This is a genomic window from Lentzea sp. NPDC004789, assembly GCF_053601075.1.
The window spans coordinates 286,129-343,799 of record NZ_JBSGBE010000008.1; the positions used below are offsets into that span (position 1 = coordinate 286,129).

The following is a 57,671-nucleotide window of genomic DNA, read 5'->3' on the forward strand; positions in this document are numbered from 1 at the left end:
GACCAGACCGCGGCCTGCTCCGGGTTGACCGCGGTGGGCGCCGAGGCCGCGATGGCCGCGTAGCGCACCGCGTCCTGCTGGTCGCTGGTGGACTGGATCTGCGTCCTGGACAGCATCGCGTGGTCCATCCGCATGCCGCCGGAGGAGCAGTTCTCGATCACCAGGTGCGGATGGCGGTCCAGGACGTCGTCGAGCCAGTCGAGGAGTGCGCGGTTGTGGCCGAGCAGGCCGTCGGCCGGCGTCTCGTCGGACGTGGCACTGGTGCCGGAACCCGCGTCGATGTTGTAGTCGAGCTTGAGGTAACCCACGCCCCACTCGCCGACCACGCGGTCGACCACCTCGTCCAGATGCGCACGGGCGGCGGGATGGCGCAGGTCGAGATGATGCCGGTCGCTCTCGACGACGCGCACGCCGTCGCGGCGGAAGAACGCCTCGTCCGGCAGGGACTTCGCGAGAGGACTCCGCACCCCGATCACCTCGGGTTCGAGCCACAGTCCGGGCACCATGCCGCACGCCCGGATGTGCGTCAGCACCTCCTGGATGCCGTCCGGACCGGGGAAGCGGGAACGCGACGGCAGCCACTCGCCCACGCTGGGCCACCAGCTCTCGTCCACCTCGGCGTACCAGCCCGCGTCGATGACGAAGTACTCCGCGCCCGCCTGCGCCGCGGCGTCGATCAACGGCAGCAGCTTGGCCGTGGTGGGATCGCCCATCAGGCAGTTCATGTAGTCGTTGAAGATGACCGGCAGGTGCTCGTGGTCGGAATGCGGCCGGCGGGCGATCCGGCGGTACCGGGTCAGCGCGGCGAAGGCGTCGTCCGGTCCGCCGTCGGCGCTGAACGCCAGCGCGGCGGGCACCGTGCGGAACTCGGCGCCGGGTTCGAGACGACGGCGCCAGCCGTGCGCGCGCTCGTTGGGGCCGAACAACGCCACGTAGGCGGCACCCCGGTTGTCGCCGCACTCCCAGCGCCAGCCGCCGCCGTTGTGCTCGATCTGCCACACCCACGAGCGACCCGACTCGCGGTCGGTCAGCCCGCCCATCGGCAGATGCCCGCAACTCGACCAGACACCCTGTCCGGCGAGGACGAACGCGCCCTTGCTGCGGTTGTGCTCGACGTTGTCGCGTCCGCTCAGGTCGGGCGACGTCAGCCGCACCGGTTCGCGGCGCCAGCGGCACTCCGCGAGCCAGTCGTTCTCCGCCCACAGCACGTCGGCGGTGTCCGGCGGTCCGGGCGTGAGGCGGTCCGCCACCAGCGACGAGACCGACTCCAGGTGCAGCGCGGCGTTCCCCTCGTTGCGCAGCAACACCTCACCGCGCAGCACCGGCACACCGTCGGGCGAGCGGTAGGTCAGCTCGGCGGTCAGGCCGGTCTCCTCGTCGTGCAGCTCGACGACGAGCACATGCCAGTCCTTCTCCCGCACCGCTTCGTGCGCCCGGTAGCGCAGCCGTTCGCCGATGGACGTGTCGACCAGGCGGTTGCCGGACCAGTGCCGGCCGTGGCCGGACACGGTCACCTCGACCGGCGGCCGGGGTTCGGCCAGGTGCACCTCGCTCGGCGCGCCGAGCCGGGCCAGCCGCACCCTGCCGTCGGCGGCGACGTCGAGCTCGCAGCGCAGGGCGTCGTGGCCCCAGTGGATCGTGGTCACCGCAGCGTTTCTCCCCTCAGCACAACGCATCCACCCGGCGGCACTTCCGTCACCGGTCCAGCGGTGATCAGGTCGTGGCCGGCCAGCGGCACGGTTTGCCGACCGTGGTTGAGCACGACGTGCCAGCGCCGCCCGTCCGAGCTCTCCCGCGTGACGGCTTCGACGCCGGACGGCAGCCCCGGCAGCACGGGACCGACCCCGGCCGAGTCGAGCAACCGCGCGACCAGTGCGGCGTAACCGGCCTCGTCGAGCCGCGTGGACAGGTACCAGCCGTGGCCCTCGCCGTAGCCGTGCCGGGTCAGCGCCGGAGCGCCGGCGAGCGCGCCGTGCGTGTACGCGGCGACCGTCTCGGCACCGTGCAGCCGAACGGATTCGCTCCACACCGTGCCGTGCGAACCGTCCGAGAGCGTGATCCGCTCGTCCTGCCGCAGCGGCCGGTACTCCTCGACCCGGATGCCGAGCGCCTGACGCAGTGGCGCGGCCGGATAACCACCGAGCCGCGCATGGAGCCGTTCGTCGACGACCCCGCTGAAGTGCTGGACCAGCAACGTGCCACCGTCCGCCACGTAGCGGCGCAGGTTCTCCGCGCCCGCGTCGGACAGCAGGTACAGCGCCGGGGCCACCACGAACCGGTAGCGACCCAGATCCGTCTCCGGATGCGCGAAGTCGGTGACGACCCCGGCGTCCCACAACGCGCGGTGGGCGTCCCGCAGGGCGGAGTGGTAGTCGAGCTCGGACGAGGGCAGGCCGTCCGAGTTCAGCGCCCACCACGCGTCGGAGTCGTGCAGCACGGCCACCTGGGCCGTGACGGTCGATCCGGCGAGCTCGGCGAGGCGTGCCACGGCCGCACCGGTCGCCGTCACCTCGGCGAAGACGCGGCTGTCCGGCCCGGCGTGCGGGACCATCGCCGAGTGCCACTGCTCGGCACCCGCCTTCGACTGCCGCCACTGGAAGAACAGCGCCCCTTCGGAACCGCGCGCGATGTGGGCCAGCGAATGCCGCAGGATCTCGCCCGGTTCCTTGGCGAGCGTCCGGCCCCGGTCGTAGACGGTGCTGGTGCCCTGTTCCATCAGCAGCCACGGCGCCCCGCCCGCGAACGAGCGGGCGCGGTCGGCGGTGAAGGCGGCCTCCGCGGCCGCGTCCACGCCCGGTGCGGTCGGGTAGAAGTCGATGGCGACCAGATCGACCTCGCGGCCCAGCGCCCACAGGTCGATGTTCTGGTAGCCGGGCAGCATCATGTTGGTCGTCACGGGACGGTCGCTGTGCTCCCGGATCGCGTCCCGCTGCTCGGCATAGGCCGCGATCACCTCGTCCGAGCAGAACCGGCTGAAGTCCGTGGTGAGGCCGGGATTGCGGTGCCACTGGGTGGCGCGCGGCGGCAGGATCTGCTCCCAGCTGCCGTACCGCTGGCTCCAGAACGCCGTCCCCCACGAGGAGTTGAGCGCGTCCAGCGAGCCGTACCGCGCCCGCAGCCACACCCGGAACGCGGCGGCGGTGTGATCGCACCAGCACAACGTCACGTACTCGTTGTGCACGTGCCACAACGCCAGCGCCGGATGATCGCCGTAGCGTTCCGCGAGCGCCGACGCGATCCGCCGGGCCGCGGCGCGGTAGGCGGGAGCGCTGATGCAGTAGGTGTCGCGGCTGCCGTGCATCAGCCTCGTGCCGTCCGGCGTGACCGGCAGGGCGTCCGGGTGGGCCAGCGTGAACCACGGCGGCGGCGACGCGGTCGGCGTGGCCAGGTCGACGTGCACACCGTTGGCGTGCAGGCGATCCAGGTGCGCGTCGAGCCACCCGAAGTCGTAGCGGCCCTCCTCCGGTTCGAGCAGCGCCCAGGAGAACACCCCGACGGTGGCCAGGTTGACCCCGGCCTGACGCATCAGCTCGTCGTCTTCTTTCCACGTCTGCTCGTCCCACTGCTCGGGGTTGTAGTCACCACCGAACGCGAGTCCGCCGAGCTGATCGGTCAGCGTCATGCTTCCTCCAGCACGGGCAGCCGGGCGCCGTCGCGCAGGAAGAGCGGGATGCGCTCGATCGGGGCCGCGACCGTCACGGTCCAGCCGCCTTCGTGCTCCTCACCGGTCCACGCGTCGGTCCAGCGGGCGCCGGCGGGCAGGTGGACGTCGCGTTCGCGCACGCCGGCCTCGGTGATCGGTGCGACCAGCAGGTCGGGGCCGAGCAGGAACGCGTCCTCGACCTGCCACGCCGCCGGGTCGCCGGGGAACTCCAGGAACACCGGGCGCATCGGCGGCACACCGGTCTCGGCCGTCGTGCGCATCTGCTCCATCACGTACGGGCGCAGGCGTTCCCGCAGCCGGATGTGCCCGGCGAGGATCTCGTAGGCCTCCTCGCCGTAGGACCAGACCTCGTTGTCCAGGCCGGTCATCGCGGGCTCCAGCACCTGCTCGTCGCCGCGGAACCCGTGCAGGCGGAACAGCGGGCAGAAGGTGCCGTACTGGAACCACCGCACGAGGACCTCGCGGTAGGCGGGGTCGTCCGGGTCACCGCCGTGGAAACCGCCGATGTCCGTGGTCCACCAGGGGATGCCGGACAGCATCACGTTCAGGCCGGCCTTGATCTGGGTGCGCAGCGAGGCGAAGTCCGTGGGGATGTCACCGGACCACAGCGCGGCGCCGTACCGCTGCGCGCCCGCCCAGGACGAGCGGTTGAGCGAGATGATCTCGTTGTCCCCGGCCGCCTTGAGTCCGTCGTGGACGGTGCGGGCGTTCTCGCGGGGGTAGAGGTTGCCGACCTCCAGGCCGGGACCGGCGTGGTAGCGCAGGTTGTACTGGTGGCCGGGCTTGAGCTCCGGTTCACCGGCGTCCAGCCAGAAGACCTTGATGCCGAGCTCGTGGTACCCGCGGCGAAGCCGCTCCCACACGAACTCGCGCGCCTCCGGGTTGGTGGCGTCGTAGAAGGCGACCTGGGCGGAGTACGCGCCGAGCCCCTTGTCCGGCCAGTCCGCGTGCGCCATCGGCCCGAACTCGGTGCCGATGAAGAAGCCCTGGTCCAGCATCGAGTGGTAGTTCTCGCTGGCCGGGCTGACCGACGGCCAGACCGAGACCATCAGCTTGACGCCCATCTCGTCCAGCTCGCGCACCATGCCCGCGGGGTCCGGCCACTCGGCGGGATCGAACTTCCACTCGCCGAGGTGCGTCCAGTGGAAGAAGTCGCACACGATCACGGACAACGGCAGCCCGCGCCGCCGGTACTCGCGGGCGACCTCCATCAGCTCGTCCTGGGTGCGGTAGCGCAGCTTGCACTGCCAGAAACCGGCGGCCCACTCGGGCAGTTCCGGTGCGTGCCCGGTCGCGTCCGCGTAACGGCTCAGCACCTCCGCGGGCTGCCCGGCGGAGATCCAGTAGTCGATCTGGCGGGCGCTGTCAGCGACCCAGCGGGTGCCGGTCTCGGCCAGCTCGACCCGGCCGACCGCGGGCGAGTTCCACAGCAGGCCGTAGCCGCGATCGGAGATCAGCAGCGGGATGGTGACCTCGGCGTTGCGCTGGACGAGGTCGATGACCGCGCCCTTCTGGTTCAGCATGCCGTGGGTGTGCTGGCCCAGGCCGTAGAACCGTTCGCCTTGGTAGGACTGGAAACGCTGCTCCAGCCGGTGGTAGCCGTTGCCCGTGGCGGTGGCCAGGCGCGGACCGGGCCACCAGAAGTGCGCGGGCTGCTCGGCGAGCAGCTCGGTGCCGTCCTCGGTGCGCAGGAACGTCAGCCTGCCCGCGGACGCGCCGAGCTCCGGCGTGAGCTTTCCTTCGGTGCCCGCGTCGATCCGGACGGTGATCCCGCCGTTGACCAGCGTCGCCTCGTGCTCGCCGATCTTGATCTCCACGTCGGCACCGCCGGGCGGCTGGTCGAGCAGCGCACCCGGCAGGTCGTCGAGCAACGGCCCGCCGGGCGTGGCCCTGACCCGGACGGAGTCCGCTCCCCAGGCCTCGACGCGCAGGGTCTCGCCCTTGGCACGCCATTCGAGTGCGGCGCCGAGGTCTCGGAAGTGCGTGGGCATGCGGGAACTCCTCGAGTCGTCGCTTGAGTTTCGGAAGTCGGGTGGTGGTGGGTCAGGGCCGGCGCGGCGCGGGGCCCGTGCTGTCCCGGATGGTCAGCACGGGCGTGAGCAGAACCTGTTCGTCGGCGGGCCGGTCACCGGCGGTGGCCGTGCTGAGCCTGCGCATGATCTGCTCGACGGCGACCCGGCCGAGCTCCTGCGCCGACCCGGTCACCGCGGTGAGCCTGGGCGCGAACTGCTCGGCCAGCTGGTCCTGGCACAGCGCGATCACCGAGGCGTCCTCGGGCACGGTCCGGCCGCTGGTGCGCAGCAACGTGAGCAGGGGGCCGATCGCGCCCTCGTTCTGCACCACGAAACCGGTGGTGCCCGGCCGGTCCGCGAGGATCCGGGCGAGCGTGCCCGCGGTGCTCTCGTAGGTGCCTTCGCACGACCGGTGCAGGAACCGCAGACCGCGCTCCTCCGCGCGGTCGCGGAAACCGGCGAGCGTGCGCTCGGCATAGCCGGCGTGCCGGGTGTAGACACCGGTACCGTAACCGATGAAAGCGACCTCGTGGTGCCCGAGATCGGCGAGGTGGTCCGCGCACAGCGCGCCGGCGGCGGCGAAGTCGTGGTCCACACAGGACAGTCCCGTCGCGTCCTCCGGCAGCCCGATGAGCGCGGCCTCGGTCCGCTGGGCCTGTAAGACCGGGATGCGTTCGTCGTCCAGTTCGACGTCCATCAGGATCACGCCGTCGGCCAGGCCGCTGGCAGCGATCCGCTTCACCCCGTCCGGCCCCTCGTCGTTCGTGATGAGCAGCACGTCGTAGCCGTGCGCACGGGCCGCCATGGTCACCGAGATCGCGATCTCCATCATGACCGGGACGTAGACGTCCGTGCGCAACGGCACCATCAGCGCGACGATGTGCGACCGCCGAGCGGCCAGGGCCCGTGCGCCCGCGTTGGGGTGGTAGCCGAGCTCCAGCACGGAGTTCCGCACCCGGTTCCGGGTCTCCTCGGAGATCGCGCGCTTGCCGCTCAGCACGTAGCTCACCGTGCTGGACGACACGCCCGCGTGCCTGGCCACATCGGCAATCGTCACCATGAGATCAACCCTTGATCGCGCCGGTCAGGACGCCCGTGCGGAAGTGCTTCTGCACGAACGGGTAAACAACGAGCAACGGCACGAGCGTCAGCACGACCACCGCCATCTGCAGCGCCAGCGGTGCCGTCTGGGAGAACTGGTCGCCGAACCCGGAGTTGACCGAGCCCGGCATGCCGTTGCCCCGGTTGACGTACGTCAGCAGGACGTACTGCAACGGCCACTTCTCGCTGTCCGTCGGCATGTACAACATGACGTTGAAGAACGAGTTCCAGTAGCCGACGCCGTAGAACAACGCCATCACCGCGGTCACCGCGCGGGACGTCGGCAGGACGATGGACCACAGGATCCGCCAGTCCCCCGCGCCGTCGATCCGCGCCGCCTCGATCAGGTCCACCGACGTGCTGGAGTAGAACGCCCGCAGGATCAGGATGTTGAACACCGACACCGCGCTCGGCAGGATCAGCGCCCACCACTGCCCGTAGCCACCGAGGCCGGTCACGACGAGGAACGTCGGGATCACGCCGCCGTTGACGAACATCGTGATGATCAGCAGCATCAGGAGGAAGCGGTGCCCGAGCGACTGCGCCCGGGAGAGCCCGTAGGCGCACATCACCGAGACCGCCATCGACACCAGCGTGCCGACCGCGGTGATGCCGAAGCTCACGATCAGCGCGCGGCTCACCGTCGAGTCCGAGAGCATCACCCGGTAGGCCTCGAACGTGATCTCGTCGGGCCAGATGACCAGGCCGCCCGCGCGGTTGACCGCGGCCTGGGTGGACAGGCTGGTCACCACGATGATCCACAACGGCACCAGCATGACGAGCAGCACCCCGCCCAGGGTGATGCCCTTCGCGGCCTCGCCCACGACCGTGGGCGGTTCCTCCCACGAGGGCCGCTGGTTCTTCCTCTGGCGAACCCCTTGCGCCGCAAGGGGTTTCGCGGCCATGTCACCACTGGCGCGTTCGATTGCGAGTGTCATTTTCGGTACAACCCGTCTTCGCCGAAGGCGTGCGCCAGCTTGTTCGCACCCCAGATGAGCACCAACGAGATGACGCTCTTGAACAGGCCGGCCGCCGCGCCGTAGCTGTAGTCACCGGTGGCGATGCCGTAGTAGAACGAGAAGGTGTCCAGCACTTCCGCCGTGTCGTGGCCGACGGCGTTGCGCTGGATGAGGAACTGCTCGAAGCCGACCGACAGGGCGTTGCCCAGGCGCAGCACCAGCATCAGCACGATGACGGACCGCAGACCGGGCAGCGTGATGTGCCACAACCGCCGCCACCGGCCGGCCCCGTCCGCCGCGGCCGCCTCGTAGAGGTCGGTGTTGATGGCGGCGAGCGCCGCCAGGAACACGATGATCCCCCACCCGGCTTCCTTCCAGATCACCTGGGAGGTGACCAGCAGCGCGAAGGTGTGCGGGTCGGTCATGACGTCCCACGTGCCGATGTCGTTGTTGCGCAGGAACTGGTTGAGTGCGCCCGCGCCGCCGAGCATCTGCTGGAAGATCGTGATCGCCAGCACCCACGAGAAGAAGTGCGGCAGGTACACGACCGACTGGATGAAGTTGCGGATCCGCTCGGACAGCACCGAGTTGAGCAGCAGCGCCAGTGCGATCGGGACCGGGAAGAACAGGATCAGCTGGACGAAGCTCAGGTAGAGCGTGTTCTTCAGCGCTCCCCAGAACAGCGAGTCGTTCAGCAGCCGCTCGAACTGGTAGAGACCCGCCCAGGGGCTCTGCCAGACCCCGGCCAGCGGGTCGTACTCCTGGAACGCGGTGGCGAGCCCGAACAACGGCACGTAGTTGAAGACCACCAGGAGGAGGACGGCGGGCAGCGTCATCAGGATCAGCGACCGGTCGCGCCGCAGCCTGGTCCGCCAGCTCAGCCTCGCCGGTCGCGCCGGGCGGTCTGCGCGGAGGGTGGTCACTGGCCCGTGCCGTACTTCTGCAGGACGTTGTCGTTCGTCCACTGGATCAGCCGGTCACCACCGCCGCTGGACTTCCAGTTCGCGACCGCGTCCTTCAGCTCCTGCACCGACTTCTTGCCGTGGATGACGTCCCTGAGGGTGTCCTCCACGCCCTGCCCGGCGTCCGCCGTGGCCTGCGCCTGCGGCATGCTGATGTTCATGCCCCAGAAGACCGGCTTGGCGAGGGCCTTCACGTTGGCGGCCTGCCACGAGGTGAGGTCCTTGGTGACGATGTCACCGGTGGGGTTGTTGACGGCGGAGGGCGGCGCGGCCAGGAACGGGTAGGTCTTGGCCTGGACCTCCTTCTGGCCGGCCTCGGTCGGCTTCGGCACCCCGCCGTCCATGGTGAAGTGCAGGCCCTCCACGCCGAAGTTGACCATCGTGTACTCGGCCGATCCGAAGGGCGCGGCGAGGTAGTTCGCGACCGCGAGGCACTCCTCGATCTGCTCCGGCTTCAGGTTGACGTTGAGGTAGCTGATGATGTCGGTGGACTGACCCATGTCGACCCGGGGCGCGCTCTTGCCGTCGGCGGCGAAGAAGTTGAACGCACCGCGCCGGTAGTTCGGGTTGGCGGCCTGGCCCGACTGCAGGTCGGCGAGGTTCCAGGTGCCCTGGCCACCGCCGCCGATCAACGTCTTGCCGCCGAAGAACCGGGTGTTGCCGCCGGCGTTGTCACCCGCCAGCGCGTCGGGGTGCACGTAGCCCGCGACCGCGAGCTTGCGGTGCCAGTCCGCCGCGTCCAGGAACTCCTGCGTCTCGTACAGGTGGACGAGCTTCCCGTTGTCCACCTTCCACTTCAGCGGTGCGCCGAAGGCGGTGTAGATGTAGCGGTACACGTCGTCGAACGCCCAGACGCCGCTCTTGGCGTCGGTCAGCTCCTTGCCGAGCTTCATCAGGTCGTCGGCCGACTTCACCTGGTCGGCGGTGATGCCCTTGGCCTCCAGGACATCACGCCGGTAGAAGACGACGCCGGCGACCTTGAAACCGGTCGAGAACGACGGGATCCCGTACAGCTTGTCGCCCCACGCCCCGGCCCGCCACGCGGCGGTGGGGATGGCCGCGAGGTTGGGGTACTTCTTGACGTTGTCGCCGGACAGGTACGGCGTGAGGTCGGCGAGCTGGTTGCCGACCAGGCCACCGGTGTTGAAGTTGGAGTTCCACCAGCCCGGCAGCTGGATCCAGTCCGGCAGCTTCTTCGCGGCGGTCATCGTCGGGATGATCGTGTTGTAGTTGTTGCCGTCCGCGGGCTTCATCTCCAGCTGAATGCCCAGGGCCTTGTTCATGGCCTGGTAGAACGAGTTGTCCGCGGGCGGGATGGTTCCCCACAGCGGCGTGACCGCCGAGTACTTGCCGCCCCTGCCGGGCACGCTGGGCACGGTGGCGATCTTGCTGGACGGGTAGCCGAGGAAGCCGGGATCGGTCATCACGTCGGGCCCGCCGGCCACGGACGCGATGTCCGGCTTGATCGACGTGTTCGGCACGTAGGCCGGCAGCACGGCCTTGAGCCCGGCGTCGGAGTTGACGCCCGCACGCTGTGCGCCGCTCCCGCCGCAGGCGGACAGCAGCGGTCCCATCGCGACGAGCCCTGCGGCCGAGACGGCGGCGTTCAGGAAGCTTCTGCGGTTCAACTCGTAGGCCATGGCGGAACCGATCCTTCATCGTCGAAGTGTCGAAGCGCTTAAACAGTTGTCCGGGAGAGTAGTGACGCAGGTCGCAACAAACAAGGCCGTTGACAGCAGAAACCCAGGCGTGTCACGGTCGAAACGTTTCGCTGCTAGCTCCGATCCGAGGGGTTTCCACGTGGTTACCGAGTCCGTGTCCGCAGCCGAGAGGCTGCCTTTCCGCGACTCCGCGCTGTCGATGCGCAAGCGCATCGACGACCTGCTCGGGCGCCTCACGCTCGATGAGCGGATCGCGATGCTGCACCAGTACTCGCCCGCGGTGCCGCGGCTCGGCATCAGTGCGTTCCGCACGGGCAGCGAGGCACTGCACGGCGTGGCCTGGCTGGGTCTCGCCACGGTGTTTCCGCAGGCAGTGGGGCTGGGAGCGACCTGGGACGAGGAGCTGGTGCACCGGGTCGCCGAGGCCACCTCGGTGGAGCTGCGGGCGTTCCACTACCACCGCCCGACCGTCATCGGCACCGGCCGGGGCCCCAACAGCCTGCAGGCGTGGGCGCCGGTGCTGAACCTGCTGCGCGACCCGCGCTGGGGCCGCAACGAGGAGGGCTACTCCGAGGATCCGGTGCACACCGCGCGGCTCGGCGTGGCGTTCTGCCGCGGCCTGACCGGTGAGCACCACCAGTTCCTGCGCACTGCCCCGGTGCTCAAGCACTTCCTGGCCTACAACAACGAGGACGACCGCTGCGTCACCTCGTCGGCGCTGCGCCCGCGAGTGCTGCAGGAGTACGACCTGGCAGCGTTCCGGCCCGTGGTCGCCTCCGGCGCCGCGACCGGCGCCATGGCCGCGTACAACCTGGTCAACGGCCGTCCGTGCCACGTCACGCCGCTCATCGAGACGGAGCTGCGCCGCTGGGCCGAGCCGACCGGGCACGAGCTGTTCGTGGTGAGCGACGCCGAGGCGCCGTCCAACCTGGTCGACCCGGAGCACTACTTCGACGACCACGCCGAGTCCCACGCCGCCGCGCTCAAGGCCGGCATCGACAGCTACACCGACCACGGCGAGGACAGCGCCACCCCGTTCGCGAGGTTCCGCGAGGCGCTCGACCGAGGACTCATCGACGAGTCCGATGTGGACCGCGCGGTGCGCAGGCAGCTCGCGATCCGGTTCCGGCTCGGCGAGTTCGACCCCGGCCTCGACCCGTACGCAGGCATCGGCCCCGAGGTCATCGACTGCCCCGAACACCGCACCCTCGCGCTGGAGGCCGCGACCGAGTCGGTGGTGCTGCTGCGCAACACCGGCCTGTTGCCGCTCCAGGCGACCCGCACGCCGAAGATCGCGGTCATCGGCCCGCTCGCCGACACGTTGTACGAGGACTGGTACAGCGGCACGTTGCCGTACCAGGTCACGGTCGCCGACGGACTGCGGGCGGTGCTCGGTGACCGCGACGGCGAGGTGGTCGTCGCGGACGGCGCCGACCGGGTGGCGTTGCGCTCGCGCACCACCGGCGAGCTGCTCGGCAAGACCGCGTTCGACGTCGTGGACCGGGGCGAGGGCGTGCTGACCTTCCGGTCCGCCGAGACCGGGCACTACCTCAGCCTGAAGTGCGAAGACGGCTCACTCGCCGCCGACCGGGAGCAGATCAAGAGCTGGGACGTCGCCGAGACGTTCCGCCTGGTGCCCGTGGACGACGCCGTGCTGTTCCAGAACGTCCTCACCGGCCGGTACGCCGTCGTCGACCCCGTCGACGGCCGGGTGAGCGTCACCGCCGAGAACCCGGACGACGCCGAGCGCTGGGCACGCGAGCTGCTGCGCGACGGCACGGCGGAGGCGCTGGCCGCCGCCGCGGCCGCGGACGTCGCGGTGGTCGTCCTGGGCAACCACCCGCTCATCCACGGCCGCGAGACCGTGGACCGCAAGGGCATCGCCCTACCCGCCGCCCAGGACGCCCTGCTGCGCGCGGTCGCCGGCGTGCGCCGCGACACGGTGCTGGTCGTGATGAGCAGCTACCCCTACGCCCTGGACTGGGCGAACGAGCACCTGCCCGCCGTGGTGTGGACCTCCCACGGCGGGCAGGAAACCGGCCGCGCGGTAGCCGCCGTGCTGTTCGGCGAGGCGGAGCCGTCCGGACGGCTGCCGCAGACCTGGTACCGCGGCGACGACGAGCTGCCGCCCCCGCTCGACTACGACGTCATCAAGGCTGGGTGGACCTACCAGTACCACCGCACCTCGGCGCTGTACCCGTTCGGTCACGGCCTCTCCTACACCGACTTCGCCCACCGCGACCTGATCCTGTCCTCGGCCACGGTCACGCCGAACAGCTCGGTGGACGTCTCGGTGACGCTCGCCAACACCGGTTCCCGGACGGGCAGCGAGGTCGTCCAGCTCTACGTCCGTGCGCTGAACGCCCGCTACGAGGCACCCCGCCTGCGGCTGGCCGACTTCCGCAAGGTCCGCCTCGCCGCCGGTGAGAGCCAGGTGCTGACCTTCCGGTTGTCCACCGACCAGCTGAACCACTGGGACGTCGCGACCGGCGCCTTCACCGTCGATCCCGGCGACTACGAGGTGCTGGTCGCCCGTTCCGCCGAGAACGTCGTGCTCACCGCACCGCTCACGGTCGTCGGCCCGGCACCGGAACCCCGCGCCCTCGTCGGCCACCGCGTCCTCGCCGTCGACTTCGACGACTACGAGGCCGCGACCATCGTGGACACCACCCGCACCACCGGCGACGCCGTCACCGCCGCCCATGCCGAACCGGCCACGCTGTGGTTCCGCTCGGCCGACCTGTCCGGCGCGGTCCGCGTCGAGGCCGAGCTCGCCCTGGAGCAGACCGATCCGGCCGCCCGCCTGGAGTTCTGGACGGACGAGGGCCTGCTCGCGGAGATCCCGGTACCGGTCACCGGTGACCGGTACACGTGGACGACCGCCTCGGCCGCACTCGCGGCACCGGTGACGGGCGTGCGCGACCTGCGGGTGGTCCTGCACGGCGACTTCCGGCTCGCGGCGTTCCGCTTCGCCGCGGCCGGCTGAGACCGGTGGCCCGTCCGTGGCGGCTGGCGGGCCACCGTCCCTGTACGGCTCGTACCGGCTCGCGGCGTCCCAACACCGCAGCCGACCGAGACCGGTGGCCCGTCCGTGGCGGGTGACGGGCCACCACCTCGACCTCAAGGCGCACACGCCCGCCAACCCAGCCGGAGCGCCACCAGCCCGCTGGCAGGCGGCACCCGCAGACACCCGCCAACCCAGCCGGAGCGCGCCACCCTCCCGAAGGAGTCTCGATGCCGTTGACGGACGCCAGCCTCGACGAGCTCGTCACCTACCGCCCCGACCTGCAGGCACCACCGGACTTCGACGCCTTCTGGGACCGCACCCTCGCCGAGGCACGCGCCGCCGGTGGCGCCGTGAAAGTCGATCGGGTCACCGAAAGCCACCTGCTGCGCACGGTCGAGGTCGACGACGTCCGGTTCCCCGGCTGGAACGGCGAACCGGTGGCGGCCTGGCTGCTGCGGCCGCGTGACGCTGACGAACCCCTGCCCGTCATCGTCACGTTCATCGGCTACAGCGGCGGTCGCGGCCTGCCGACCGACCACCTGTTCTGGTCCGCCGCCGGATATGCCCAGCTCGTGGTCGACAGCCGCGGTCAGGGCCACGACACCCCGGACCCGGACCCCGGCGGCGGCACCCAGTGGGCCAAGGGGTTCATGACCCGCGGCATCGACTCCCCGGACCGCTACTACTACCGGCGTCTCATGACCGACTGCGTCCGCGCGGTCGACGCGGTCGCCGAGCTGCCCGGTCTCGACCCCGAACGGGTCGTCGTCGCGGGCGGCAGCCAGGGCGGTGGCCTCACGATCGCGGTCGCCGGGCTGACCCGCGTCGCGGCGGCGATGCCGGACGTGCCGTTCCTGTGCCACTTCCGGCGGTCCGCGGAGATGTGCGGCGAAGGTCCGTACCAGGAGATCGCGGAGTACCTGCGCTGGCACTCCCGGCACGGCGTCGAGCCCGCCTTCGCCACGCTGTCCTACTTCGACGGTGTCCACTTCGCCCAGAGGGCGAGCGCGCCGGCGTTGTTCAGCGTCGGGCTGATGGACCCGATCTGCCCACCGTCCACTGTGTACGCCGCGTTCAACCACTACGCGGGCGAGGACCGGACCATGACCGTGTGGCCGTTCGCGGACCACGGCGGCGGGCACGGCTCCAACTCGGTCGCGCAGCTGGAATGGTTGCGGGAGCGCGGTCTGACGCCGTGATCAGCTCACTCGGCGGGCGGGCGCGGTGGCTTTGGCGAGGACGAGCTCCAGCGGCCCCCGCCGGAAGAACCGCGACCACACCAGCGCGAACACGATCGCCCCGGCGATGAAGCCGAGCAGCACCGGCAGCGGCTCGCCCGGCGTGGCGCTGAGTCCCAGCAGGCCGATGGCCACGACGTGCAACGTGTAGAGGCGTCTGCTGCTGCTCACTGCGCTCCGCCAGCGTCATGGCACCAGCGTCGCGATCTTCGGGCGCCGGGCACACCCGTCAGGTGTCCGGGCCGTCCCCGCTACCCGGCCGGGGCGCCCTCCCCTGAGCGCCCGGCCGGTGCTCGGGGCTACGCGCGGGAGCGCCGGATGAACTCCTGCACCGAGGAACGCGGGTCACCGGAGCGGACCAGCGCCTCGCCGACGAGCACGACGTCCGCGCCCCACCCGCGGTACTCGGCGACGTCCTCGGGACCGGCCACCCCGGACTCCGCGATCCGCACCGCGCCGTCCGGGATGTGCGGGGACAGCTTCTGGAAGACCGCGCGGTCGACCTCCAGCGTGGTCAGGTCGCGGGCGTTCACGCCGATGACCTCGGCGCCCAGCTCCGCCGCCCGGCCGAGCTCCTCCTCGGTGTGCACCTCGACCAGCGGGGTGAGCCCGAGCTCGCGGGCCAGGCCGTGCAGCTCTTCGAGCAGGCCGCCCGGCAGCGAGACGACCATCAGCAGCGCCAGGTCGGCGCCCCACGCCCGAGCCTCCCACAGCTGGTACGGCGTGACGATGAAGTCCTTGCGCAGCACCGGAACGGCCACTTCCGCCCGCACCGCCGCCAGGTCGTCCAGCGAGCCGCCGAACCGGCGCTGCTCGGTCAGGACGCTGATGGCCGCCGCGCCGCCCGCCGCGTAGTCCGCGGCCAGTGCCGCCGGGTCCGCGATCGCGGCGAGGTCGCCCTTGCTGGGGCTCCTGCGCTTCACCTCGGCGATGATCGACACGTCCGGCGAGCGGAACGCGGGCAGCGGGTCCAGGGCGGGCGGCGCGTCCGCCACGCGGGCCTTCAGCTCGGCCAGTCCGACCGCGCGCTCCCGTTCCGCCAGGTCCTCGCGGACACCTGCCAGGATCCCGTCCAGCACCGTCACGTTCTCACCCTTCGTCCGCAGTACGTGTACTCACACAGTCTCACGGACCGCGTGGAACAGGTGGTGCCGCACCGACGAACGCGCGCCCACCGACAGCTCCACCTTCAACGCGAAACCCGCGGCGTGCAAGGCGTTCCGCCACGCGGGAACCTCCGGGAAGATCACTCCGCCGCGCGACACGGCACCGCCCCACCCGGACGAGTGCAGGAAGTGGGTCGACGTGAGCCCCACCGGGTCGTCCTCGACGAGCGTGGTGATCAGCAGCTCACCGCCGGGCACCAGGATGTTCCGCAGCCGCGTCAGCGCCCGCCCGATGTTGGCGGCGTGGTGCAGCGTGTGCCCGGCGACGACGACATCGGCCGTGGCGTCCGCGAAGCCCTGCTCGACGAGGTCCCGGTTGACGTCGAGGGCTTCCGCACCGAGGGGTTGGCCGGCGAGGTCGGTGAACCGGTAGCGCTCGGTCAGCCCGGGCGACTCCCGCAGCACCGCCGCGGTCAGCCGCCCGGTGCCGCAGCCCAGTTCCACCACCCGGAGCTGATGCCGCCGGGTCCGGGCGGCCAGCGCCACGAGGTCGGCGCAGCTCTCGTCGAGCTGCTGGGTGAGCACGGAGAGGCCCTCACCGGCCAGTGCGCCGCGCACGGTGCTCTCCGGCGCGAGCAGCTCCGCCGCGGTGACCTCGTCCCTGAGCAGCTCGGGCAGGTAGATCAGCGCCCGGCGATGCAGCCGGGCGACCTCATCGGGAATCCGCGACCGCACGTGCAGCTCGTCCAGGTCCGCGGCGCCACCGTCGGGCAGCTCGCCGCGCACGCGGCAGGTGTCACCGTCGAACTCGGCGAAGCCGTGCCGGGCCAGCGCACCGAGCCAGCGCGGGACCAGCCACTCGTGCCGGGGGACGACGCCGAGGGCCCGCGTGATGTCACCGGCCGATGTCACCGCGCCGGGCTCCAGCCGCAGGGCCGCGGCCGCGGCGGCGAGGCTGATGAGGTCCAGCCGATCCGTCGCGGACGGCCTGCTGGCAACTCGCGGATGCGCCATTCGCGTGATGGTTCCACGGCGTTACCGCCCGGCCGGACGGTTCCGGCAGGCGCGGAACTTCTTCCGCGAAAATCGGAGCCCGGCCTGCCCCGGACCGTCCTCTTCGGACCGTTCGGAACTACTTCCGCGAAGTTCGGCCCGCCGATCGGCCGGAGCGCCCCACGTGCGCCGCTATCGTCCACTTCAGACGGACGACCAAGGAGAACAGATGCGCACGACTGCGACTTTCGCGGGCACCGTCCTGCTGGCGGCGGGACTCGCCGCCTGCTCCTCCGGCGACGCCGCGGCCCCGGCATCGACCGGGGCCACCCCGGTGACGGGAGTCGCTCTCGCCGAGCCCGCCGCCACCGGCGAGCAGCCGAAGGGCATCACCTACGACACCAAGCGGGTTCCGGCCGGCGCTCAGGTCGCGACGGACGCGAAGACCGACGGCGGCCGGACCACGGTGACGCTGACGGTCACCGGCCTGCTGCCGAACACGATGTACGGCTCGCACGTGCACACCAAGCCCTGCGGCGCCAAGCCGGCCGACTCCGGCCCGCACTACCAGGACAAGAAGGACCCGGCCACCCCGAGCGTCGACCCGAACTACGCCAACGCGGACAACGAGATCTGGCTCGACTTCACCACCGACGACAAGGGCTGGGCGACGTCCTCGGCGACGGTCGGCTGGGAGTTCCGCAAGGGCGAGGCCAACTCCGTCGTCGTGCACGCCTCGCACACCAGCACGGAGCACGGCAAGGCGGGCACGGCCGGCGACCGGCTGGCCTGCCTCACGCACGCCTTCTGAATCGTCTGCTCGGCCCCTCCCGCACCCGGCACGGAGCAGACAAGGGCGCCGCCCACCGGAACACCCGGTGGGCGGCGCCTGCTTCTTGCCGCCAGGATCAGCCGAAGGAGACCGAGTAGCTGTTCGTGGTGAAGTTGAGACCGCCGCTCGACGAGGTGATCTCGTAACCGAACTGCACGGCGCCGACGGTCACGTCACCGAACCAGCCGCGGTTGCGGATCCAGTTCATGACGTCCTTGACGTTGACCGACCCGGATCCCGTGTTGGACGTGCGGACGAACGAGAACACCTCGTTGCTGCCGTTGGAGCCCCGGTAGACGTTCCAGCTGTGACCGCCCACCGACACCGACGTCTGGTAGGAGCCGATCGGGCCGACCGCACCGACCTTGTTCATCCACAGCATGATCTCGTACCGGTTGTTGTCGGCCCAGATGTCATAGGCGGTGGTGTACGCACCGGCGTTCGGGTACGAGACGTTGAAGTTGCTCGACAGGCTGCCGAGCGAGCTGAGCCGGCGGTTCACCATCTTCTCGGAGTGCGGGTAGGCCTTCACCCCGCCGGTGTTGGGGTGGTTCGCCCAGACGCCCCAGTTGCTGTACGAGTTGGCCCAGATCGACTGCGGCCCGGCCCCGTTGCCCCAGACGTTGTTGCGCACCGTGTAGCCGCCGTTCGACCAGGTGCCCCACCGGTCGGAGGACTGCCAGGCCGCCGCGAGCGCGCTGCTCGTCCCCAGGGAGACGGTCAGCGCGGCCGCCAGTGCCACCACCAACGCACGCATGATCTTGTTCATCAGATTTCCCTTCCGCACGCCGTTGAACGGAATTAACACCTGACGTCGAACACATCGACCACAAATGCACGACTTGTTCGACGAGCTTTCCGTGCGACTCGACGCCAGTGCACTGACCTCCCGTCCAGGGACGATGACCACGTCAACGTCGCTGAACAAGAAAATCGAAGCGCTTCGAATACGCACAAGAATGTGTCATGCGCGCAACGTGAGCGTCAAGTGAATCCATAGTTTTCGACAGCATCGTCGAAAAACTCGTCGATGTTCGACCGCGCACAGCGGGCGGAATTCTTTTTCACCCCGAACGGTGAGAGCAGCCCGGGAGGAGGTGCCGGCACTCCTCCCGGACGTCGGGGGTCAGCGCACCGAGTCGGCGATCAACGCGGCGGTCAGCAGCTGCACGCCGCGCCCGCTCGTCGGGTCGCACCCGGTGACGCTGGCGATCCGCTGCAGCCGGTAGTCGAGCGTGCTGCGGTGGATGAAGAGGTTCTTCGCCGCCTTGTTGCGGTTGTAGTCGGCGTCGATCAGCGCGGTGAGCGTCTCCCACAGCACGGCGTGGGCGCGCAACGGCTTGATCACCGCGACCAGGTTCTCGGTGACCTCCTCGTGACGGATCACCGCGTACTCGACGAGGACGTCGTTGATGCTGTACATGCCGCTGGGCCGCCTGCCGGCCGCGACGAGCCGCAGCACGTCGCTCGCCTCGCTGAAGCCCTCCGCGAGCTGGGCGCGGCCCCGCTTCGCGACCGCGAGCCAGCCGGTGCCGTTCAGCCACTGGGTGAGCTGACCGGTGATGCGGGTCGTGCGACCGGCGTCGATGTCCGGGATCAGCAGCACGAGGTCGCCGTCGTGGCGCGTGCTGAGCACACCGGGGCCCGCGACCTCGGCCGTCACGGCCTTGCCGCGGCCGTTCGCACCGCAGCGGGCGACCACGACGAGGTAGCGCGCGGCCAGGCTGTCCAGCACGGACTGCGGCACCGAACGCCCGGTGATCAGGTCGGCGGCCAGGTCCCGCGGCGCGCTCGCGCTCGCCGGGGTGCCCGCGTTGCGCCGGAAGCCCTCGAGGAACTCCTCGAGGATCGACCCGCTGCTGCGCACGAGGTTCGCGAGCTCCGGGTTGTCACCGGCCGCCTGCAACAGGACGTCGACGAGCTCGCCGTGACGGTCGCCGGCCCACTTCTCGCCGACAGCCCGCACTCTGGCCAGGAAGTCCACTGGTTCGGACGAGGAGTCGCTCACCGGTCGCAGGCCCGAAAACGGGGCCCTGACATCCACCGAGGGTTCCCACTCGACCACGGTTTCCGTCATTGTCGATCCACCTTCCCGAAGGACACGGTCGTGTCGACGAAACACGATGCCTGAACTGCTCGATTCCGTGACCGCGATCACTCGACGAGCGAGTGCGCGCTTTCTCCGGGGCCTCGACGGAATCAGGTCGAGTTCGTTGGAAGTTCCCCGGATCTAGGAAAAATATTAGGGAGGCCGAGGAGTCCGGGTCAACGTCGCGTACCAAATACTGTGGTGCCGTTCCACCTATGGTTCGGTACGGGGGCCACGGAGCGTGACGGTTCGGTCAGACGTATGACGTCAGTTCGGTTGAAGATAGGCTGTTCAGGGGATTGCATTAGCCGTACTGCATCGATCTGGCTGCTCCGAACCGGTGACAGTTCGTCATCAGGCCGGTGACGCCGACCCTACGCTCCGGAGCGCCTCGGCGAGCTCCGAGCGCCGCCGCACCCCGAGCTTGCGGTAGGTGTTCGTGAGGTGTTTCTCGACGGCTCGCGAAGTGACGTCGAGCAGTTCGGCGATTTCCTGGTTCGAACGGCCGCTCACCGCCAGCATCGCGACTTTCTGCTCGGACCGGGTCAGTTTTCCGCCGGTGCTGGCGGAAGTGCTGAATCCGAGTGCGATGCGAGCGCGGTGCGCGATCCGCTTCGCGCCGATTTCCTCGGCGAGTTCGAGGCAGGTGCGCCACGCGTCGGGGCATTCGGTGAGTTCGGCGCGTTGCCGCAGCGCGCGCAGGAGCTCCAGCCGGTGCGCCGAGGTCCGCAGCACCTCGATCGCCCGGCCGGTGAGCTCCAGACCGGGGTCGCCTCCGACGATCCGCCCGAGCACGCGCAGGGTTCTGCCGATGCCCGACGCCGCTCCCCACTCCTCCGCGATCAGCCGCTCCTCCTCGGCGAGCGCGATCGCGTCGCACGTGGCGCCGAGCTTGAGCTTGACCAGCGCGAGTGCCGACCGCCACGGGAACAGCACGGGGTTGCGCCAGCCGGATCTGTCCAGGTGCGCGCCGCAGTCGGCCAGCGTCACCGCCGCGGCGGCGTGCTCACCGCGCACGACGGCCGCGTGCCCGCGCAGCAGTCCGGTCACCGTGGCCAGGCACGGGTTCGCCGGCTCCTCCGTGACCGTGGCGAGCACCTGGTCGATGAGGACCGGATCACCGAGCTGCAGGGCGACGGCGCCGGACACGACGGCGGCGGACGTGCCGACCGAGCCCCAGTTCCACGCGCCCAGCTCGAACGCGTCGGACGCGGCGCGCGTCGCCTCGGCGACCTGGCCCGTGATGAGGTGGACCAACGACTGCTCGGTGCGGATCATCGCCTGTTCGACGAGGTCACCGCGTTGCCGCGCGGCGCCCAGCGCCCGATCGAGCCAGCCCTCCAGCGCCCCCGGCGAGTCCGCCGCGGCCAGTGCCGTCACCAGCAACGGCGCCGCACTCACCGAGTGCGCCGACGACGCGGGCTCACGCGCCAGCAGCTGCTCGGCCAGCACCGCCACCCGGCGAGCGGGCACGGCCACCGTCAACGCGGCCGTGTTCACCAGCACCGACAACAGCTCGCGGGCCGCTCCGCTGTCGGTCCACTCCTCCTCCTGCAGCTCGTCCAGCCGCGTGGCGGTGCCGGCGAGCCCCCACGGCTCCGACCGGCAGACGAACCGCAGCCTCGCCTCCAGCCGCAGGGACAGGTCGCGGTCGACCCCGCTGAGCCGCTCCGGCGGCCCGAACTCCTCGAACACGCCGCGCAGCACGGAGACGATGGCGTCCGGCGCGTCCCCCATGACCGCGGACGCGAGCCTGATCAGCGCGGCCGCCCGTTCGCGGGGGCCGGGCAGCAGGGCGACCGCGTACGAGAGCGTGCGCACCGCCGCGTTCACGTCGAGCAGCCGTTCCGCGCTCGCCAGGTCGACGAGCACGGTCGCGCGGTCCTGCCCGGAGACGGACGTCTCCAGCAGAGCGCGCCGCAGGTAGGCGACGGCGGTCTCGGGCGCACCGCGCCGCAGCGCGACGTGCGCGGCGTCCCGCAGCGCCTCCACCGCCCACATCCCCTGGGGCGTCGAGGTGGCGAGCAGCTGCCCGGCCACGGTCTCCACGGGTTTGCCCAGGTCGTACAGCAACCGCACGGCACGCAGGTGCAGCTCTTCGCGTTCCCCGGCGGTCATCAGGTCGTCGACGGCCTCCCGCACCCACGGATGGGCGAAGCCGGTGCCGGAGAACAGCCCGAGCCGGCCCAGCGCGCGCACGATCTCGTCGGTCGACGACTCGTCGACCTCGGCGAGCACGCTCACCGCGTCCAGTTCGGCGGACTCCCCCAGCACGGCCGCCGCCTTCAGCAGCCGCCGCACCGGCTCGGGTTGCGCCCGCATGCAGGCGACCACCCGCTCGCGTGCCTGCGCGGGACGCACCGCGCGCACGAGCTCCGCGTTCTCCGCGGACGGCGGCTCACCTCCGACCGCCCACGCCAGTGCCAGGCCGGTGAGCAGCAACGGGTTGCCGCCGGTCGCCTCGTGACAGGCCAGCCCGAACGCCTCGTCGCACTCACGTCCCAGCTTGGCGCGCACGAGCTTCGCGGCCCCCGCCGCGCTCAACGGCCGCGGCCGCAGCCGCCTCGTGGCCGCGGCGAGGATCGACGCCGCCGCGGGCCGTTCGGCCAGCGGGTCGCCCTCGCGCACCGTCACCACCATCACCACCCGCAGGTGCCCGACCCGGCCGGCCAGCAGTTCCAGCATGGCGAGCGACGGCTCGTCGACCCACTGCAGGTCGTCGACCAGCACGAAGAGCGGCTTGATCGCGCTGAGGTTGCGGCCGAGGGTGAGCAGGCCGAGGTGGACGGACTGCCGGGCGTCGTCGGCCTCCTGGGCGGCCCCGTCCCGGTCGAACACCGGACCGGCGAGCGCCGCGGCCCCCGCCCACACCTCCTCCGGCGCGTCGGCCAGCACCGGTTCGAGCAGCTGCCGCACCACCCCGTAGGCGTGCTCGCGCTCCATCGAGGTCGCGGACGCGTGCAGCACGGCGAAGGCCTCGGCGCCGGGATGCCGGGACAGCGCGCGGAGCAACGCGGTCTTGCCGTTGCCCAGCGGGCCGGCCAGCACCACGACGCTGCCGATGCCGGCACGAGCCTGCTCGAGAGCCCGACCCACCAGGCTCGTCTCGTCATCGCGTTCGAGCAGCACTCCGGTCGCGCATCCTCTCGTCATGCCGTGGGCATCCAGCCGAGCCCGCGGGCCCGGTGGAGCAGCGGGGTCGATCGGCACAGCACGGCGATCTCCGCCGCCTCGTTGATCATCGGCGTCGCGGCGGCGGGGTCGACGACCTGCGCGAGTTCGAGCAGTGCGGTCGCGCGCAGCAGCCGGAACGGCGAGCCGTCGAGCAGGCGGACGGCCTCCCGCAGGTGGGCCTCCCCGCCGACGACGGCCGCGCAGCTCAGGTGGGCGCGGGCGGTGGTGCTGGGCGCGCCCCAGCGTTGCGCGAGTTCCAGGTCGCGCGCGCACATGCGGGCCGCGCGCTCGTGGTCGCCGGTAGCGGCCAGGGCGGCCGCGGCGATCGAACGCCAGGGCAGTGCGGCGGGGTTCACCCACTGCCGCGACAGCATCCAGCGGCCGCACTCGTCCGCGCGTGCCACGGCTTCGGCGGGGTCGCCGGTCACGAGGGCGAGCACGGCGCGGGCGAAGTTGAAGAACGTGCGCGCGTAGCCGAAGCCGATCCGCTCGTCCGGCTGGCTCGCGGCCAGCTCGATCGCGCGGTCGAGCTGGCCGCGTTCGAGGTTCACCAGCACGTCCGCGCCGACCATGATCGGGCGCGCGTCCGGGTGCAGGTTCTCCAGCGGGTACACCGACTGCGCCTCGTCCATGTCGGCGGCGGCGTTGTCCAGCTCGCCCGCCAGCGCCCGCACCTTCGCCCGCATCATCAGCGCCTGCGGCACGACGGTGGTCAACCGCCTCCGGCGGGCTTCGGCGATCACCTGGTCCAGGCCCGCGACGGCACCGGCGACGTCGTCGAGCGCGGACAGCGTGAGACAACCGAACAGCCGGGAGGTGAGCAGCCTGGCGGGAGCCTGGACCGCGGTGGTCGCGGCCTCCCTGGCGTGCTCGGCGTCGACGCCCTGACACGCCTGCATCCACGCGGCGACACCGGCGCGGTCGGGGTTCCCGCACGAGACGGGCAGTTCGGCCGTGTCGAGAATGCCCAGCTCCGGCATCTCGACCGGGGCGTCGTCGGCAATCCAGTACAACGACGTGACGGCGTCGCGATCGCCGCCGATGCACCGGACGGCGGTGAGGGTGCGACGCAGCAGAGCGGCGTCACCGCGGCCCCACAGCTGGTCGGCCGCCGCGAGCCGCACCTCGGCGCACTCCGCGGGCTGCGGCTCCAGCAGCATCTTGGCGAGCCTGCGGTCCGCGGCGACAGGGGTGACCGCGTACTCCGCGACGGACAGTTCCAGCTCGATCTCCGCCCGCACGAGCGGGGTGACCGGCTCGAGAAGCGCCCGGCGCAGGTAGCCGGCGGCCTCGGCCGGGTGGCCGCCGTCCACCTCGTCCCGTGCCACGGTCCGCAGCAGCGGCACCACCCACGACTCGCCGAGCGGTGCCGCTCCGACCAGCAGGCGTGCCACCTCCGACGGGAGGACGGCGCACTGGTGTCCCAGCCGGGCCGCCCGCGCGTGCAGGTCCTCCCGCGCCGGCACCGGCATGCCGTCCAGGACGCGCGACATCCGGATGCCCGCGGCCAGCTCCGGCTTGCCCGGCTCCGTCACCAGCCCGGCACCCGTCAGCAGCTCCAGCGCGCGGCCGAGCGAGAACGTCCGCAGCCCGGCCAGCACCCCCATCAGGTCGACCGGGAACAACGGGCCGCAGACCGCGACCACCCGCAGCAGGTCGACGACCTCGGCGGGCAGCGAGCGGAGGGTTCGGCTGGTGAAGTCCGCGAGCACGTCGGCCGCGATGCCCGCCACCGCGCCGGCACTGGCGCCGACGGGCTCCAGGCCGTCTTCGGCGCACCGGTCGAGCAGCGGCCACAACGTCGCGGGACGACCGCCGGTGTGCTCGTGCAGCGCCACCGCGAACTCCTCGTCGCCCGGCCTGCCGAACCTGCTCGTCACCAACGCCGCGACGCCGTCGGGCCCGAGCGGCCGCAACGGCACCGTCGTGGCTCCCGGCAGGACCGGCACACAGGCGTCCGTGACCGCCACGACCACCATCGGCACCTGGACGGCCCGTCCGGCGAGGCTCGCGAGCCAGCCGAGCGACTCCGGATCGAGCAGGTCCGCGTCGTCCACGGCGATCAGCACCGGCGCCTGGCGGGCCAGGTCGACCAACGCGCCGATGGCCGCCGGGCCGCTGTCGCCGCGATGCAGCTGGGACATCAGCTCCGCCGCCACACCACCGGTTCCGCTCAGGGCGGCACATCCGCCCGCGGCGGTCAGGACCGTGACGTCCGCGCGCACGGCGAGGCTCACGGCGTGCTCCAGCACGGCGGTCCGGCCGGCACCGCGGTGACCGCAGATCTCCAGCAGCGACGACCGGTTCGACGCGAGCATCCGCACCGACCGTTCCAGCACGGCCAGTGCGGCGTCCCGTTCCACCAACGCGCTCATCGCAGCTCCACCGCGAGTTCGGCACGGGTCTGGGCGCCGAGCTTCCGGTAGGCGTTCGAGAGGTGGCTTTCCACCGTGCGCACCGTGACGTACAGCTTTTCGGCGATCTCCCGGTTGGTCAGCCCTTCCGCGGCCAGCTCCGCGACCCTGAGCTCACCGCTGGTGAGCGCGTCCCTGGGTGAGGCGTGCACCGCGCTCACCCGTCCGCCCGCGGCCGTCAGCAACTCGTGCGCCCGGTCCGCGGCCATGCTCGCGCCGCAGCGCACCGCGATGTCCATCGCCGCGCGCAGGTGCTTGCGGGCGGTCTTCTCGTCCTGCTCGCGCATCAGCGCGTTGCCCAGCGCCCGCAACGCCTGCGCCTCGCACAGCCGCGACCCCGCCTCGCCGAGCTCGACGACGGCCTGCTCCAGCGTCGGGACGTCTCCCGTGCTCATCCCCTCGGCGAGCAGGGCGTAGCCGCGCGCGGCGGGCGTGTCCCAGCGGAGCGCGGCCTCGGCACCGCGTTCGGCGAGCTCGGCCGCCTCGGAGAGCCTGCCCAGCCGCATGGTCACCGCGACGGCGTCGATCCACCACGGCACGAGCACCGGGTTGTGCACGCCCATCGCGTCGAACTCCCGGCCGCACCGCTGGAGCATGTCCAGCGCCGCCTCGGCGTCGCCGCAGTTCCACAGCCAGTGCGCCTTCGCGTCGAGCGTCCACCCGTACTCGACCGGGTCGCGGGGCGCGCGCATCCGGTGCAGGAGCTGCTCGGTCCGGTCCGTGTCGCCACGCCGCACCAGCACCGACGCCAGCACGGCCAGCGCGCCGAAGTCGTCAGGACCTTCGACGGCCAGCGCGGCCTCGGCGTCCCGCTCGGCCTGCACCAGGTCACCGGCTTCGTACGCGAGGCCCGCGCGAATCCCCAGGGCGATCTTGCGCGTCTCCAGGCGGTCGGGGTACGAGGCGGCCTCGACGATCTCGTCCGCCAGCGTCATGGCCGCCGTCCGTTCGCCGCAGAAGTGCAGCGACGTGACCGTGAAGACGTCCCAGAACCCGCGGGCGCCGTTGGGCGCGGGCAGCGCGGACCTGAGGTGGCCCAGCGCCGTGGGCAGCGACTCGCCGCGCAGCACCTCCGCCCTGGCGAGCTGCTGCGCGAGCCGGCGGCCGCCCGCCGCCCGGCCCGCGGACGCCGTGATCACCCTGGCCCGGTCCATCGCCTGGCTGACCGTGGCCGAACCGCTGAACCCGTTGACCAGCGTCATGGCCTCGGCCTGGGCCCGCAGCTCCGGGTCGATCGCGGTGAGCCGGCCGGCGCGCGTCTCCTCGCACAGCAGCTCGGAGAGCAACCGGAACCCCTCGGGGCCGCGGCCCGCCCGCAGCGCCATCGCACCGCAGTTGATCGCCACCGACGCGCGGACCGCGGGGTCGGTGACGTCGGCGAGCAGCTCCGCGTAGACGTCCATCGCCGCCGACGGGTCGACCTCGGCCAGCCGGGTCGCCAGCTCCTGGCGCGTGTCGACGTGGCCGGGCACCGCGTCCAGCACCCGCCGCAGGTAGCTGATCGCGAGCTCCGGGCTCAGCGTGCCTTCCCGTGCGGCGCCACGCAGCGCGCAGAACATCCACACCTCGGACAGCGCGGGCAGCAGCATGACCAGTTCGGCGATCTCCTCCTGCGGACGGCCCTCGTCCGTCAGCAGCCTCGCCGCCCTCGTCCGCAGCGCGGCCAGCTCGTCCTGGCCGAGCGCGGCGAGCAGCCGTTCCCGCAACGCGGGCGACCGGAAGCACCCGGCCGGGGTGAGCACCCCGACGGCCACCAGTTCCGCGCGCTTCGCCCCGGCCGCCGCCGGTGAGATCTCGGCGAGCGTCGCCGCGCTCGCGGGTCCGGCGCCACCGAGCACCGCCACCGCGGTGAGGTAGCGGCGCGTCGGCTCCGGCTGCTCGCCGAGCCAGCCGAGCTGCCACGCGACGAGCTCGGCCTCGACCTCGGGCGCGGCGTCGCGGGTGCGGGCCTTCGCGGTCCAGGCCAGCGCGACCTCCGGGATGCCCGCGGTCGACTCCAGTGCGGCGAGGACCGTCTCGCGCTCGGGGATGAAGCCGCACTCGCGGGTGATCAGCTCGGTCAGGTCGGCCTCGCCGAACGGGCCGAGGTCGATCGTGGTCGTGGCGGGCGCGCCGCTGAGATCGGCGAACATCTCCTCGGCGGCGATCCGGGCGGCGCACGGGTAGACCAGCACGACGTAGACGCGCGGCTCGGGGATGCGGCGGGAGAGCACGGCGAGCCAACGGGCGGTCATGCGATCGCAAAGGTGGGCGTCGTCGAGGACCAGCACCAGCGGCCGGTCCGTAGTGCGCCGGGCGACCAGGTCGGTCAGCGCGTACAACCGGGCGTGCTCGTCGCGCCCGGCCGGCAGCGCGTCGACCGCGTCCGCTCCGAGCAGGTTCCGCGCGGCGCTGAAGTCCTGACCGCCGGTGCAGGTGGTCAGGAGGACGTCCGCCTCGTCGCACACCTCGTCCCGCAGCAGCTCGACCAGTGCGGACTTGCCGATGGCGCGCGGTCCGCGCAGATGCAGCACTCCGAACCGTCCGGCGGCAGCCTCTCGCACCTCGGCGACCACCTGGCGCAGCTGTCGTCGGCGCCCGGCCGGTCGCCAGGTGATCAGCCGCTCACCAACCTCGGACAGCGCCATCCCCGACTCCCTTGCCCGCACCAGGGTCGTGCCGAACGCTTCAGGCCGCCACCGCGTTCAGCATTTGGTACAACTTTCAAACACGAAACAGGTTACTCAGTTTTGTTGTAGCGTTTCGACAACTTGAGCACCACTTGAGGTTTCGCGACGCATCGTCGCTGGCCCGGCACGGTTTCGAGCTGTCGCCAATCGAGACGAACGGCGTGGCGGATCGTGACGCGGTTTCGGCTTTCGGGCTCGGTTACAGGGCCGCGGAACGGGCGAGGCCGGTGGCGAGTGCGGTGAGGTCTTTCACGAGCCCGGTGCGCAATTGGTCGGTCATGCGCGCGGCGAGCAGGGTGGCGCTCACGGCCGTGGGGATCTCCGTGCCGGGCAGGGCCACGCTGACGCAGGCGACGCCCTCGGTGTTCTGCTCGTCGTCGATCGCGTAGCCGCGCTGCCGCGTCGCCTCGAGGTCGCGGCGCAGCTCGTCCATCGTGCGATGCGACCTGGGCGTGAGCACGGGCAGCCGGTCGACGCGGGAGAGCCGTTCCTCCAGCTCGTCGTCGGGCAGGGACGCGAGCATCGCCTTGCCCAGCCCCGTCACCACGGCGGGCATGCGGCGGCCGATGTCGCTGGCCAGCCGCACCGGCTGGCTGCCGTCGTGCCGGGCGAGGTAGACCACCTCCAGCCCGTCGAGCACGGCGAGCAGCATCGTCTCCTGCGCCCCGACCGGCAGCTCGTTCGCGGTGCGGCGGAACTCCTCGACGAGGTCGGTGCCCGCGAGGTACGCCTGGCCGAGCTCGACCACCTTGTAGCCGAGCGCCCACCTGCCGTCGACCCGCCGGATCATGTGCGTGCCTTCGAGGGCGGTGCAGAGGTTCGCCACCGTCGACTTCGCGAGGTCGAGCGCCCTGGCGAGTTCCGCGATGCCGAGCGGCCGGCGCTGCCGGGCGAGTTCTTCGACCAGCGCCACGGCCCGGGTCACGGCAGGCGACTTGCTCTCCACCGATCGCAAGGACCGCACGGTGTCCAAAACGACTCCCTCACCAACCGACAAAAAGAAACAGGGATGAATCTAGCTCATTCTTCATTCGGCGGGTGCAATTCGGTGCCGCAGGGCTCGCAACTTCGCGCGGCCGCGCACGCGCGGGGGCCACACGCGGGCGTCCAGCACCCCGGTCGAATACGCCCGTGCGACGAGTGCGGTCCGGTTGCCGGCACCGAACGCGCGCATGAGCACGTCGAGGTGACTGGACACCATGTCCCGCCCGCACGACAGCCGCTCGGCGATGCCCGCGAGCTCCCCGCCCTCGGCGAGGGCCTCCAGCAGCAGGACGCGGAACTCGTCGGCGGCCACCGGCTCGTCCGGCCAGGCCACGTACGTCGACACCCGCGCGGCGAGCACGCGCCGGTAGGCCAGCACGGTGACCTGGACCCGTTGCTCGGTGCCGCGCGAGGAGATCGTCGCGCCCTGCGTGAACCGGCCGCCGCCCGCGTCGACGAGCTGGTCGCACCGGAACCTGATCATCCGCTGCGACCTCGGGTGGAACAGCGCGGCGAACGGCTGCCCGACCACGTCGCGCGCCGTGCCCGCGAAGTAGCGGACGAACTCGTCGTTCGCCTCGCGGACGACCAGGTTCTCGTCGAGGAAGGCGACGTTCGGGCAGTTCACGTTGCCGCGCGGTTCGACGCCCGCGCTCGGGGAAAGGCTCGGGGAGGGTCCGGTCACGGCTGTGCGACGAGCCGCCCTTCCAGGCTCGCGGCCGCCAGGTCGAGCCGCGTGCGGCAGCCCGTCCTGGAGAACAGCCGGGTGAGGTAGTTCTCCACGGTCTTCTCGCTCATCCGGACCGCCGTGGCGATCTGGCGGTTGGTCCTGCCCTGCTTGACCAGCGCGATGATCCGGAGCTCGACGTCGGAGAAGTCGTCCCGCGCGGCCCGCGCGCGCGGCGGGGCCATGCCCAGCTCGCGCATCATCCGCCGGAGGTGGGCGTCCATCCAGCCCTCTCCCAGGCGCTTCGCGATGCTCAGCGCCTCCTGGTACCACGTGGCGGGGTCGTCGCCGACGTAGGCCGCGGTGGCGCACGCCCGCATCAGCTCCGCCTGGCTTTCGGCACCCCGCAACAACTCGACCGCCTCGGCGGCGGCGGCGCCGTCGCGTTCGGCCAGGGCGCGGACGATGCGTTCGGTCGCGTGCAGACCCGAGCCGCCGAACCGGGCGTGCCACCGCGCGGTCTCGGCGTGCACCCGAGCCGCCGCGCAGGTGTCGCCGATGGTCCACGCCAGGTAGCCCATCCGCGCCAGGAACCACCGCAGGCCCGCGGTGTTGTCCAGCTCGGCCTCGTCCCGGACGCGGTCGTACGCCGCCCAGCCGAGCTCGGCCGCCTCGTTCCAGCCGACGCTGCGGTAGAGGAGCCCGATCTCGGCCCACGCGCGCAGGGCGGGCAACGAGCAGTCCTGGTCGACCAGGTCCAGCCACCGCGCGGCGTTCTTGTGGTCCGTCGAGGACAGGACCTCGGCGGTGAGCAGACGGGCGGCGTCGTGGATCGCGACCCGCGGCGCCGCGTCCAGCTCCAGCCGCCGGGCGTGCGACGTGATCGACCGCCAGTTCCCGCCGAGGTAGTCGCGCAGCAACCGGGTGTAGATCGCGAGCGGACCGCTCGCGGGCTCGCCGTACTCGTCGCCGAGCACCAGCCGGAACATCGCCACCACGTCGTGGTTGTCGTCCGCGGCCCTGATCGCCTCGATCTCGGCCACGTCCACGACGGCGCACGGGTCGACCCGGAACTCGGCGAACGCGGCCGCGACGTCGCTCACCCGCATCGGCGTGCCGGCGAACCAGCGGGCCGCGAACGCCAGCGGGGCACGGGTCTCGGGGTAGCCGGCCAGCGTGCTGTGCACGGCGGCGGGCAGCGGCCGTCCGATGTGGACGGAGGCGAGCGCGGCGGCGGCCGCGAGCGCGTACCGGTCCCCGGCTCCCGCGGTCACCGCCCCCTCGACGACCTCCGCCAGGAGCTCGTGGTCCCCCACGCGCACCAACAGGTGAAGCACCGTCCACAGAAGACGCTCGTGCTCCGGGGAGCCGACCTGGCAGTGCCACAGCGCGGCCCGGTACCAGCGGGCGGCCGCCGCCGGGTCGGTGCGCAGCAGCCGGGTCGCCTCGCGGTCCAGCACCGGCACCAGCGGGGCGCAGGGGGCGAGCGCGGTACCGGCGTGGGCGACGTGCGCGGCGAGCACCGCGGGCCGGGCCGCTCCGCTGCACAGCAGCTGGGAGGCGAAGGTGACGAGCACGGTCGCCGCCCCGTCCGGCCCGAGCGTGCCGACGACGGCCTCCGCCAGCGCCGGGGAGGCCGCGGTCAGCACGCCGTCGCCGGCGCACCGGAGCACACCCGCCGCCACCAGCCGGTCGACCACGGCACCGCAGTCGGCCAGGTCGTGCCCGAAGGCCTCGGCGAACAGCGGCAGCTCGTCCACGCCGAACCACCCGGCCGCGCCGGCCAGCGCGACCAGCGGCACCGCCACGTCGCCGAACCCGGCGGTGTGGCGCACCAGGTCGTGATCGGCGGGCAGCGCGGTCACGACGCCGCGCTCGCGCAGGCACAGCTTGCCGAGCACGTCGGTGAGGCCGCCCTCGCGGCGCACCTGGCCGAGCAGGGCGAGCGCGGCCGCGGGGTTGCCCGCGAGCGATCCCAGCGCGTCGCGCAGCGCGGGTGCCACGGCGGCGTCCAGCCGTCCGCCGGCGGCGCGGTTGAGCAGCTCGCCGATCTCGTCGGCGGGCATCGGGCCGAGGTCGAGCACCTGGTCCGCGAGCCCGCTCACCGCGGCCGGTCCGGCGCCGGCGAGGTCCTCCCGGACGGTGGCGACGACGGTGCACCCGGCCCGCCGCGCGGCCGCGACGGCCAGGGCCGGCCGTGCCGCGAGGTGCACGTCGTCGACGAGGACGGCCAGCGGCCCCTCGGCGCGGACGTGCTCGAACAGCCGCACCAGATCGGTGAACAGCGCGATCCGCGACCGCGTCGACTCGTAGGCCTCGGGCCGGCAGGACCTGTTGATCGCGGCGAGCGCCTCGAGGACCTTCGGGCTGCCGAACTCGGCGAACGAGCCGCGGAAGAATTCCGTCACGACCTTCGCCCGGAAGTGGTCCCAGCGTTCTTCGCCGGCGGCGCACGGAAGCGCTATCACCCGGATTCCGCGTTCGCGGGCCGTCCGGGCGAATTCAGCTAGAAGAGTGGTTCTGCCGATCCCTCCGGGCCCGCGCAGCAAGAACAGTGCATCCGTGTCGGCGCATTCGCCCATCGCCGCGAGCTCCGCCGCGCGCCCCACCACAGCCTTGCGTTCGTTGGCCACGATCACCTCTCCTCGCCTGCGGGAGCCCGGTCCCGACGGGGACGCGTCAACCGCGACGACGTGACGCCACTCGTCCTCGGCCGAACGCCGAATGGTGGGCGGAATCACGCGCGGGCATTACCGATGGCCGCAAGGCTAAGCACGACAGTGACGAAATCGCCTGTGCACCGAAGGAGTTTCCGCAAACTTCGCAACCACCCGTCCGAGGAACTGTTCAGTGATTTCCGAAACCCTCTGAACAATTTCCGCGTTGGTTGCAGCTGTCAGGTGTCACACCATCGAGGCGTCGAAGTCCGCGGCCAGCAGCACGGTCATGTCGACGGCGGTCACCTCGGGCGACAGCGCGAGCCGGGTCGCCTGCCGGTCGGCCATCACCTCGAACACCTTGCGCGCGGTGCGGCCGTTGCCGAACGTGCCGTCCTTCGGGATGTGCTCGAAGTAGTCCTCGAGCACCTCGGCCGCGGACTCGTCGAGCCGGTAGTCGTGCCGCTTGCAGTGCGTCCGGACGATCGTGACCAGCTCGTCCGCGCTGTAGTTCTCGAACTCGATGGTGCGGCTGAACCGCGACTCCATGCCGGGGTTGGCGCGCAGGAACTCGGCCATCTCCTTCGAGTAGCCGGCGGCGATCACCACCACGTCCTCGCGGTGGTCCTCCATCAGCTTGAGCAGCGTGTCGATCGCTTCGCGGCCGAAGTCGGGACCGGTGCCACCGCCCTGCCCCGCAGCGAGCGTGTACGCCTCGTCGATGAACAGGACGCCGCCCAGCGCGGTGTTGAACACCTCGGTGGTCTTGATCGCGGTGCCGCCGATGATCTGCGCGACGAGGTCCGCGCGCGCGACCTCCACGAGGTGGCCGGAGCGCAGCACGCCGAGGTCGGCGAGCACTGCGCCGTAGAGCCGGGCGACCGTCGTCTTGCCGGTACCGGGAGCTCCCGCGAACACCAGGTGCCTCGCCATCGGCGGCGCCGAGAGCCCGGCCTCGACCCGGCGCTTGGCCATCAGGTTGAGGTTGACCAGCGAGTTGACCTCGCGCTTGACGCCTTCCAGGCCTACCAGCGCGTTGAGCTCGCTGATCGGGTCGTTGGCCACGCCGCGTTCCTGCTGTTGCGGTGGAGCGGGTGCCGCCTGCGCCGTCGTGGTCGGGGAGGTCGTGGCACCGCTCGCCGACATCGTTCCGTACGCGTCGCGCGTCGCGTTGCCCGTGCTGCGCAGGCCGAGCACCTGCAGTGCGGTGCTGCCCCTGGTCTGCCGCAGGCCGGAACCGAGGTTGTCGCGCACGAGGCAGTCGGCGATCCGGATGCTCAGCTCGCTCTGCACGCCGATGCCGTCGGCGCTGTTCGCGGTGAACTCGGACTCCTCCAGCGTGCCGGAGGAACCCACGCCGAACAGGAAACCGCTGCCCTTGCCGTCGCGCACCCGGCAGCGGACCGCGTTGATCTCACCGCCGGTGTCGACGAGCACGCCGTCGCCACCGGACTCGGCGATCTCGCAGCCGGTCAGGCTCAGCGTCGCCTCCCGCACGATCACCGCCGCGCCCGCGCTGCCGCGCACGCTCGCCCCGGTGATCGACGTGCGTGCCCCGGTGAGCACCGCGATGCCGTTGCGGCCGCACCGTTCGAGCTCGACGTTCTCGAACTTGCCGAGCGCGCCGTCCGCCGCCTCGATCGCCGCGCCGTCGCAGCCGACCACGTGCAGCCGGCGGAAGAACGGGTCGGCAGAGGTGCTCAGCCGCACTCCGGCGCCCGTGCAGGACGACACGGAGGCGCGGGTGATCTCGGTGGTGCCGCGGTCGGTCACCCCGATGCCGACGCCGACGACGTCGCGGGCCTCGCAGTCCTCCGCGGTGCCGGCGGCCTGGCCGGTGAACAGGTAGCCGTGGTCCCTGGTCCGGCGGACCTGGAACCGGCGCAGCACCGGCGCGCACGACTCGGCGGTGAACACGCCCTCCGCGCCCGCACCGGTCACGGAGCAGTCCTCCAGCAGGATGTTGCCGGAGGAGGCCAGGTAGAACCCGATGCCGGCGACGTCGCTCACCGCGAGACGGGTGGCCACCGCGCCCGCGTGCTGCTCGACCGCCACGGCCGGCTTGGCGGTGCCGGTGACGGTCGAGTCGGTCACCGTGATCCGGCCGTGCCCGTTGAGGCAGATGCCGTTGCCGCCCGCGTCCCGCACACCGCACGCGCGCATGACGAGCTCGCCGTGCTCGGCGATCACCACGCCCGACGTGCCGAGGTCGCGCAGCTGGCAGGAGTCCATCAGGTTGGCGCCGGAGGAGGTGACCACGACACCGGCACCGGCAGGGTTGCGGACCTCGCAGCCGCGCATCAGCACCGCGCCCTTACCGGTGGCGTAGACGGCGGACCAGGCGGAGGCGGTGATCACGCACTCGGTGAAGCTCAGCTGACCCGCGGCGACGAGCACGGCGGGCGAGTCGGTGTCGGCGGAGGAGACGGTCAGCCCGGTCAGCGCGGCGGAGCCCTCGTGCAGCAGCACGGCGGGCCCTTCCGCGGCGAGCAGCTCGACGGTGCCGGGACCGTCCTCCGCGGTGATGGTGACGGCCTTGGTCAGCACCAGGGACTCCTGGTAGCGGCCAGGGCTCACCAGGATCACGGAACCGTCCACAGCAGACGCCAGAGCGTCCGAAATGGACCGGTGCCCGCGAGCCGCCGAGGCGTTGACCGTGATCACGTCGTGGCCCAACTCGTCTTCCTCCCGTCTGCGCCGCGTCCGATCCTCCACGCCGCCACCGCGTTCAACCGCACATGTCCGCACTCGCGCAACAAATTCCGCGATCCACGGAGAGCACCCGCGCACGCTCGCATGGCGGCCGTCCACCGGTTGGCATAGTGTGGCGCCGCAGTGCGGGGACCGGTGCGGCCGGCAGCGGACCTCCCAGGCACTCCAGGGAGTTCCCTCACGGACCCCGGTCCTGTCACCGTCATCCGCGATCCCAACCGGTAGAGCGCCCGTGCAGCAAGATCGACTCACCCTCCCCGCCGACCGTCTCGCGGCGTTGCTCCCCGACGACCTCGGCTGTGCCACCGGTGCCCCGTTGACCGTGGTGTGCAGCCGGTCGGAAGCTGGTCTCGCGGCCGTGGTGGACGAGCTCCGCCGTCGTCACGACCAGCGGTTCAAGGTCGTCGACCTGTCGTTCAGCGAGTCCACCGCGGGCGGCGACCTGCTCACCGCCGGGACGCTGGCCGCGGCACGGGGAGGCCAGGACGTCCTGACGGGCTTCACGAACCTGCACCGCCTGCCCGCCGCGGCGGTGGGCACGCTGGAGGCGCTGGTGCGCCAGATCGCCGCCGCCGGGACGCCGTGCCTCGCCACCGCCGTCCTGCCGCTGCCACCGCACGCGAGACCCGCGTTCGCCGCGGCGTTCGCGCGCCTGCGCCGCGACGGCCTGGTCCGCGTGGTGACGTTGCGGCCGGTACCGCGCGGTGAGTTGCCGGACCTGGTGGTGTCGATGACCGGCGCCCTCCCGGAGACCTCGCTGTGCGACCGGCTGTGGGCGACGACGCGGGGCTGGCCGAGCGCCGTCGGCACCGCGCTGCGGATCGGCGCGGACAGCGGCGCGATCACCGTCGTCGACCGCCACTCCTACCTCTCGGCCTGGCCGGCGCGGATCCAGCCCGCCGGATTCGACGACCTGCTCGCCGACGTGCGCGGCCTCGGGCTGCCGTTGTGGAGCGCGGCCAAGGCCGTCGCCGTGCTGGCCCCGCTCGGCCCCGCGGTCCCCCGGCTGGTGGGTCACGCGCTCGGCGTGCCGGAACACGAGGCCGTCGCCCTGCTGCGCGCCCTCGCCGACGCGGCGGTGCTGCGGCCCGTCCGGACGCAGGCGGTGTGGCGGTTCCGGCTGCCACTGCTGCAGCTCGCGCTGCGCTACTCACTCGGTCCCTACGAGCGCCGCCGAATCGCCCAGATCGCGGTGACCGCGCTGTGGCAGGGCGCCGCGGAGTGCGCCGACCCGGCGTTCCTCGCCGACCAGCTCGTCGACGCGGGCAACCTGGTCGACGCCGCCCGCGCCCGCGCCGAGCTGCTGGCCCGCGCCCGGCACGCGAACCCGGACGACCCCGACCGGCCGTTGCGATGGCTGCGCGCTGCGGCCGACCTGGCGACTGGGTCCGAGCGCGCCCGCATCCTGCTCGCCCACGCCCGTGCCTGTCTGACGCATGGTGCCGCCCATCGCGCACTCAGCTCGACGGACACCGTGCTGCACGAACACCTCGACGACCTGCCGGACGACCAGCTCTTCGACGTCTGCCTGAGCCACCTCGCCGCCCTCGGTGCCGCGGGCGAGCTCGACACGCTGAGCCGGGTCGCCGAGGGCACGTGGTGGCCGTGGCCCGGCACCGAGGTCCAGCGCGCGGTCGGCCGGGCCGCCGCGCTGTCGTGGCTGGGCGACTGGCGCTCGGCCCAGCGGGTGCTGGCCGAGGTGCGCGAGCACGCGGACGCCCACCTCGTCGCGCGGCACCTGGACGACCTGGAACCGGTCACGCGGTTGTGGCTGGGCGACCCGGCGGCCTTCTACGCCGAGGTCGCAGCGCTGCCCGCACGGGTGGCCGCCGGAGACCAGTTGCCCGACCAGTTCGACTGCGACGCCGAAGCGCCGCCCCGGCACCACCCGGAACCCGCGGCCCGACCGCTCCCCGACCAGCCCCGCCACGACACCGAAGCGCCACCCACGCACCACCCGGAACCCGCCACCCAGCAGCTCCCCGACCTCCTCCGGCGCGACGTGGAGGTGCTGGTGGCGCTCGGCGAGCTGCACCGCGCCGAACCGCTGCTCGCCCTCACCGGCCAGGTGCCGGTCCGGCTCGCCACCGCGTGCCGGGCGACGCTGGCCGCGGCCGCCGGACGAGCCGACGAGGCGCTGGAGCTGGTGCGCAAGAGCGTGGCCACGGAACCACGCACCGGCTGCGACCCCGGCCAGGCCGTCATGTTCCACGTCGCCGCGACCTTGTTGCTGCGCAAGGGAAAGCTCGTACGCGCGCTGGAAATGGTGGCCACGGCCCGCGAACGCGGTCCCGCGCTCCCCCACCTGCTCGCCGCGGCCGAGGCCGCGCACCACGTCCTGTTCGGACGGCACGCGGACGCCGTCACGGTGCTCAAGCAGGCACTGGACCGCGCCGAGACGACCGGTGTGGTCGCGCTGACGGACCTGCTGTGGACGGCGCTGGCGGACATCGCCGTCAGCCGGGAAGACCAGTCGCCGTTGCCGTGTCACCTGGATCGCGTCGCCTCGGTGGCGAGGCGGATGCACACCGAGCAGGCCGAGATCAGCAGGCTCGTCCTGCACGCGACCGTGCACGACGACCGCGGCGCGGTGGGCGAGGCCGTCAAGCTGCTGCGCGGCCGGCCACCGCTGGAACTGGCCGAAGGGCTGGAACGGCTCGTGCGGTACGGGGTCGGGGCGCCGGAACTGCTGTCGGAGGCCTACGAGGCGGCGGGCGTCATCGATGCGTTGCTGCACCGGTCGGTGCTGCGCAACCTGATGCGCACGCACGGCATTCCGGTGCCGGGGCGGCAGGCGACGGTGGCCGAGAACGAGCGGTTGCTGGCGGTGCTGGTGACCGACGGTCTCGGCAACAAGCAGATCGCCACGTTGCTCGACACGAGCGAGAAGAGCGTCGAGGGCAGGCTGTCGCGGCTGTTCTCCCGCACCGGCTACCGCTCACGGGTCGAGCTGGCCGCCGCCATGCTGACCGGCCGCTTCACGGTCTGACGCGAAAGGGCTCTTTCCTCGGCGCACGAGGAAAGAGCCCTTCGTCGACGACGTCAGCCCGTGACGGACTCGGACTTGGTCTTCTTGGCCGCGCGGGCCTTCGGTGCGTCCGCCTCGGTGGCCGGACGGCTCTCGCCGGCTTCCGCCTCGGGCGCGCCCGTCTCGGTCTTCGGGGCGTCGGACTTGGGGGCCTCGACGAGGGCCTGGCGGAGCGCGGCGGCGATCAGGCGCATCGACGCGGGCGCGCCCGCGTTGAGGAGCACGTCGACGCCCTCCTCCGGCAGCAGGCCGACGAGCTGGTCCAGGCTGACCTCGGCCCAGGCCGCGATGTTGTCGAGCTCCTTGATCTCCGCGATGCGCCGGCTGTGCGCGGGGGCCGTGGCGACCACGACGCACGGCACCTCGTCCGGCGACATCACCACGACCGGGGTGTTCTCCTCGGTCACGGCGAGCCCGAAGACGCTGCCCTCGGTCATGATCGACAGCAGCTCGCCCGGTTCGGCCTCACCGCGCGTGACCATCTGCAGCGTCGCGTCCACCGGGTCGGTCGGCGAGTCGGGGCGGGTCGGCGCGTAGTCCGGGTTGGCGTGGAAGCGGCTCGTGGTGCCGTCCTGCTCGACGAACCACCCGCCGACGACGACCTCCAGCGGCGGACGGGGGCGCTCTTCGCCCTCGGCGGGCTCCGGTTGCTCTGCCTGCCAGGCGGGGTCGATCAGGAACACCCACTGGTCACCCTCGAACCGGGCTTCGGTCTGCTCGGTCGTCGTGGCGGTCTCCGCCATCACAGCCTCCCGGCCGATGTGCTCGTCGTGTTGCTTCTCGTGCGTGTCCATTCAAGGAACCCGTCGGAGCCGGTGGCGCGTCCTGGTGCCCCAGGCGGCAACCTCCGGGGGAATCACTCACGGAAGTTCTGCCCGCGCCCGTGCGGAGGTGAACACCCACTGTAGTCCTCACGGGTTCTCGTCGCGTGGTGGCGTGCCGCCGAGGAAGTCGGCGAGGGAGATGGAACGCGGCGTCTCCACGTCGCCGTCACCGAGGTCCGACCACGAGCGGACGTCGTCGAGATCCGGCACCGAGCGGTCCTCCCAGGCGGACGGCTCGGAAACGCTGTCCGCTCCCGCCGCCGACCAGGCGTCCTCGGAGCGCGCGTCGTCCTCGGCATCCGGGGCGTGCACGAGGTGCACCTGGCCGTCGGCGGAACGCTCCACCACCAACGGCAGCCCGGCGTGAACGGTCCACTCGGCGCCCGGCGCGAGAACCGGCGTGTGCACGTGGAAGGTCGACGCCAGCTTCGCCTGGAACTCCCGCACCGCGCTCGGCGCGCCGTCCGTCACCACCAGCGCCGTCGGTGCTCCGGCCGCGGTCATCTCGCGGAACGCCGAGGACGCGACGAGCACCTTGGCGAAGGCCGGGCCGTCGACCGCGAGCTGACGGCCGTCCGCGAGCGTGACGCGGAACCGGTCCGCGTCCGCCCGCACGTCCACGCCGGCCGCGCGGTCCGGCCACTGTTCCACTCCGGTCCATTCAGGACTGTCGGTGAAGGACACTCCCACCGGGTGGTCCACGAAGTGCGACCGGACGTCCTCGGGGCGGAACGGCGCGACCCGGCCGGCGGCGTCCGTGCCGAGGACCAGCCCGTACCCGCCGGAGAACGTGTTCCACCGTCCGCCGTGGTGCAGGGCAGTCACCGCGCGCCCGTCCCGCAGCCCGATGTGAACCGCGTCGGTCGACGCGAGCACGGGGAGGTCGTGGCCGAACGAGGTCGAGAGGGCGTACTGGAAGTCGTGCGCCGCCTCACCGGCGCGGTCGTCCCCGACGGTGCAGACGATCAGCGCGATCGCCTCCGGCCGGTCCGGGCCGCTCATCCGCTCCTGGAACGGCTCCAGCCGCCGCACGAGGTCGGCGAACGGGTGCCCGTACAGCGACACCACCGCGCCCTCGCGGTCGTGGACGCGGAAGCCGGAGGAGCCGCCCTGGGCGCCGAAGCTGTGGCTGACGATGAAGAACGTGTTCTCCGGCCACGGCACCGGGCCGGACTGGGCGTCCAGTCCGCCCTCGACCGCGTTGATGTCGCTGACTCCCTGCGGCAGCACCGACATCGTGCCTCGGCCGGCCGCCGCCGTCCACGCGTGCGCGGCCGCCACGTCGTCGTCGCTCATGCCGAACACGACACCGATGGCCCGGCCGTCCCTCATCAGGGGTTCGACCCGCACGTCCGCGGGTGCCACGTCGACGTGACCGCCGAGGTCGATGCGATACCCCTGGGCCGGCTGGTCCAGCGGCAGCTCCGGCAGCTCCCGCCACGCCGTAGCTCGCCCGGCGAGCTCGCCGGCGGCTGCGGTCACCCTGGCCTCCACCCCCAGCCGGGCGCTCAGCGCGGCCTGGAAGTCGTGCGCCGCACCGCCGCGCCAGCCGTACGCACCGGCCCGCGAGGCCAGCAGCGTCACCTCGCGCGACTCGCTGTGCGAGGCCAGCAGGTCCGCGAACGCCGATCCGCCCAGCGCGACCCGCGTCCCATCCGCCAGCGTCACGTGGAACCGCTCGGCGTCACCGTCCACCGCCACCTGGAACGGCCCCTCGGCAGGCTCGTCCACCGCGCCGCGGAACGAGACGCCCACGACCGCGTCTCCGGCCCGGATCGGCTCGACCGGCACGTCGGCCGCGGTGAACACGCGCACCCGGCCGGTGGCGTCGGTGCCCGCCACCACGCCACCGAACCCGCGCCAGCGCCCCTGGCCGTCCTCGGCCACCACAGCGGCGGCAAGCGCGCGCTGGAAGTCGTGCGCCGCGCCGCCGTCATGGCCGAACACACCCGCAGCCGTTCCCGGCAGGGCGACACCGGCCAGTGCGCCCGCGGTGCGGAACGGCTTGGCCTTCGCCACGACGCCTGCCAGCGTCCCGCCGTCGACCGTGATGCGGGTGCCGTCCTTCAACGTCAGCCCGAACCGGTTCGCGCTCGCATCGACATCGACGTGGAACACACTGCCCCGCGTCGCCGTGACCGGCACCGCGACCGGGTTCGTGCCGCTGCGGAACGTCACGCCGACGGTCCGGCCCTCGGACGTCAGGACCTGCCCGACGACATCGCGGCGGTGGAACGTCCGCGCCTCACCGGTCGCCGCGTCCAGGGCCGCCAGGACCGTCTCCCGGCCGAAGGCGCGCTTCAGCCAGGAGCGACCGGACTTCAGCTCGGCGCCGCGATCCGCCGTCGGAACCCCTGCGGGCTCGGGCGCGGGTTCGACGCGTCGCCACTCCCCCGCGTCGTGCACCACGGTGCCCTCAGCCTGCAGCTGGAGGTCGTTGGTGGGCGCGTAAACCGGTTCGGTGCGGCCGAACTGCTCGTGCAGCGCGCGCTGGAAGCCTTCCACCGCACCACCTGGCGCGCCGGCGCCGGACGCGAGCAGCGTCACGGCCTCGGGCGCACCGCCGTACGCCTGCTGGAACGGCTCCGAGCGGGCGACGATCGCGGCCAGCGTCCCGGCGTCGACCACGACCCTGCTGCCGTTCTGGGTCTCGACCAGCATGCTGGCACCGCTGTACTCCTCCACGTCGACGTGGAAGGTCCGGGCGGGCCACGGGGTCTGCTCGTGGCGGACGGCGCCGGACTCCGTCGCATCGGCGAGGTCGAACTGGCCGGTGCCGAGCATGTGGGTGGTGCCGTTGCCGCCGCCCGCCGTGGCCCACGCCTCGCTGTCGAGACGGGTCTCCCCGGTGCGGAACGTGACACCGACGACCTGGTCGCCGTGCCGCAGCGGGACCGCGGAGATCGAGCCAGGCTGGAACGTGATCGTACGGCGGCCGCCGTCGCCGTAGTGGAACTCGACGCCCGACAGCGGCCGCGGCAGCGTGTCGAACGTGCGGACGGTGCCGTCCTGGGTCGCGGCCGCCACCGGCTGCCACACCTCGAACCGCCCCGCGAGAGCGCGCTGGAAGTCGTGGGCCGCGCCGCCGGGCCCGTCGATCTCGCCGGCCGACGAACCGAGCAGGGTGATGCGCTCGCCGGTCGGGACCTGGGCGGCGTGCACGAGGTCGGCCAGGACCTTGCCGGACACCGCGACCTGCCGTCCGTCGGTCAACCGCAGCTCGAACCGGTCGTGGGTGCCGGAGACGGCGACGCGGAACTCGTCCGGCGCACCGCCGTCGGGCAGCGGGTCACCGGTGAACGACACTCCGGCCGGGCTGTGCTCGACGATCACGGCGGGCCGGGTGAAGAGCTCCACCCGACCGTCCGCACCGGTTCCGGCGAACTGCCCCTGTTCGGCGTGCGCGGTCCACTCGCCGCCGCGCTGCACCACCGCGGGCACGTCCAGGCCGAACATGCGGGCCACGGTGCGCTGGAACGCGCTGACGCCCTTTTTGGAAGCCTCGGACACCACGAACGCCGTCGGTCGCTGTGCCCCGGCGGCCTCCCGGAACGCCGGGGACGCCATGACCAGCTTCGCCAGTGCGCGCCCGTCGACCGTGACCGTCCTGCCGTCGGTGAGCGTGACGGAGAAGCGGTCGCCCGATGCCGTCACGTCCAGGCCGATCGCGCCGGCCGGCCACCGCGCCGGGTCCACCGGCGCGTGACCGTCCGCAAAGGACAGTCCGACCGGGCGATCGCCGTCGCGGACGGTCCGCGACCGGACCTCCTCCGGCGCGAACGGGACATGCCTGCCCTGACCGTCGGTGCCGAGCACCTGCCCGTAGCCGCCGGAGAACGTGAACCACTCACCCCCGTGCTCCACGGCGGTGGCCGCGCGGCCCTCCCTCAGTCCGATGTAGACGGAGGAGGTGGGCGCGAGCACCGGCACGTCGACCGCGAAGGTGGTCGACATGGCCTGCTGGAAGTCGTGGGCCGCGGTGCCGGGCCGGTCCTCCGCGACGGTGCAGACGACCAGCGCGATCGCCTCCGGGCGGTCCGGGCCGCTCATCCGCGCCTGGAACGGCTCCAGCCGCCGCACGAGATCGGCGAACTGGTGCCCGTACAGCGACAGCGCCGCGCCCTCGCGGTCGTGGAGGCGGAAGCCGGACGTGTCACCGGAGGCGAAGCTGTGCCCGACGACGAAGAACGTGTTCTCCGGCCACGGCGCCGGAGAAGTCTCCGCGTCGAAACCACGCGCCATGTCGGCGCTGTCCACGTCGATGCCCTGCGGCAGCACGGACACCGTGCCCTTGCCGTCGGCCGCCGCCCACGACAGCGCGGTGTCCAGCCCGTCGCCGTCCACGCTGAACGTGACCCCGACGACCCGCCCGTCCTCGACCAGCGGCACGGCCTGCACGTCCGCGGGAGTCAGGTCGACGATCACGCCCCGCTCGAAGTGGCCCGCCTGGACCGGGCGGTCCATCGGCACGATGGGGAACATCCGCCAGCTGGGGTCGGGTGCCTCGATCTCGGCGTCCTCGGCGATGGTGGCGAGACCGCCCACGTGCGTCGTGAGGTCGTTGGCGGGCGCCACCACCTTGGTCTCCGCACCGAGCCGGTCGCTCAGCGCGGCCTGGAAGTCGACGGCCGCACCGCCACGCCAGCCCGACGCACCGGCCCGCGACGCCAGCAGCGCGACCTCGCCGCCGCGGTTCTCCCGTGCCTCGTGGAACAACGGCGACGAGGTGAGCACGTCCGCGAACGCCGAACCACCCACGGAGACCCGCGTGCCGTCGGCGAGGGTGAGCTGGAACCGGTCGAACCGGTTCTCCACCGCCACCACGGCCGAGTCGGCGCCGGGCGCGCGCATCGACTCGTCCGCCGCACCGCGGAACGACACGCCCACCACGGCGTCGCCGTCACGCACCGGCTCGACCGGCACGTCGGCCGCGCCGAACAGCCGCACCCGGCCGCTGTCCTCGACGCCCGCCACCGCGCCACCGAACCCGCGCCACCGGCCATGTCCCTCTTCGGCCACCACCGCGGTGTCCTTGCCGAACGCGGCCAGGCCGCGCTGGAAGTCGTGTGCCGCACCACCGGCGTGACCGAGGGCGCCCGCGTTCGCCCCCGGCAGGGCGACACCGGCCAGCGTCTGCGCGGAGCGGAACGGCTTGGCCTTCGCCACCACCTCGGCCAGCACACCGCCGTCGACCGTAACGCGCGAGCCGTCCTTCAACGTCAGGCCGAACCGGGACGTGGTCGCGTCGACGTCGACGTGGAACACGCTGCCCCGGGCTGCCGTGACGGGCACCGTGACCCGGTCCGTTCCGGCGCGGAAGGTCATGCCGACCGTGCGGCCCTCGGAGGTCAGGGTGTGCGCCACGACATCGCGGCGGTGGAACGTCCGGGCCTCGCCGGTCGTGGCGTCGAGTCCGGCCAGCACCGACTCACGGCCGAAGACGCGCTTCACCCAGGAACGACCGGACTTCAGCGCGGCGCCGCGCTCGGCCGTCGGCACCTGATCCACCGGCGCGGGCACCTCGGTCCGCTCGGCAACCTGCCGCTCCTCCGCCTTGCGGTCCGCCTCGTCGAACCACGCGGCCAGCCGCGCGTCCTGCTCGGAAACACCGCTGTGGGGCTCGTCGCCGAGGCCAGGAGCCCCGTCGTCCCGGACAGTGACGGCGGGCGACGTCGTCACCGGGCCGTCCTCGGGGAACTCGCTGCTCAGGTCGCCGTCGGACCGGCCGGCCCGATGCGCCTCGGCAGGAGGCACCACGCGGCCGGGAGCTTCGGGGGTCCGGTCGTGCATGGTCCAGCCGTCCTGAGTCAGCACGACCGGCGTGCCTTCGGGGGTGGCCTGCAGCCGTGCCACACCCCTGGGCTCGTAGACCGGCACGCGGACGCCGAAGTCCCGGACGAGGGTGTCGCGGAAGCCGCCGCCCTGCGACGGCGCGTCCGGCGGGGACGAGGTGATCAGAGCGATCCGGCGGCGCGGTCCCGTGCCGGAGTCACCGCGGAAGACCTCGGTGTTGCCGACCACGCGTGCGAACGTCCTGCCGTCGAGGTGCACCGCCCTGCCGTCCGCGGTGTGCACCACCAGCAGACCGTCCACACCGGACGAGGCCGCCACGTGGAAGGTGCCCGGCGGCATCATCGTGCCGCGCAGCTGACCGAGGCCCGGCTGCGCCGCGGGCTGGACACCGTATTCCCAGAACGTCACGCCGACCGGGCGGCCCGCCAGCACCAGCGGCACCGACCGCACGGCGGCCGGGTCGAACGGGACCGGCCGCGGCTCGCCCGGCAGCCGGCCGAGCGCCAGGGCGCGGCCGGAGGAGAACTGCTCCCAGCGGCCGTTGTTGCGCAGGTAGCTCTCCCATTCGAGCTCCGGCCGCATGGTGTGGACACCGCTGTTGGTGGTCGGGGCGACCACCGGCTGGCGGTGCCCGAACTCGGCCAGCGCCCGCTGGAAGTCGTCGGCGAAGGCGCCCGGCCCCCTCGTCGCCGCGGTCTGGCAGGAGAACAGGGTCAGCGTTTCCGCACGACGCTCGGCCATCAGCCCGTGGAACGCCCGAAGGTCGTGCAGCACCGAAGCCAGGGCCGCACCGCTCACCGAGATGGCGCGGCCGTCGACGAGGTTGATCGTCGCCGAGGTGGGGCCGCCGTGGAGCACGACGTAGGCCGAGCGCTCCGGCCACGGCGCCGGCGTGCCCGGCTCGCCCGTGTGCTCCTCGCGGGTGAGCCGGGTCCTGACCTCCTCGCCGGGAGCCAGCGTCATCGTCGTGCCGCGGTGGCGTTCCGACATCTGCGAGAGGTTGGTGAAGACGTCCTTGCCGATCAGGAACGTCAGCCCGACCGGGGCGCCGTCACGTCCGCGGATCACGTTCACGCGCACGTCGCCGGTGCGGAACGGCGTCGGCATCCCGCCGCGCGTCTGCGCGGTCAGCGCCACGCCGGCGATCACGTCCGGCCTCGGGAACGGCCGCCACGCGCCACCGCGGTCCAGCACGAGCTGGCCACCGGTGCCGGGAAACTCGCCCGTCCGCAGGTGCACGTCCGTCGTCGGCGCCACCACCAGGTGCACCAGGCCGACGTCCGCCAGCGCCCGCTGGAAGTCCCTCGCCGCGCTGCCGAGCGCCGACCGGGCCGCGAGCAGCACCAGGGTCCCGCTCTTGTTCTCGAAGGTCATGTCCCGGAACGCGCTCAGGTCGGCGACCACCCGCCCGAACATCGTCCCGTCCACGCGCACCGGCACGCCGTCGCGCAGGTGCAGCTCGAACGCCTCCGACCCGCCGCGCACCGCCACGTACAAGGCGTCCTTGTGCCACGGCGACGAGGTCGGGTACGCGCCCTCGCTGCCGGGGAACCTCGACGGACCGGCGCCTTCCGGGTGCACGTAGGTCCGCAGGTGCTGCTGGGCGGGCTGCTCGGCCCACAACCGGGCGTTCGCCCGCTCGTCACCGGCGAGGAAGGTGAGACCGATCGGCTGACCGGCGTGCCGCAGCTCCTCGACCCGCACGTCTCCGGGCATGAACCGGCGCAGCCGCCCGTCGGCGTCGAGCCCGGCCGCGGCTCGCGGCGCCGGCCCGGACGAGGCGCCGCGCGGCACGTCACCCGTGCGGGGCGCGGAGTCCATCAGGTCGAGCTCGCCGCGCTCCACGGTGGACGAGCGGGCGAGATCACGCTCAGGCCCGGCCGCCGCCAGGTCGACGTCGTCGCCGAGCTCCCGTGCGGAGAACGACGTCAGGTCCCTGTCCCGGCCGGGCGTGGACGAGACCAGGCCGGCCTCGTCGGCCTGCCGCCGCGGCGGGGACCACTCCGACGGAGACGGGAACGACTCCCAGTGGCCGCCCCTGGACACGAAGCTCTCCCAGGAGGTCCGCGGCACGTCGAGGCCGAAGCGGACCGGTCCCGTCGGCCCCACCACCGGCTGGCGGTACCCGAGCCTCTCCAGCGCCTGCTGGAAGTCGAACGCGGTACCACCGGCGTGCCGGTCGGCACCGGCCCAGCAGGACAGCAGCGTCAACGCCGCGTGCTCACGCACGGCCATGAGGTCGCGGAACGGCCTCAGGTCGTGCAACAACTCCGCCAGCACCGCTCCGCGCACCAGCAGCGAGTGGCCGTCGGTCAGCTCGATCCTCGCGATGTTGCGGTTGCCGTGCAGGGTGATGTACGCGGCCGGCTCGGGCCACGGCGCGGGCTGCGAGAGGTCCGCTCCTCGGTCGATCTCCCGCTCGAGCCGCTGACCTGCCTCGCCGTCGGGGAGCAACGTCGTCCTGCCGCGATGCGGCTGCGCGAAGGTGTCCAGGTCCTGGAGCAGCTCACCGCCGACCACGAAGGACACCGCCTGCGGCCTGCCGTCCGGGCCGTTGATCGAGGTGACCCGCACCTCGTCGGTGTTGAAGTAGGTGCGCTGCCCCCTCAGCGTCCGCGCCATGAGCGCCCGGTTCTCGACCACCTCGGCGGTCGGGAACGCCCGCCAGGAACCACCCTGGTCCACGACGATCTGACCGGCCCGCTTGAACCACGCCGTCCGCAGGTGCACGTCGGTGGTGGGCGCCACCACCAGGTGCGGCCAGCCCTGCGCCGTCAGCGCCTGCTGGAAGTCCGCGGCGGCACGGCCGGCGCCCGACCGGCCCGCGAGCAGGACCACCGAGCCACCGGCGCTGGTCTGCGCCATCCGCCGGAAGCCCGGCACCTCGGACAGCACCCGGCCGAACGTCGACCCGTCCACCGTCAGCCGCGAGCCGTCGGTCAGCCGCAGGTCGAACGCGTCCGCGTCACCGCGCACCGCGACGTACATCGAGTCCTGGCGCCAGTTCGCGGGGATCATCGTCGCGCCCTTGCTGCTCGGGAACGACGACGAACCCTCCCGCTGCACGAAGGTCCGCAGGTGTTCGATGCCGGGCTCCGCGGCCCACCGCAGCGAAGCGGAACGCTCGGCACCGGTGAGAAAGGTGAACCCGATCGGCTCCTTCGCCTTGCCCCGCAGCTGCTCGACCCGGACGTCACCGGGCTCGAACCGGCGCACACCGCCGGAGGGTTCCGCCCCCTCCAGGCGTCCCGACCCGGAGGTGCCGGGCAGCGACGTCAGCCCACCGACCCGCGCCGCCGGAGCGGGCGGCCGGACGACCTGCACGGGTGCGTCACCATCGCGGTGGTGGACGGTCCAGCCGTCCTGGAACCAGACGACAGGCCTGCTGTGGCCGTCGGCGTGCAGGCCGGCCTCGCCCCTGAGCTCGTACACCGGGTTCTTGACGCCGAACTCGTCGTGCAGCGCGTGGTGGAAGTCCGCGCCGGGAGTCCGCCCGGAAAGCGGGGTCGAGGCGGCCAGCACGATCGGCGACGACGGGTGGAGACCGCCGATGGCGCGGAACGTCTCGCTGTTGCCCACCATCCTGGCGAACGCGGCGCCGTCGACGTGCACGGTCCGGCCGTCGGTGGTGTGCACCACGAGCCATCCGTCCACATCGGACTCCGCCGAGACGTGGAAGGTCCCCTCCCGCAACCGCGCGGTCTGCCCCTGCGGTTGCCCGGCGTCTCCCGCGGTCTCCCGCCGGAACGACACGCCGACCGGGCGGTCGCCCTGCAGGATCGGCCTCGACCGCACCTCAGCGGGGTCGACCGGCACCCAGCGGACCTGGTCGCGCAGCTGTCCCAGCACGGGGGCCCGGCCCGACGAGAACGCCTCCCACCGGCCGTCGAGCACGTGGGTGCTCCAGGCGTCCTTCTTCACGGAGTAGGTGCCGGCCGTGTTCGTCGGCGCCACCACGGGCTGTCGATGTCCCTGGCTCTCGAGCGCCCGCTGGAAGTCGTGCGCCAGACCACCGGCGCCCCGCGTCTCGCCGGTCGAGCAGGCGAGCAGCGTCAGCGCCTCCGGGTCGCGGGCGGCCATCAGGTCCCGGAACGACCGCAGGTCGCCGAGCAGGTCGGCGAACGCCGCGCCGCGCAGCATGACCGTGCGCCCGTCGACCAGCTCCAGCTGGACCTTCTCCGGGAACCCGTGAGTGAGGACGTACGCCGACCGCTCCGGCCACGGCGAGGGCCGCGAGTAGTCCCGCCCGGCCTGCACCTCGCGCACGAACCGCGCGCCGTCCATGCCGTCCGGCACGAGCGACGTCCGATGCGTGGCCGGGAGAGCCAGCCGCTGCACGTTGTGGTGCAGCTCGTCCCCGACCAGGAACGAGATCGCCAGCGGCCTGCCGTCGTGACCGTTGAGCGTGGTGGCCCTCACGTCACCGGTGCGGATGGTCGTCGACGCGCCGTAGGGCGATTCCGCGTCCAGCTGCCGGTTGGCGATCACGGCGGGTTCGGGGAACGTCCGCCAGGAGCCGCCGCGGTCCACGACGATCTGGCCGCCGCGCTTGAGCAGCGCGGTCCGCAGGTGCACGTCCGCCGTCGGCGCCACCACCAGCTGGTGCCATCCGGCGGACTCCAGTCCCTGCTGGAAGTCGCGCGCCGCGGGACCGGCGGCCGACCGCCCGGTCAGCAGCACCAGCGTGCCGCCGTTGGGGTCCTCGGCCATCCTGCGGAACGGCGTCAGCTCGGCCATCACGTGCCCGAACGTCGAGCCGTCGACCGTCACCCGCGCGCCGTCGGTCAGCCGCAGCTCGAAGGAGTCCGTGCCGCCCCGCACCGCGACGTATGTGGCGTCCGCGCGCCACGGCCCGCGCACCTCGGCCGCACCCTTGCTGCTCGGGAACGACGACGAACCCTCGGGGTGCACGAACGTCCGCTGATGCTCGCTCCTGGGCTCACCAGCCCACCGCAACGAGGCGGAACGCTCGCTCCCGCTGAGGAACGTCAGGCCGATCTGCTCCCCACCGCGCACCATCGGCCGAACCTGGACCTCGCCCGGCTCGAACCGGCGCACGAGGCCGGTCGCGTCCACCCCGCGCAGCCCTTGTACCGGCGCCTTCACCCGCGCGCCGACGGGTTCGGCGTCGTGGCGCACCGGCACCTCGCCGGCCGGCTCCTGACGCGAGACGCGGTGCTCGATCCAGCCTTCGCGGGACCGCAGCGCCGGCTCTCCGGCCGCGTCCGCGACGACGTCGATCATGCCGCGCGGCACGTGCACCGACTCGCGGAAGCCGAAGTCGCGCATCAGCGTCTCGTGGAACCCGTTGACCGGACCCGGCGTGTACAGCGGCTTCGACATCGCCAGCACGACAGGCGCCTGCTCAGCACCGCGGAACGCCTCGGACTCACCGACCACCCGCCCGAGCACCGGGCCATCGACGAACACGGCGTCACCGCGCGAGGTGCGCACCACGAACTCGTTCATCCCGCCGCGCTCGACGTCCACGACGAACGTCCGCTCCGGCACGGCACCGTCCGCGATCCGGCCGACCGCGGGAGAACCGCCTTCGCGGAACGACACCCCGACCGGACGGCCGTCGCGCAGCACCGGCGCCGAGCGCACCTCGGCCGGGGCGAACGGGACCCACCCGGAGTTGTCCTGGAGCCTGCCCAGTGCCGGTGCCGAGCCCGACGAGAACTGCTCCCACCGGCCGCCGTCGACGACGAAGGTGTCCCAGGTGGTCCTGCGCCACTCGTGCACCGCGACCGGCTTCGTGGGCGCCACCACCGGCTGGTGGTAGCCGAACTCGGCCAGCGCGCGCTGGAAGTCGTCCGCGACACCACCGGCGGCCCGCACCGCACCGGTCGAGCACGACAGCAGGGTCAGCGCTTCCTGCTCGCGCGCGGACATCATGTCCCGGAACGGCCGGAGGTCGTGCAGCAACTCGGCCAGCACGGCACCGGTCACCATGACCCCGCGGCCGTCGGTCAGCTCCACGAACGCGCGGCTGGGGAAACCGTGCAGCGTCACGTACGCCGACCGCGCGGGCCACGGCGAGGGCTGCGACACGATCCTGCCGTCGGCCAGATCCCGGCCGAACGTCGCGCCGTGGTCTCCCTCCGGCAGCAGCCAGGTGGCGCCGCCGCCGGGACGTCCGAAGTACCGCGCGTCGTCGCGCAGTTCGTCCCCGACCGAGAACGACACCGCCACCGGCCTGCCCTGCGGATCGGCGAGTCCGGTGACCCGCACCTCACCGGTGCGGAACTGGGTCGGTTGATCCCTCGGGGTGAAGCCGTCCAGGACCCGGTCCTCGACCACGTCCGACAGGGGGAACGCCCGCCAGGCCCCGCCCCGGTCCACGACGATCTGGCCACCGCGCTTCAACCACGCCGTCCGCAGGTGCACGTCGGTCGTCGGCGCGACGACCAGGTGCTCCCAGCCCTCGTCCGCCAGCGCCTGCTGGAGGTCACGCGCCGCCTCACCGGCACCGGACCGGCCCGCGAGCAGCACCAGCGTGCCGCTCGCGTTGTCGTCGGCCATCTTGCGGAACGGCTGCGCCTCGGCCAGCACCCGGCCGAACGTCTCCCCGTCGACCCGCACCCGCGCGCCGTCGGTCAGCCTCAGCTCGAAGGAGTCCGCGCCACCCCGGACCGCCACGTACATCGCGTCCGCGCGCCACGGCCCGCGCACCTCGGCCGCACCCTTGCTGCTCGGGAACGACGACGAACCCTCGGGATGCATGAACGTCCGCAGGTGCTCGTTCGCAGGCTCACGAGCCCACCGCAACGAAGCGGAACCCTCGCCACGACCGCTGAGGAACGTCACTCCGATCTGCGCCGTACCACGCACCATCGGGCGAACCCGGACCTCGCCGGGTTCGAACCGGCGCACCTCACCGGTCGCGTCGACACCGTGCAGCCGCCCTGCCGAGGACGGCTCCCCGGTGGACCGCGACATCCGCCCGGAGTCCGGGTCCGGTCCGGCGGTGGGGCGGACGACGCGTTCGCGGACGTCGGCGGTGCGGTCGTGCACCGTCCAGCCGTCCTGGGTCCACACGGCCGGCGCACCGTTCTCGCCGCGGCGCACGCCGGCCGCGCCCCTGGACTGGTGGACCGGGTTCTCGACGTTGAACTCCAGGTTGAGGACCTGGTGGAAGGCATAGCCCCAGCTCCGGCCGTGCAGCGGGGTCGAGACGGCCAGCGTGATCGGCCCCGACCGCCGGAAGTCATCCATGCCGCGGAACGTCTCGCTGTTGCCCACGACGCGCGCGAACGCGGGACCGTCGAGGTGCACCGTCGCACCGTCGCGGGTGTGCAGGACGACCCGTCCGTCCACATCGGACTCCGCCGACACCAGGAACGCTCGTCGCGGCAACGGCGTCGTCCTCGCGTCACCCGGAACCGGGCCGCCCTCGCCCTCGCGCCAGAACGAGACACCGACCGGCCGGCCCTCGTGCAGGATCGGCCGCGACCGCACCTCGGCGGGCTCGACCGGGATCCACCTGGCCTCGCCGTGCAGCTCGCCCAGCGTCCAAGCCGACCCGGACGAGAACTGCTCCCAGCGGCCGCCGTTGACCACAACGGTGTCCCACGCGCCCGCGGCCGCGTCGTGCGCCCCGACGCGGACCGGCGTCGACGGTGCCACCACCGGCTGCCGGTACCCGAACTCGGCCAGCGCGCGCTGCAGGTCGAACGCGGCGCTGCCGGGTGAGCGATCCGCGCCCGTCGAACAGGACAGCAGGGTCAGCGCTTCCTGATCGCGCACCGACATCAGGTCCCGGAACACCCGCAGGTCGCCAAGCACCTCGGCCAGCACGCCGCCGCTCACGTCGAGCGTGCGGCCGTCGGTCAGCTCGAGCCGCACCTTGTCCTCGTACCCGTGCAGGGTCACGTAGGCGGACCGCTCCGGCCACGGCGCGGGCTGCACGTGGTCCTGCCAGCCCTTCGACGTCGCCCCCTCGACCAGCGAGGTCGTGCCCGCGTGCGGCAGCGACAGGTCGGTCAGGTCGTGGCGCAGCTGGTTGCCGATCACGAACGACAACATCTGCGGGCGGCCGTCCGGACCGTTGATCGCGGCGACCCGCACCTCGCTCGTGTGGAACCTGGCCGGCCAGCCGTGGTCCGTCGTCAGGGCCTCCAGTTCCCTGCCCTGGATCACGTCGGCCAGCGGGAACGCCCGCCAGGACCCACCGCGGTCGACGACGATCTGGCCACCGCGGCCCGGCCAGTCCGTCCGCAGGTGCACGTCCGTCGTCGGTGCCACCACGAGCTGGTGCCAGCCGTTCGCCGTCAGCGCCCGCTGGAAGTCCCCCGCCGCCGCACCGGCACCCGACCGGCCGGCGAGCAGCACCACCGAGCCGCCCTCGTTGACCGCCGCCAGCCGCTGGAACTTCGGCAGCTCGGACACCACCCGCCCGAACGTCTCCCCGTCGACCCGCACCCGCGAGCCGTCGTTCAGCCGCAGTTCGAAGGAGTCCTCGCCACCGCGCACCGCGACGTACATGGAGTCCTTGCGCCACCGCGCGGGAGCCTCCATCGCGCCCTTGCTGCTGGGGAACTGGGAGTCGCGCACCGACTGCACGAAGGTGCGCAGGTGCTCGCTCCTGGGCTCGGCACCCCAGCGCAGCGACGCGGAACGCTCACCACCGCTGAGGAACGTCAGGCCGACCGGTTCGCGGAACAGGCCCAGCGGATCGGTCTTGCGCCACATCCGCTGAACCTGGACCTCGCCGGACTCGAAGCGGCGCACCTCGCCGTTGGCGTCGTAGCCCATCGGCCGCTGGTCCACCCGGAGAGCCGGCTGCGGCGAGGGAGCGTCCAGGTGCCGGTGACCTGCGACCGCCGGGGTGATCTCCGCACCGCCGCCGGTGCGGTCCGGTGCCGACGAAGCCGCGCCGGTGTCGTCGGCGCCGGCCCTCGCCTCACGCTCGCGAGGCACTCCGCCGTCGGCCGGTTCCAGCCGGGCGGCGCGGTGCTCGGCCCAGCCGTCACCGGCCCGCAGAACCGGCGTGCCGTCCGCACCCGTGACGACCTCGACACCGCCGCGCGACTCGAACACCGGCTCGCGGAAGCCGAAGTCGCGGATCAGCGTCTGGTAGAAGCCGCGGACCTGCCCCGACACGTCCACCGGCCGCGACACCGCCAGTGCGACAGGTGCCCGTTCGGCGCCGCGGAACGCCTCGGACTCACCGACCACCCGCGCGAGCACCGGACCGTCGACGAACACGACGTCACCGCGGGTGGTGCGCACCGCGAACTCGTCCGCCGCACCCGGCTCGACCTCCACGACGAACGCCCGCTCCGGCACGGTGTCGTCCGCGACGCGGCCGCCCGTGGCGGCCCAGACCGAACCGTCTTCCCGGAACGAAACACCGACCACCCGGCCGTCGCGCACCACCGGAGTCGAACGCACCTCGGCCGGCGCGAACGGCACCCACCGCGGATCGTCCTGCAGCCTGCCCAGCGCCGGAGCCGCGCCGGACGAGAACTGCTCCCAGCGGCCACCGTCGATGACGTTGGTGTCCCAGGTGGTCCTGCTCCGCTCGTGCAGCGCGGTCGACTTCGTGGGCGCCACCACCGGCTGGTGATGGCCCAGTTCGACCAGCGCCCGCTGGAAGTCGTCGGCGACGCCACCGGCGCCGCGCCGCGCACCGACCTCGCAGGACACCAGGGTCAGCGCTTCCTGCTCACGCGCGGACATCAGGTCCCGGAACGCCCGCAGGTCGTCCAGCACCTCGGCCAGCACGCCACCGGTCACCAGGACCTTCCGGCCATCGGTCAGGTCGAGGCCCACGAGGTGGGAGCGGCCGTGCACCGTCACGTACGCCGACCGTTCGGGCCACGGCGCGGGCTGCGGCTCGATCCGGCCGTCGGCCACGTCCTGGTCGAAGCTCTCGCCGCGGTCGCCCTCCGGCAGCAGCCACGTGGTGCCTTCGTGACGGCGGCTCAGCAGGTCCTGGTCGATGCGCAGCGTGGCCCCGGTCATGAACGTGACCGCCACCGGCCCGCCCTGCCGGTCGTCGATCCTGGCGACCCGCACCTCACCGGTGCGGAACACGGTCGGTTCCGCCTTCATGGTGAGCGCGGGCAGGGTCCGGTCCACGACCACGTCCGGCAGCGGGAACGCCCGCCAGGCCCCACCCCGGTCCACGACGATCTGGCCACCGCGCTGCAACCACGCCGTCCGCAGGTGGACATCGGCCGTCGGCGCCACCACCAGGTGGTCCCAGCCCCGCGCCGCCAGCGCCTGCTGGAAGTCGCGCGCCGCCCCGCCCACGCCCGACCGGCCGGCCAGCAGCACCAGCGTGCCGCCCTCGTTGTCCTCGGTCATCTTGCGGAACGGCGCGAGCTCCGCCATCAACCGGCCGAACGTCGAGCCGTCCACCCGCACGCGCGCGTCGTCGTTCAGCCACAGGTCGAAGGAGTCCTCGCCGCCCCGCACCGCGACGTACATCGAGTCCTGACGCCACGGACCCGCCACCTCCGCGGCACCCCGGCTGCTCGGGAACGACGACGAACCCTCGGGGTGCATGAACGTCCGCAGGTGCTCGCTCCTGGGCTCCCCGCCCCACCGCAACGAAGCGGACCGCTCGTCCGCCCTGAGGAACGTCAGGCCGACCTGGTCGCCCCCGCGCGTCATCGGGCGGACCTGGACCTCGACCGGCTCGAACCGGCGCACGTCACCGGTCGCGTCCACCCCGCGCAGCCGCCCGAACCCGTACGTGCGCGTGGACGGCTCCCCGGTGGACACGGGCATCCGCCCGGCGTCCGGGCCCGGTCCGGCGGTGGAGTGGCCTCCACGTTCGGCCACCGGCGCGTCACCCGTGCGGGCTTCGGCCGCCGGGAACGCCCGCCACGTCCCGCCGTGGTGCACGACGATCCCGCCGGCTCCCGCCGGGTCCGTCCGCATGAGCACCTCGGTGGTCGGCGCCATCACCTGCTCACGCCGCCCGGCGGCGTGCAGCGCCTGCTGGAAGTCCCGCGCCGTCTCGCCGGCACCGGACCTGTTCGTCAGCAGCACCACCGTGCCGCCCTCGTTGCGGTTCGCGGTCTGCTGGAACTTGTCCAGCTGGGCCATCACCCGCCCGAAGGTCGAGCCGTCCACCCGCAGCGGCGAGCCGTCCTTGAGCCACAGGTGGAAGAAGTCCTCGCCGCCGGTCGCCGCGACGTACGTCGCGTTCTCGCGCCACGGCGCGACCGCCTGCCTGGGACCGTCGCCACCGGACGGCGAAGGCAGCGGGTGCACCAGCGTCTGCAGGTGCGTGCTCCTGGGCTCGGCACCCCACCTCAGGGAGTTGTCGAGACCGGGGCCGGCGAGGAACGTCAACCCGACCGGCTCGCGGAGCAGACCCAGCGGGCCGGTCTGCCGCCACATCCGCCGGACCTGGACCTCGCCCGCGTCGAACCGGCGCAGCTCACCGGCACCGTCCACGCCGTGCAACGTCGTCCCCGGGGTGGGGTCGATGACGCGGACGGGCAGGTTGCCGCCGCTGTGGTAGACGGTCCAGCCGTTCTGGGTCCACACGACCGGCGAGCCGTCGCCACCGTCGCGCAGACCGGCCGCGCCCCTCGGCTCGTGGACCGGGTTGCGGGCGTTGAACTCGCGGCGAAGGGCGTGGTGGAACGCCTGCCCCTGGGTCGGGCCGTTCAGCGGGGTCGACACGACCAGCGCGATCTGGTCGCTCACTCCGAGGCGCCCCATGCCGCGGAACGTCTCGCTGAGGCCCACCACCCGCGCGAACGCCGCGCCCTCGAGGTGCACGGGCCTGCCCTCGGTGGTGTACACCATGAACCGTCCGTCCACATCGGACTCGGCCGACACGTGGAACGTCCGCTCCGGGAACCTCTTGTCGTGCACGCCGTCGGGAACGGGCCCGGTGCTGTCTTGCCGGAACGACACACCGATCGAGCGGTCTCCGTGCATGATCGGCGTCGACCGCACCTCACGCGGGTCGAACGGCGCCCAGCGCGCCTCGTCGTCGAACCTGCCCAGCACCTGGACCGCACCCGCCGAGAAGTGCTCCCACCGGCCGGCGTCCTCCACGTAGGTGCCCCACACGCCGCCGCGGTCGGAGTGGGTGATGAGCGTCCTCGTCGGCGCCACCACGGGCTGACCGTGCCCGAGCTCGGCGAGCGCCTGCTGGAAGTCGCGCGCGAAACCACCGATGTGGCGGGCTTGGGCGACCGAACAGGACAGCAGGGTCACCGCTTCCTGCTCGCGGACGGCCATCAGGTCCCGGAACGCCCGCAGATCCGTGAGCAGGTGGGCGAACTCGTCACCCCGCACCCTGAGCGTGCGTCCGTCGGTCAGCTCCACCGTCACGGTCTCGCGGCTGCCGTGCATGTTCACGTACGCGGACCGCTCCGGCCACGGCGCGAGCTGCGTGTCCACCCGCCCCGTCCGCACGGCCCGGTCGACCTCGGCGACGCTGCGCACTCCTTCCGGCAGGATCCCCGTCGTGCCCTCGTGCGGAAGCGACAACTTCTTCAGCCCGAACCGCTGATCACTACCGATCTCGAAGGTCACGAGCTGCGGCCTGCCGTCCGGGCCGTTGATCGAGGTGATCCGCACTTCGCTCGTCCGGAACGTGGTCGAGCTCCCGCCCCGCGTCTGAGCGTTGATCACCCGGTTCGCGATCACCTCCGTCTCGGGGAACGACCGCCAGGAAGCACCGCGGTCCATGACGATCTGACCGCCGCGGCCGAGCAGCGGCGCCCGCAGGTGCACGTCGGTGGTCGGCGCCACCACGAGCTGCTGCCAGCCCTGGTTCGCCAGTGCCCGCTGGAAGTCGGCAGCCGCCCCACCGACACCCGACCGGTCCGCCAGCAGCACCACCGTGCCGCTCTCGTTGCGGTTCGCCATGCGCTGGAACTTGTCCAGCTGGGCCATCACCCGGCCGAACGTCGCGCCGTCCACACCCAGCCGTGAGCCGTCCTTCAGCCGAAGCTCGAAAGTGCCGGCCTCGGCGCGCACCGCGACGTACATCGCGTCCCTGCGCCACGGCCCGGTCATCTCGGTGGCGCCCTTGCTGCTCGGGAACGCAGACGACCCCTCCGGGTGCACGAAAACCTGCCGGTGCGTGCTCCTCGGCTCGGCACCCCACCGCAGGGAGTTGGTGCGGTCGGTGCCGCTGAGGAACGT

The 57,671-nt window shown here is 72.5% G+C and carries 25 protein-coding genes (2 of these 25 only partly in view); 4 read left to right on the forward strand and 21 right to left on the reverse strand.

Translation table 11 applies throughout. The features are described 5' to 3' along the window. The 7 genes in view from ACWEIJ_RS20980 to ACWEIJ_RS21010 are tightly spaced (at most 52 nt apart) and all read right to left on the reverse strand, a layout consistent with a single transcriptional unit that may run on beyond the window. On the reverse strand, positions 1-1,646 hold the 5' portion of the coding sequence (locus tag ACWEIJ_RS20980; RefSeq protein WP_449838858.1) for an alpha-galactosidase. It extends 454 nt beyond the left edge of the window; 1,646 of the gene's 2,100 nt are visible here — the first part of the coding sequence; the start codon lies at positions 1,644-1,646; the stop codon falls past the left edge of the window. Next, complete coding sequence (locus ACWEIJ_RS20985) at positions 1,643-3,622, reverse strand: beta-galactosidase (protein ID WP_449838859.1); 1,980 nt, start codon at positions 3,620-3,622, stop codon at positions 1,643-1,645. Before ACWEIJ_RS20985 ends, ACWEIJ_RS20980 begins: the two co-directional genes overlap by 4 nt. Next, positions 3,619-5,655 carry a glycoside hydrolase family 31 protein gene (locus tag ACWEIJ_RS20990; protein WP_449838860.1) on the reverse strand — a complete coding sequence of 679 codons (2,037 nt, stop codon included), beginning with the start codon at positions 5,653-5,655 and terminating at the stop codon, positions 3,619-3,621. Before ACWEIJ_RS20990 ends, ACWEIJ_RS20985 begins: the two co-directional genes overlap by 4 nt. 52 nt (positions 5,656-5,707) lie before the next feature. Beyond that, complete coding sequence (locus ACWEIJ_RS20995; RefSeq protein ID WP_449838861.1) at positions 5,708-6,736, reverse strand: LacI family DNA-binding transcriptional regulator; 1,029 nt, start codon at positions 6,734-6,736, stop codon at positions 5,708-5,710. A 4-nt stretch (positions 6,737-6,740) separates the two neighbouring features. After that, positions 6,741-7,715, reverse strand: coding sequence for a carbohydrate ABC transporter permease (locus tag ACWEIJ_RS21000; RefSeq protein WP_449838862.1), 975 nt, complete (start codon positions 7,713-7,715; stop codon positions 6,741-6,743). After that, positions 7,712-8,659 carry an ABC transporter permease gene (locus ACWEIJ_RS21005; protein WP_449838863.1) on the reverse strand — a complete coding sequence of 316 codons (948 nt, stop codon included), beginning with the start codon at positions 8,657-8,659 and terminating at the stop codon, positions 7,712-7,714. The genes ACWEIJ_RS21000 and ACWEIJ_RS21005 overlap by 4 nt, the downstream gene beginning before the upstream one ends. Then, positions 8,656-10,338 (reverse strand): hypothetical protein, encoded by a 1,683-nt coding sequence (locus tag ACWEIJ_RS21010; RefSeq protein WP_449838864.1) that lies wholly within the window; start codon positions 10,336-10,338, stop codon positions 8,656-8,658. Before ACWEIJ_RS21010 ends, ACWEIJ_RS21005 begins: the two co-directional genes overlap by 4 nt. Before the next feature lie 175 nt (positions 10,339-10,513). Here ACWEIJ_RS21010 and ACWEIJ_RS21015 point away from each other — a divergent pair, with 175 nt between their 5' ends. Then, positions 10,514-13,345: a glycoside hydrolase family 3 C-terminal domain-containing protein gene (locus tag ACWEIJ_RS21015; protein ID WP_449838865.1), complete on the forward strand. Its 2,832-nt coding sequence runs from the start codon at positions 10,514-10,516 to the stop codon at positions 13,343-13,345. Positions 13,346-13,593: 248 nt separating this feature from the next. Continuing rightward, the gene (locus ACWEIJ_RS21020; RefSeq protein ID WP_449838866.1) at positions 13,594-14,565 is read left to right on the forward strand and encodes an acetylxylan esterase; all 972 of its coding nucleotides are present in this window, start codon (positions 13,594-13,596) and stop codon (positions 14,563-14,565) included. Here ACWEIJ_RS21020 and ACWEIJ_RS21025 read toward each other — a convergent pair whose 3' ends face one another. The 3 genes from ACWEIJ_RS21025 to ACWEIJ_RS21035 all read right to left on the reverse strand — a co-directional run bounded on the left by ACWEIJ_RS21025 (position 14,566) and on the right by ACWEIJ_RS21035 (position 16,724). Next, complete coding sequence (locus ACWEIJ_RS21025; RefSeq protein ID WP_449838867.1) at positions 14,566-14,775, reverse strand: DUF418 domain-containing protein; 210 nt, start codon at positions 14,773-14,775, stop codon at positions 14,566-14,568. Between the two features lie 128 nt (positions 14,776-14,903). Further along, complete coding sequence (gene trpC / locus ACWEIJ_RS21030) at positions 14,904-15,689, reverse strand: indole-3-glycerol phosphate synthase TrpC (protein WP_449838868.1); 786 nt, start codon at positions 15,687-15,689, stop codon at positions 14,904-14,906. Positions 15,690-15,719: 30 nt separating this feature from the next. After that, entirely contained in the window at positions 15,720-16,724 is a 1,005-nt protein-coding gene (locus ACWEIJ_RS21035) for a class I SAM-dependent methyltransferase (RefSeq protein ID WP_449838869.1), read from the reverse strand. Between the two features lie 208 nt (positions 16,725-16,932). On the opposite strand from ACWEIJ_RS21035, the gene ACWEIJ_RS21040 reads away from it, so the two are divergent. After that, positions 16,933-17,514: a superoxide dismutase family protein gene (locus ACWEIJ_RS21040; protein ID WP_449838870.1), complete on the forward strand. Its 582-nt coding sequence runs from the start codon at positions 16,933-16,935 to the stop codon at positions 17,512-17,514. A gap of 97 nt (positions 17,515-17,611) precedes the next feature. On the opposite strand, the gene ACWEIJ_RS21045 is transcribed toward ACWEIJ_RS21040, so the two are convergent. From ACWEIJ_RS21045 to ACWEIJ_RS21085, 9 genes are all read right to left on the reverse strand, one after another. Further along, positions 17,612-18,304: a GH12 family glycosyl hydrolase domain-containing protein gene (locus ACWEIJ_RS21045; protein ID WP_449838871.1), complete on the reverse strand. Its 693-nt coding sequence runs from the start codon at positions 18,302-18,304 to the stop codon at positions 17,612-17,614. 357 nt (positions 18,305-18,661) lie between these two features. Further along, positions 18,662-19,612, reverse strand: coding sequence for a PucR family transcriptional regulator (locus ACWEIJ_RS21050; protein WP_449838872.1), 951 nt, complete (start codon positions 19,610-19,612; stop codon positions 18,662-18,664). Positions 19,613-19,978: 366 nt separating this feature from the next. Next, on the reverse strand, positions 19,979-22,777 hold the full coding sequence (locus ACWEIJ_RS21055) for an ATP-binding protein (RefSeq protein WP_449838873.1): 2,799 nt from the start codon (positions 22,775-22,777) through the stop codon (positions 19,979-19,981). Beyond that, the gene (locus tag ACWEIJ_RS21060) at positions 22,774-25,173 is read right to left on the reverse strand and encodes a hypothetical protein (RefSeq protein ID WP_449838874.1); all 2,400 of its coding nucleotides are present in this window, start codon (positions 25,171-25,173) and stop codon (positions 22,774-22,776) included. Before ACWEIJ_RS21060 ends, ACWEIJ_RS21055 begins: the two co-directional genes overlap by 4 nt. Beyond that, on the reverse strand, positions 25,170-27,839 hold the full coding sequence (locus ACWEIJ_RS21065) for an AAA family ATPase (protein WP_449838875.1): 2,670 nt from the start codon (positions 27,837-27,839) through the stop codon (positions 25,170-25,172). The genes ACWEIJ_RS21060 and ACWEIJ_RS21065 overlap by 4 nt, the downstream gene beginning before the upstream one ends. Positions 27,840-28,080: 241 nt before the next feature. Next, positions 28,081-28,827, reverse strand: coding sequence for an IclR family transcriptional regulator (locus ACWEIJ_RS21070; protein ID WP_449838936.1), 747 nt, complete (start codon positions 28,825-28,827; stop codon positions 28,081-28,083). 81 nt (positions 28,828-28,908) lie between these two features. Next, a complete protein-coding gene (locus tag ACWEIJ_RS21075) occupies positions 28,909-29,550 on the reverse strand; it encodes a PAS domain-containing protein (RefSeq protein WP_449838876.1) in 642 nt (213 codons plus the stop codon). Beyond that, complete coding sequence (locus ACWEIJ_RS21080; protein WP_449838877.1) at positions 29,547-32,165, reverse strand: AAA family ATPase; 2,619 nt, start codon at positions 32,163-32,165, stop codon at positions 29,547-29,549. Before ACWEIJ_RS21080 ends, ACWEIJ_RS21075 begins: the two co-directional genes overlap by 4 nt. A gap of 270 nt (positions 32,166-32,435) precedes the next feature. Further along, on the reverse strand, positions 32,436-34,904 hold the full coding sequence (locus ACWEIJ_RS21085) for a right-handed parallel beta-helix repeat-containing protein (protein ID WP_449838878.1): 2,469 nt from the start codon (positions 34,902-34,904) through the stop codon (positions 32,436-32,438). A gap of 229 nt (positions 34,905-35,133) precedes the next feature. Here ACWEIJ_RS21085 and ACWEIJ_RS21090 point away from each other — a divergent pair, with 229 nt between their 5' ends. Further along, positions 35,134-37,890, forward strand: coding sequence for a LuxR C-terminal-related transcriptional regulator (locus ACWEIJ_RS21090; RefSeq protein ID WP_449838879.1), 2,757 nt, complete (start codon positions 35,134-35,136; stop codon positions 37,888-37,890). Between the two features lie 53 nt (positions 37,891-37,943). Here ACWEIJ_RS21090 and ACWEIJ_RS21095 read toward each other — a convergent pair whose 3' ends face one another. Together ACWEIJ_RS21095 and ACWEIJ_RS21100 are read right to left on the reverse strand one after the other, a co-directional pair. Next, entirely contained in the window at positions 37,944-38,723 is a 780-nt protein-coding gene (locus ACWEIJ_RS21095) for a type VII secretion system-associated protein (RefSeq protein WP_449838880.1), read from the reverse strand. 117 nt (positions 38,724-38,840) lie between these two features. After that, a protein-coding gene (locus ACWEIJ_RS21100) for a hypothetical protein (RefSeq protein ID WP_449838881.1) crosses the window boundary here: on the reverse strand, positions 38,841-57,671 show its 3' portion. 13,623 nt of this gene lie beyond the right edge of the window; the window shows 18,831 of its 32,454 coding nt (coding positions 13,624-32,454); the start codon falls outside the window, past its right edge; it ends in the stop codon at positions 38,841-38,843.

Excerpts from the sequence above, each read along its gene's own strand:
- ACWEIJ_RS21060 (WP_449838874.1), bottom strand. The coding sequence starts at position 25,173 with ATGAGCGCGTTGGTGGAACGGGACGCCGCACTGGCCGTGCTGGAACGG.
- ACWEIJ_RS20995 (WP_449838861.1), bottom strand. The coding sequence starts at position 6,736 with ATGGTGACGATTGCCGATGTGGCCAGGCACGCGGGCGTGTCGTCCAGC.
- ACWEIJ_RS21050 (WP_449838872.1), bottom strand. The coding sequence starts at position 19,612 with ATGACGGAAACCGTGGTCGAGTGGGAACCCTCGGTGGATGTCAGGGCC.
- ACWEIJ_RS21045 (WP_449838871.1), bottom strand. The coding sequence starts at position 18,304 with ATGAACAAGATCATGCGTGCGTTGGTGGTGGCACTGGCGGCCGCGCTG.
- ACWEIJ_RS21035 (WP_449838869.1), bottom strand. The coding sequence starts at position 16,724 with ATGGCGCATCCGCGAGTTGCCAGCAGGCCGTCCGCGACGGATCGGCTG.
- ACWEIJ_RS21065 (WP_449838875.1), bottom strand. The coding sequence starts at position 27,839 with ATGGCGCTGTCCGAGGTTGGTGAGCGGCTGATCACCTGGCGACCGGCC.
- ACWEIJ_RS21020 (WP_449838866.1), top strand. The coding sequence starts at position 13,594 with ATGCCGTTGACGGACGCCAGCCTCGACGAGCTCGTCACCTACCGCCCC.
- ACWEIJ_RS21000 (WP_449838862.1), bottom strand. The coding sequence starts at position 7,715 with ATGACACTCGCAATCGAACGCGCCAGTGGTGACATGGCCGCGAAACCC.
- ACWEIJ_RS21040 (WP_449838870.1), top strand. The coding sequence starts at position 16,933 with ATGCGCACGACTGCGACTTTCGCGGGCACCGTCCTGCTGGCGGCGGGA.
- ACWEIJ_RS21055 (WP_449838873.1), bottom strand. The coding sequence starts at position 22,777 with ATGACGAGAGGATGCGCGACCGGAGTGCTGCTCGAACGCGATGACGAG.
- ACWEIJ_RS21095 (WP_449838880.1), bottom strand. The coding sequence starts at position 38,723 with ATGGACACGCACGAGAAGCAACACGACGAGCACATCGGCCGGGAGGCT.
- ACWEIJ_RS20990 (WP_449838860.1), bottom strand. The coding sequence starts at position 5,655 with ATGCCCACGCACTTCCGAGACCTCGGCGCCGCACTCGAATGGCGTGCC.
- ACWEIJ_RS21010 (WP_449838864.1), bottom strand. The coding sequence starts at position 10,338 with ATGGCCTACGAGTTGAACCGCAGAAGCTTCCTGAACGCCGCCGTCTCG.
- ACWEIJ_RS20985 (WP_449838859.1), bottom strand. The coding sequence starts at position 3,622 with ATGACGCTGACCGATCAGCTCGGCGGACTCGCGTTCGGTGGTGACTAC.